The organism is Mesorhizobium sp. Cs1299R1N3, assembly GCF_037179625.1.
Classification (GTDB): Bacteria; Pseudomonadota; Alphaproteobacteria; order Rhizobiales; family Rhizobiaceae; genus Mesorhizobium; species Mesorhizobium salmacidum.
Window position 1 is genome coordinate 1 of record NZ_JAPYKQ010000029.1, and the last position, 47648, is coordinate 47648.

The following is a 47648-nucleotide window of genomic DNA, read 5'->3' on the forward strand; positions in this document are numbered from 1 at the left end:
ATGCGCGCGCGCTGAATGGCGAGATCAAGAATTTCACCGGTGTCGATTCTCCATATGAAGCACCGGAGAAACCGGAGATCCATCTCAAGACGCTCGGCAAGTCGCCTGAAGAGATGGTAGATGCCCTGGAACACTGGCTGAACGAGCGTGACATTGCGGAAGATCAATATGACAATGGCGGCGGCATCTGACGACACGTCGATGCTTGAGATCTTCGAGCGGCTGGCGCTCGCGGCCGGGCGTGAGGTCATGCGTGTGTTCCACGCCGGCTGCGCGGTCGACCGCAAATCGGATTCCACGCCGGTGACCGAGGCGGACCGCGAGAGCGAGAAGATCATCCTCGCCGGCCTGCGTGCGGAATTCCCCGACATTCCCTGCGTGGCCGAGGAGGAAGCGGCGGCCGGTGTCATGCCGGGCGACCTTGGCGAGGCCTTCTTCCTCATTGATCCGCTTGACGGCACCAAGGAATTCGTCAACCGGCGCACCGACTTCACCGTCAACATCGCGCTTGTCCGCCGTGGCGTGCCGGAAGTCGGCGTTGTCTTCGCGCCATGCAGCGGCCGCTTCTTTTCCGGTCTGCCGGGCAGGGCGGAAACCCTCGAAATCGATGGCGACTACCGGATCGTTTCTCGCCGGCCGATTTCGGTGAGAACTGCCGCGACGCCACTGGCGGTGGTTGCCAGCCGCTCGCACAACACGCCGGAAACCGAAGCCTATATTCGCGACCTTGGTGCCGCCGAGATCGTCTCGGTCGGTTCGTCGCTGAAATTCTGCCTTCTCGCCAATGGCGAGGCGGATGTCTATCCGCGCTTCGGCCGCACCATGGAATGGGACACGGCGGCGGGTGACGCGGTGCTGCGCGCCGCCGGTGGCACGACACGCACGCTGGACGGCAAGCCCTTGGCCTATGGCAAGCGCAACCAGGCCGATGACGAGGACTTCGCCAATCCGCATTTCATCGCCAGCGGCGGGGTTGCAACCGCAGGACGTATCGAACGTTGAGGTGCCTTCGCCGATAACCTATCCTGTATAGGCGTTCCCTGAGTCGGTAGTTGAATGTCCTTTTTTCAGAAATGCCATGCCGTCATTCTGGGCGGGTTTCCGGTATGGACCAGCAATCGCGACGAAATAGTCCTCAGGATGTTGCTGGGCCTCTACGCCCTCTCTCCCGCCCTTTTCGTCTTCGTCGAAATGTCTCCGACGGCCCTGGCATTTGTCGCGGCACTCATGGGCGCTCTTACCCTTTTGACAAAGGGTGCGCGCTTTGGCAGGGCAACGATAGGCCTCGCCGTAACTCTGGCCCTCTTGTCCGGCTTTGTCCTGTCGAGCGCCCTGTGGTCGGTTAACGCGAGCCGCTCTCTCATGGCGGCGAGGGACCTGTTTGGCTACTCGGTCGCCGCCATCCTGCTGTTTGAGTGCATTCTGGCGCTTCCGGGCGCTCAACGCGACCGGCTCGCGCTGGTCTCATTGGTCGGCATGTTGATCGGCCTGGTGTCGGTGATGGGTTGGGAACTGTATTTTGCGTTTTTGACCGAAAATCCGCGATTTGTGGAAAATGTTTTCACCCTCCACAAGATCACGGTCTATGGAGCTTTTTTTGCCGTCATATTTCTTGCCCAGCGGCGGTTCGTCTGGAAGGGGCTTGCGGCTCTCTTTGCCGTGCTGACATTGCTCTACGGTCAATCGACCGGCATCAACCTGGCGATTGTCTTCGTGGCGGTGATGTTTGTCATGCCCGCCAAATACCGCCAGCACGCCTTGGTCGCATTCTTCGCCGTCTATTTGTCTTTTGCCCTGATCGCCCCCTTCGTCGTCTCGCCGCTGTTCGCCTACCTCAAAACCACGGGATGGCTGGCCTTCTATCCAGGAACGTTCGCCGCGCGGCTTGATCTTTGGCAGATGATCTCGCCCCACATTGCGGACCAGCCCGTTCTCGGCCATGGCGCCAATACGATGAGAAACGCGGTCGGGGTTGTGGTGAGTCCCACATATTATGCGCAGGTGGATCTCCCAAGCGCACACAATATCGTATTCGATTTGTGGTACGAGCTCGGAGCGCTGGGCATCATTGTGTATGGGGTGCTCCTGGGCGCGATCATAAGAATGATCGGCGGTTTGAGGGGCCCCTGCCATTTCATAGCCAGCAACTACCTGATCATAGCTGTTGTCGAACTGTCGGTCGACCATCGGATCTGGTTGTCATGGGTGCTGGGCACTTTGGTCTTCACAGCAGGGATCTGCATATTGCAGTGCCGTCCCGTGACCCGGCCGGATGACCGGACCACAAGACGCGCGCCGACCGTCTCAGAATAACGGCGCGACGCGCCGGCCTGCGCCCCGACCGCTCTAAGCAAACGAGGTGTGTCGGCCTCTGCTATCAGGCGCCTATTCGGCCGCGGCCTGCGCCGAGTTCGAGCCGATATAGTTGCGGATCGTTTCGATGATCCGGTCCTGGTCGGCCTCGCTGAGATAGGGATGCATCGGCAGGCACAGGATGCGTTTCGGCAGGTCCTCCGAAACCGCAAGACCGGTCGGCGAGCGCGGGTAGTCGCGATAGGCGATCTGCTCATGCAGCGGCTTGACGTAATAGATGACAGACGGGATGCCTTTTTCGCTCAGATGCGCTTTAAGGCCGTCGCGTTTGGGCGTTTCGATCGCGTATTGCGCCCAGGCCGAACGGCTGCCATCCAGGTTACGGGCCGCGGTGACGATGTCGCCCAGGCCTTCTGCATAGCGCTTGGCTACCACCTGCCGCGCTACCATTTCTTCCTCGAGGATGGCGAGCTTCTCGATCAGGATTGCCGCCTGCAGCGTATCCAGCCGTGAATTGATGCCGACGCGGATGTTGTCGTATTGCGTCTCGCCCTTGCCGTGGAAGGCGAAGGAACGCAGCGTGTCGGCCAAAGCGTCATCATTGGTGAACATCGCGCCACCGTCGCCATAGCAGCCAAGCGGCTTGGCCGGATAGAAGCTGGTCGAGCCGACATGGCCGAACGAGCCGCACATCCTGCTTTCGAGCGAACCACCCATGGACTGCGCGGCATCCTCGATCACCAACAAGCCTTCGCGATTGGCGATAGCCATGATCGCCTCGTAGTCGGCGGCAAGACCGAACAGGTCGACGGGGATGATCGCCTTCGGCTTCAGTCGGCCTTCCTTCTTGATGGCCGAGATCGCCGCCTCGAGGCTGGCGATGTCGATGTTGTAGGTCTTCGGATCGACATCGACGAAAACCGGCTCGGCCTTGGCCAGCGCCACCACTTCCGCCGTGGCGGCGAAGGTGAAGCTCGGCACGAATACCGCGTCGCCCGGGCCGATGCCGGCGGCAAACAGCGGCAAAAGCAGTGCGTCGGTGCCGTTGGCGCAGGCAACCACATGCTTGACGCCGACATAGGCGGCGAGCTTCTTCTCGAATTCGGCGACCTGGGGGCCAAAGATGTAGCGGCCATCCTCGACAACGTGGTCGATCGCGGCTTTCAGCCGGTCGCGGATTCGTTCGCGCTGCGCGCCAAGATCGATGAACTGCATGTCGGCCTCAATACCTGCCAATAACCGGCCCGCTGGTACCAGACTTGGCGCGGCTGAAAAAGCCGGCTGCGGACCGGAGGTACGGTGCAAGTGTCGCAGCCCGTTACCGTGTTTTGCTGGCGCATTGCATCAAAAAGCCGGGAATCCGGGCTTGGCGGTGCAGTCCAGGCCGTTTTTGTCGCGGTTTTCCGGCGCATGGAAACATAAAGTGATCGCTTTCGGGAGCCGATCAGCCGATCTCGTGTCGCCAGGGGGGATTGGCGCCGGCTCGTGATACCGTCACTGCCGCCGCCTTGGCGCCGAGCGCCAATGCTTTGCGGATTGCGTCTTCGGACAGGCTGGAAATCGCCGCCTTCGCCAGCAGGCCTTGCTCATGCAGGGAGGCAAGGATGCCGGCGTTGAACGTGTCCCCGGCGCCGACGGTGTCCACCACCTTGACTGTCTCCGGTATGACGGTGACACGGTGCTGCTTGCTGTAGCCAACGGCACCTTCGCTGCCATGGGTGACGACGATCAGCTTGGGGCCGCGTTCGAGCCAATTGCGCACCACATCCTCGTGCGAACCGGCTTCGCCGAACCAGTGGAGGTCTTCGTCCGACAGTTTGACGATGTCGGCCATCGCCATCATCTCCCGGATGCGCCTGAGATGCTTGGCCTTGTCGGGGATGAAGTTCGGCCGGATGTTGGGATCGAGCATCATCACGCGGGCCTCATGCTCGCGCCGCATGAACTCCTCATAGGCCGAGCCAGCCGGCTCCGAGATCAGGCTGATGGCGCCGAACAGCATCGCCTCGATCTCGCCGCCGAGTTGCGGCAGGTCTTCGATGGTCAGCATGCGCCCGGCCGTGTTCTCGTCATAGAAGGTGTAGGTCGCCTGGCCGTTGTTCAGCCGCACGAAGGCCAGCGTCGTCGGCCGGGGCGAAGTGTGCGCGTAGGTTGAACTCACTTTGCTTGCCCCGAGCGCGTCCCGGAACTGGCCGCCGAACAGGTCCGACGACAGGCCCGAGAAGAAGCCGGCCGGCGCGCCGAGCCGGCCGAGCGCGATCGCCGTGTTGAAAACGGCGCCGCCGACATAGGGAGCAAAGGCCGGCTCACCCTCGGTGGTGGTGCGCGGCAGCATGTCGATCAGGGCTTCGCCGCAGCAGAGGATCATGGCTTCCTGGTCTCCGGCGGATAGATCACGCCCTTGCGGATGATGATGTTGGCGTAAAGCCGCGGCTCGCTTGTCGCGACGATGGCATGCGCCGATCTGACCCGTGCATAGAAGTCGGCGCCGGCCAGCGCAACCACCTTGCGGCCCGGAGCTCGTTTGGCGCAGATCGCCTCCATTTCATGATGGACGGGGTCGGCAAGCGACGGATCGCCTTTCACCGAGGCGCGAAACAGCGCCTCCGGCACGACATCGTCGACCGGAAGCAGCGTCAGTATCGCGTCGAGTACGGGAATGAGGGCATGGCCGTCGGTCCGGATGAGGCGTCTTGCCTGCTCTTGCGCCGGATAGTTCCCGTCGACCAGGGCAATCTCGTCGCCATGGCCCATGGCGCGCAACGTCGCCAGAAGCTCCGGACCAAGCAGCGCCGGAATCCCGATCAGCATTCAGGCGCTCCTGGAGATCGTCGTCGAACCGATCAGGAACCGTTCGGAAAGCGGCAGGCTGGCGCCGCCGAGCGCCCGGGCATGGATGCCCACGGTTCCCTCGCGGACGGTCGGAAGTTTCAGCCCTTCGCCGTCGATCGCACCGATTGCTGTCACGACCGCCTCGACCAGCCTCTGGCGGACGGCCTTCGGCATCCAGCCGTCGATCACCGCGGCCTCGAAATCGATGACCGAGGACGCTGCCACGATGGCGTAAGCGAGCGCCTGCGAGGCGCTGGCGATCCACTCGTCGAGCTCAGCGCCGATCTCCCCCCAATCCTCGGGTGAGGTCCACAGATACGAGGCCTCGACGCCACGCGCGTTGAGTGTTTTTTCGAGCATGGCGATCGAGGCCACGTCGATCAGCTGGGTCGGTTTTCCGTCCGGCCCGGGCACGGGCATGGAGCCGAGCGCACCGGCATTGCCGGTCGGTCCGCCGAAGAGCCGGCCGTTGAGCACGATGCCGCCGCCGGCAAAGGCGCCGATGTAGAAATAGACGAAGTCCCGCGCCGCGCCCGTCTGGCCGAAGACCAGTTCGGCGCCGCAGGCGGAGGTGGCATCGTTTTGCAGGTAGACCGGAAAATCGCACTGTGCCTGGATGTCGGCCCTGATATCGCGATGGCGCCATTCGTCCATGACGTCGCGCGGCGCGCCGGCGGTGTCGGCCCAGTTCCAAAGTTCGAACGGCATGGCGATGCCGAGTCCGGCAATGCGCTTGTCCTGCGCAGGTGTCAGCTCGCCGCGCATCGTCTTCATGCCCGACGTGACAAACTCGACCGTCTCGCGTGGGGCAGGGTAGCGGTAGGAATGCTGCAGCATGGCGCGCACCTGCCCGAGGAAATCGATCAGCACGAGTTCGGCGCTACGGCGGCCGATCTTGAGGCCGATGAAGAAGGCGCCTTCGGGATTGAGCGCCATGGGGATCGAGGGCTGACCGATCTTGCCACGCAACGGCGCCTGGCGCACGAGCAGGCTTTCTTCCTCCAGTTCGCGCATGATGACCGAGACCGTCTGCGCCGAAAGTCCGGTCATGCGGGCAATGTCGGACTTCGCAAGACTGCCGTGCTGGCGCACCAGCGAAAGCACCAGGCGCTCGTTGTGGTCGCGCATGCCGCTCTGGTTGGTGCCGCGGTGAATAAGGCTCTCGTTCGCTTCGGGCGAACCATGCCTCGCAGTGGCGGTCTCCACCCTGTTCCTCCCGTCGTTTCCCCGGCAATGCTTTTGGGCCAGAATGAGTGAACGACGCAAGGCTGTCAATAATAAATAAGAGTGATTTAATTATTGACAGATGCCTTTGTGTGGTGTTCTTTGAGGGGGCATCCGCGCTGGGAGAAGTCGCTTGGATGCCGTGCGGGTGCCGGTTGGCCGGCATTCGAAAATGGTCCACTGGGAGGAAAATCGTGACCAATACAAAACTGTTGAAGTCCACTGTTTTTGCGGCGGCCGCGCTGGGTCTGATGGCGTTCGCTTCGTCCGCGTCAGCCGCCGGCGTCGGCGCCTGCCTGATCACCAAGACCGACACCAATCCGTTCTTCGTCAAGATGAAGGAGGGCGCGACCGCCAAGGCCAAGGAACTTGGCGTCGATCTCAAGACCTATGCGGGCAAGATCGACGGTGACAGCGAGAGCCAGGTGGCGGCGATCGAAAGCTGCATCGCCGATGGCGCCAAGGGCATTCTGATCACCGCGTCCGACACCAAGGGCATCGTGCCGACGGTGAAGAAGGCGCGCGATGCGGGCCTGCTGGTGATTGCGCTCGACACGCCGCTCGACCCGATCGACGCCGCCGACGCGACCTTCGCCACCGACAATCTGGAGGCCGGCAAGCTGATCGGCGCCTGGGCCGCCGCCACGCTGGGCGACAAGGCCAAGGATGCCAAGATCGGCTTCCTCGACCTCACCCCCTCGCAGCCGACCGTGGACGTTCTGCGCGACCAGGGCTTCATGATGGGCTACGGCATCGACGTGAAGGACCCCAACAAGATCGGCGATGAGGTGGATCCGCGCATCGTCGGCCATGATGTGACGAACGGCAACGAGGAAGGTGGCCGCAAGGCGATGGAAAACCTTCTCCAGAAGGACAACACCATCACCGTCATCCACACCATCAACGAGCCGGCGGCGGTCGGCGCCTACCAGGCGCTCAAGGCCGTCGGCCTCGAAAGCCAGGTGCTGATCGTCTCGGTCGACGGCGGTTGCCCCGGCGTGAAGTCGGTCGCCGAAGGCGTCATCGGCGCCACCTCGCAGCAATATCCGCTGCAGATGGCCGCACTCGGCATCGAAGCGATCGCCGCTTTCGCCAAGGACGGCACCAAGCCGAAGCCGACCGAGGGCAAGAACTTCTTCGACACCGGCGTCAATCTCGTCACCGACAAGCCCGCCAACGGCGTCAAGTCCATTGACACCAAGGAAGGCCTCGCCAAGTGCTGGGGCTAATGCCGGCCTGACCGGAACAAAACCGATCGGCCGGGGGCTTGATCCCCGGCCGCATCGGGTGGACGATGCATCACTGTAAACGCGAATAATCCCGGCGACAGACCGGAAGGCGTGGACGGCGTCAGCGCGTGGCTGAAGCCCTACGGGGAGAAAACATGGCTCAAGTTCAGGAATTCGAGAAGGTTCTCTCGGCCAGCGACACAAGCGTGGCCGCTTTCGACGAGCACAAATCAGCCGTCAAGCGCGTCCAGCATTTTCTGCATTCGACGCCGGCCGCGGTGCCGCTGATCGTGCTGCTTCTGTCGATCATCATCTTCGGCATCACGATCGGAGGGCGATTCTTCTCGTCCTACACGCTGACGCTGATCCTGCAGCAGATCGCCATCGTCGGCATTCTCGGGGCCGCGCAGACGCTGGTTATCCTGACCGCCGGCATCGACCTGTCGATCGGGGTGATCATGGTGATTTCGGCCGTGATCATGGGCAATTGCGCGGTCAGCTACGGCATGCCGAGCGTGCTCGCCGTGGCGATCGGGCTTGCCGCCGGAGCGGCTTGCGGGCTGCTGAACGGGCTGCTGGTCGCCTATATGAAGCTGCCGCCCTTCATCGTGACGCTTGGCACCTGGAATATCGTCATGGCCACGAACTTCATCTATTCGGCCAATGAGACGATCCGCGACACCGACGTCGACAATCAGGCACCGCTGCTGCACCTGTTTGCCATGAGCTTCAAGGTCGGCACGGCGGTGCTGACGCTCGGCGTCATCGCCACGGTCGTGCTCGTGCTGGTTCTTTGGTACGTGCTCAACCACACCGCATGGGGCCGTCATGTCTACGCCGTCGGCGATGACCAGGAGGCGGCGAAGCTGTCGGGCATCCAGACCAAGAAGGTGCTGATGACGGTCTACACCCTTGCCGGGCTGATCGCCGCTTTCGCGGCCTGGGTCTCGATCGGCCGCAACGGCTCGATCTCGCCGTCCGCCGCCGTCACCGACTACAATCTGCAGGCCATCACCGCGACGGTGATCGGCGGTATTTCTCTCTTCGGCGGCCGCGGCTCCATCCTCGGCACCTTGTTCGGCGCCATGATCGTCGGCGTCGTCTCGATGGGCCTCAACATGCTGGGCGCCGATCCGCAATGGAAAGTGCTGCTCACCGGCGTGCTGATCATCGGCGCCGTCGCCATCGACCAATGGATCAGAAAGGTTTCGGCATGACCCAGGAACCCATCCTCACCGCGCGCGGTCTGGTCAAGCGCTATGGCCGCGTCACGGCCCTCGACAATGCCGATTTCGACCTTTACCCCGGCGAAATCCTTGCCGTCATCGGCGACAACGGCGCCGGCAAGTCGTCGCTCATCAAGGCGATTTCCGGCGCGGCCGTGCCGGACGAAGGCGAAATCCGGCTCGAAGGCAAACCCGTCTCCTTCAAGTCGCCGATGGAAGCTCGCGAAGCCGGCATCGAAACCGTCTACCAGAATCTGGCGCTCTCGCCGGCGCTGTCGATCGCCGACAACATGTTCCTCGGCCGCGAGATCCGCAAACCCGGCTTTGTCGGCCAGTGGCTTCGCATGCTCGACCGTCCGGCAATGGAAAAGCGCGCCCGCGACAAGCTCACCGAACTCGGGTTGATGACCATCCAGAACATCAGCCAGGCGGTGGAGACGCTGTCGGGCGGCCAGCGCCAGGGCGTGGCGGTGGCCCGCGCCGCCGCCTTCGGCTCGAAGATGGTGATCATGGACGAGCCGACGGCGGCACTGGGCGTCAAGGAGAGCCGCCGCGTGCTCGAACTGATCCTCGACGTGAAGAAGCGCGGTCTGCCGATCGTGCTGATCTCGCACAACATGCCACACGTCTTCGAGGTGGCCGACCGTATCCACATCCACCGTCTGGGCCGTCGCCTGTGCGTCATCGACCCCAAGCAATATACGATGTCCGATGCCGTTGCCTTCATGACCGGGGCAAAAACACCCCCGGAGGTGGCATTGGCGGCCTGAACTGCCAAGTTGCCGCAGGGTAAGCAGGCGGGAGTATCCTCTAATCGATTGAAAACATGCTGCAATGCACTAGGATGGGCTGGGAGAAACGGTGAAAGCCGGTATGATCAGGCCAAACCGAACGAGAGGCGATATGACATCCGCCATGACGATCGAAGCCCCCGCTCTCGACAATCCCGATCCCAAGACGCTCGCCGAAGAAGTCTTGATGTCGCTCAAATACCGGGTCGGCAAGGACACCACCGTCGCGACCCAGTACGACTGGCTGACCGCCTCGATCAAGGTCGTGCGCGATCGCGTCGTCGACCATTGGATGCAGGCGACCAAGGAAGCCTACGACCAGCAGGAAAAGCGCGTCTATTACCTCTCGCTCGAATTCCTGATCGGGCGTCTGATGCGCGACGCCTTTTCCAATCTCGGCCTGATGGAGAATATGCGTGAGGCGCTGTCGTCGCTCGGCGTCGACCTCGACCTGATCGCGGCGCTCGAGCCGGACGCTGCCCTTGGCAATGGCGGCCTCGGACGGCTCGCCGCCTGCTTCATGGAAAGCATGGCGACCGTCGACATTCCCGCGCATGGCTACGGCATCCGCTATGCCAACGGCATGTTCCGCCAGGAAATCCATGACGGCTGGCAGGTCGAACTGCCCGAGACCTGGCTCGACCATGGCAACCCCTGGGAGTTCGAGCGCCGCGAGCGCTCCTTCGAAGTCGGCTTCGGCGGTTCGGTCGAATCGATCACCTCCAGGGAAGGGCGCCTCGAACGCCATGTCTGGAAGCCGAGGGAACATGTTCTGGCGGTCGCCTACGATACGCCCGTGGCCGGCTGGCGCGCCAAGCGCGTCAACACGCTGCGACTATGGTCGGGCATGCCGATCGATCCGATCCTGCTCGACAAGTTCAATGCCGGCGACCACATCGGGGCGCTGGCTGAAAGCAACAAGGCCGATGCGCTGTCGCGCGTGCTCTATCCGGCCGATTCCCACATGGCCGGGCAGGAGCTCAGGCTGCGCCAGGAATACTTCTTCTCGACCGCTTCGCTGCAGGACATCGTCCAGCGCCATCTCAGCCAATATGGCGACCTGAAGTCGCTGCCCGACAAGGCCGCGATCCACCTCAACGACACCCATCCGGCGATCGCCGTGCCTGAACTGATGCGGCTCTTGATGGATGTCCATGGCATGGATTTCGATCTCGCCTGGGACATCACCAAGCGCACCTTCGGCTACACCAACCATACGCTGCTGCCCGAGGCGCTGGAAAGCTGGTCGGTGCCGCTGTTCGAGCGGCTCCTGCCGCGCCACATGCAGATCGTCTACGCCATCAACGCGCAGGTGCTGCTCGAAGCTCGCGCCACCGACCAATTCTCGGACGAGCAGATCAGCCGCATCTCGCTGATCCAGGAGAATGGCGACCGCCGGGTGCGCATGGGCAATTTGGCCTTTGTCGGTTCGCATTCGATCAACGGCGTGTCGGCGCTGCACACCGAATTGATGAAGAAGACGGTCTTCGCCGACCTGCACAAACTTTATCCCGATCGCATCAACAACAAGACCAACGGCATCACGCCGCGGCGCTGGCTCATCCAGTGCAATCCGGGCCTCACCGCGCTTGCCCGCGAGGCGATCGGCGACCGCTTCATGGATGACATCGAGGCGATCAAGGGGCTCGATCCTCTCGCCGATGACACAGCCTTCCGCGAAAAATTCGCCGCCGTTAAGCGCCAGAACAAGGTGAGGCTTGCCAATCTGGTAGCCGATCGCCTCGGCATCAAGCTCGACCCTTCGGCGCTCTTCGACATCCAGGTCAAGCGCATCCACGAATACAAGCGCCAACTCCTCAACATCCTCGAAGCAATCGCGCTCTATGACCAGATCCGTTCGCATCCCGAGCGCGACTGGATGCCGCGCGTGAAATTCTTCGGCGGCAAGGCCGCGCCCAGCTACCACAACGCCAAGCTGATCATCAAACTGGCCAACGATGTCGCCAGGGTGATCAACAGTGACCCTTCGGTGCGCGGCCTGCTGAAGGTCGTGTTCGTACCGAACTACAACGTCAGCCTGGCCGAGGTGCTGATGCCGGCCGCCGATCTTTCCGAGCAGATCTCGACCGCAGGCATGGAAGCGTCGGGGACCGGCAACATGAAGTTCGCGCTGAACGGCGCGCTGACCATCGGCACGCTTGACGGCGCCAATGTCGAGATCAAGGAGCATGTCGGCGACGACAACATCTTCATCTTCGGCCTCACCACCGAAGAAGTCGCCGAGCGGCGCAACAATGGCTATAATCCGCGCGGCGTCATCGAAGCATCCTCGGAACTGGCGCAGGCGGTCGCGGCCGTTTCGTCGGGCGTCTTCTCGCCCGATGATCCCAATCGCTACCGCGATCTCATCAACGGTCTCTACGACACCGACTGGTTCATGGTCGCGGCGGATTTCGACGCCTATGCCGCCTGCCAGCGCGACGTCGATGCTGTCTGGCGCAACAGCCCGGACTGGTACGCGCGCGCCATCCGCAACGTCGCCCGCGTCGGCTGGTTCTCCTCCGATCGCACGATCCGGCAATACGCGAAAGAAATCTGGAACGTGCCGGTCTGATGTGATTGCATGAGCCACGAACAATGTGTTCCCGGTGATGCGAGTTGAATGCCAATTCACATCGCTGGAAATGAATAGCTGGTGCCCTGGGAGGGACGCTGCCTGATGAGGAAGCCGCGCGCGACCGCTGCGACAAGCGGGCCGGACGGACTGGCGCCAGCCAGCGATGTTGCGGCGATTGTCGCCGGTACGCACGGCAATCCCTTTGCGGTTCTCGGTGTCCAGGAGGCCGGCAAGAGCCTGTTCGCGCGCTGCTTCGTTCCGCACGCGCAGTCCGTCACCGCCTACACGCTGACCGGCATCGAGGCGGGCGAATTGACCAGGCGCGACGACGCCGGTTTCTTCGAGGGCAAGTTGTCGATCAGGAAGCGCCAACCGCTTCGCTACCACGCGCGCAATGCCGGCGGCGACTGGTGGCTGACCGATCCCTATTCGTTCGGCCCGGTGCTCGGGCCGATGGACGATTACTACATCGCCGAGGGTTCGCATCTCAGACTGTTCGACAAGCTCGGCGCGCATGTCATCGAGCACGAAGGCGCTACCGGCGTGCATTTCGCGGTATGGGCGCCCAATGCCCGGCGCGTCTCGGTGGTCGGCGATTTCAACGACTGGGACGGCCGCCGGCATACGATGCGCGACCGTCGCGACACCGGCATCTGGGAGCTGTTCATTCCCGATATTGGTGCCGGCCGGCCCTATAAATACGAAATCATAGGCCCCGATGGCGTCAGGTTGCCGCTGAAGGCCGATCCGTTCGCCTTCAAGTCGGAGCTGCGCCCGGCAACCGCCTCGGTGACCGCGGTGCCGCCGGCCCATCCATGGGGTGACGAGGCGCATCGCAATTTCTGGCGCAACGCCGACCCTCGGCGCGAAGCCATCTCGATTTACGAAGTCCACGCCGGTTCCTGGCAGCTTCGCGACGACGGCACCTTCCTGTCATGGGATGAACTGGCCGGCCGGCTGATCCCCTATGTGGTCGAGGCCGGTTTCACCCATGTCGAATTCCTGCCGATCTCCGAGCATCCCTATGACCCGTCCTGGGGCTACCAGACAACCGGCCTCTACGCGCCATCGGCCCGCTTCGGCGATCCGGACGGCTTTGCCCGCTTTGTCGATGGCGCCCACCGTGCCGGCATCGGCGTCATTCTCGACTGGGTGCCGGCGCATTTCCCTGTCGACGAGCACGGTCTGGTCCATTTCGACGGCACCGCGCTCTACGAGCATGCCGACCCGCGCAAGGGCTTCCACCCGGATTGGAACACCGCGATCTACAATTTCGGCCGCCGCGAGGTGGTGTCGTTCCTCGTCAACAACGCACTATTCTGGGCCGAAAAATACCATGTCGACGGTCTTCGCGTCGACGCGGTCGCCTCGATGCTCTACCTCGACTATTCGCGCAAGCAGGGCGAATGGATTCCCAACGAGAAGGGTGGGCGCGAAAACCTCGAGGCGGTCAGCTTCCTGCAGAAGATGAACAAGGAGCTCTACGGGCACCATCCCGGCGTCATGACCATCGCCGAGGAATCGACTTCATGGCCAAAGGTCTCGGCGCCTGTCCATGAAGGCGGGCTGGGCTTCGGCTTCAAGTGGAACATGGGCTTCATGCACGACACGCTGGAGTATTTTTCCAAGGAGCCGATTTTCCGCAAGCACCACCACAACGAGCTCACCTTCGGCCTGACCTACGCCTTCTCGGAGAATTTCGTGCTGCCGCTCTCGCATGACGAGGTCGTGCACGGCAAGGGCACGCTGCTCGGCAAGATGGCCGGCGACGACTGGCAGAAATTCGCGACCTTGCGGGCCTATTACGGCTTCATGTGGGGGTATCCCGGCAAGAAGCTGCTGTTCATGGGCCAGGAATTCGCGCAGCGCCGCGAATGGAGCGAGGCGCGCGCGCTCGATTGGAACCTGCTCGATTTCCGCCCGCATCGCGGTGTCTGGCAGACGGTGCGCGATCTCAACTATCTCTATCGTTCACGCCCGGCGCTGCATGGCCGCGACTGCGAGCCGGAAGGGTTTTCCTGGCTGATCGTCGACGACAGCCAGAATTCGGTTTTCGCCTGGGTGCGCAACGCTCCCGGCGGCAATCCGGTCGCCGTCATCTCCAATTTCACGCCGGTGCCGCGCGACAATTATCGTGTGCCTCTGCCGAAGGCCGGCAAGTGGCGCGAGATCATCAACACCGACGCTTCCGAATATGGCGGCTCCGGCATGGGCAATGGCGGCGTGGTCGAGGCACGGGCGGAGGGCAAGAGCATTTCGGCAACGATGCTTCTGCCACCGCTGTCGACGATCATGCTTGAACTCGCCGCCGACTGAACTCGTTAAGGCTGGTCAACGCATATAGACGAGTAACTTGGGAGGGTAGGAATGGCAGACTTGAAACGAACCCAGCCGCTGGCCCGCGACGCCATGGCCTATGTGCTGGCCGGCGGGCGCGGCAGCCGCCTCAAGGAACTGACCGACCGGCGCGCCAAGCCGGCGGTCTATTTCGGCGGCAAGACGCGCATCATCGATTTCGCGCTCTCCAATGCGCTCAATTCCGGCATCCGCCGCCTCGGCGTCGCCACCCAGTACAAGGCGCATTCGCTGATCCGCCACCTGCAGCGCGGCTGGAACTTCCTGCGGCCCGAGCGAAATGAGAGCTTCGACATCCTGCCGGCCAGCCAGCGCGTGTCGGAAACGCAATGGTATGAAGGCACGGCGGACGCCGTCTACCAGAACATCGACATCATCGAGGCCTATGGTCCGGAATACATGGTCATCCTGGCCGGCGATCACATCTACAAGATGGATTACGAGATGATGCTGCGCCAGCATGTCGATGCCGGCGCCGATGTCACGGTCGGCTGCCTCGAAGTGCCGCGCATGGAAGCGACCGGCTTCGGCGTCATGCATGTCGATGCCAAGGACAACATCATCGCCTTCGTCGAAAAGCCCGCCGATCCGCCGGGAATTCCGGGTAATCCGGAATTCGCCTTGGCCTCGATGGGCATCTACGTCTTCAAGACCAAGTTCCTGATGGAGCAACTGCGCCGCGACGCCGCCGAGCCGGGCTCCAGCCGCGACTTCGGCAAGGACATCATCCCCTATATCGTCACGCACGGTAAGGCGATCGCGCACCGCTTCACCAAGTCCTGCGTGCGTTCGACCGCCGAGAACGAGGCCTACTGGCGCGATGTCGGCACGGTCGACGCCTATTGGGAAGCCAATATCGACTTGACCGACGTGACGCCGGAACTCGACCTCTACGACCGCGACTGGCCGATCTGGACCTATGCCGAGTTGAAGCCGCCGGCAAAGTTCGTCCATGACGAGGACGGCAGGCGCGGTTCCGCCGTCTCGTCACTGGTGTCGGGCGATTGCATCGTCTCGGGCGCTTCGCTGAAGAAAAGCCTGATTTTCACCGGTGCGCGCATCAATTCCTATTCGACGCTGGAAGAGGTTGTCATGCTGCCCGACGTTCATGTCGGCCGGAACGCAAAGTTGAAGCGCGTCGTCATCGACCACGGTGTAAGGATACCGGAAGGGCTGGTGGTCGGCGAGGATCCCGCGATCGACGCCAAGCGCTTCCGCGTCTCGGAAAAGGGTATCTGCCTGATCACACAGGACATGATCAACAAGCTGTCACTTTAGGGTGTTTTGTGCATGTCGTGGTCCCAAAACCGCTACACGGTTCTGGGCGACATGGACCAGGAGCGGATCGTTAAGCGCATGCATGTTCTGTCGGTCACGCCCGAAATCTTCCCGCTGATCAAGACCGGCGGACTGGCTGACGTAACCGGCGCGCTGCCTATTGCGCTCTCGGCCAAGGGCGTGACCATGCGCACGCTCATCCCGGGCTTTCCGGTGGTGATGAACGCCTTCAAGAAAAAGAAGGCGGTCTATCAGTACCCTTTGCTGCAGGGCGGCAAGGCCTCGGTCCATGCCGTCGAGGTCGCCGGGCTCGACCTGTTCGTGCTCGACGCGCCGCATCTGTTCGACCGCCCTGGCGGTCCCTATGGCAACGCCTCGGGCGCCGATTGGCCGGACAATTGGCGGCGCTTCGCGGCGCTGAGCCAGGCCGGCGCTGATATCGCCGGCGGCGCCATTTCGGGCTACCTGCCTGACATCGTCCATGCTCATGACTGGCAGTCGGCGATGACCCTGGCTTATATGCGCTACGGCAAGGCCGTTGGCATACCGTCGATGATGACTGTCCACAATCTCGCCTTCCAGGGCCAGTTCGGCGCCGGCATTTTCGGTGAGCTCGGCCTGCCGGCCGCGGCGATGGCGCTTGACGGCGTCGAATATTATGGCGGTGTCGGCTTCCTCAAGGCTGGCTTGCAAGCCGCCTGGGCGATCACAACGGTGAGCCCGACCTATGCGCAGGAGATACGTTCGCCGGAATTCGGCATGGGCCTCGACGGTCTCATCAACATGCGTTCAAGCGATCTCCATGGCATCGTCAACGGCATCGATACCGCCATCTGGGATCCGGAGACCGACAAGCATCTGGTATCGACCTATACGGCCGAAACGTTGGAGACCCGGGCGCCCAACAAGGCCGCCGTCGAGGACCGTTTCGGCCTCGACCGCGACGACAGCCCGATTGTCTGTGTCGTCAGCCGGCTGACATGGCAGAAGGGCATGGACATATTGGCGACGGTGGTCGACGGCATCGTCGCGACAGGCGCAAGGCTGGCCATCCTAGGCTCGGGCGACGCGGGCCTCGAAGGCGCGCTGCTGGCCGCGACCGCACGCCACCGTGGCCGCATCGGCGTCGTCGTCGGCTATGATGAGCAGCTGTCGCACATCATGCAGGGCGGCTGCGACGCCATCGTTATTCCTTCGCGCTTCGAGCCTTGCGGGCTGACGCAGCTTTACGGCCTGCGCTATGGCTGCGTGCCGGTCGTCGCGCGCACTGGCGGCCTTGCCGACACCATCATCGATGCCAATGAAGCAGCAATGGCCGCGGGCGTGGCGACCGGGTTCCAGTTTGCTCCTAACAATGGCGGCGCGTTGCTGCACGCCATCCGCCGCCTGGTCGATGCCCATGCCAGCCCGACGAGCTTCGAAACCATCCAGCGTCAGGGCATGAAGAGCGATCTGTCGTGGGACCGAAGCGCCGAAAAATACGTCGAACTTTATCGCCTGCTGCTTTCGAAAAGGGTTGCTTGAAGCATGATACGCACCGTCCCCACCAAGCCCTATTCCGACCAGAAGCCCGGCACGTCGGGACTGCGCAAGAAGGTACCAGTGTTCCAGCAGGAGCACTATGCCGAGAACTTCATCCAGTCGATCTTCGACGCGCTCGACGGATTTGCCGGCAAGACCCTGGTGATCGGCGGCGACGGCCGCTACTACAACCGCGAGGTCATCCAGAAGGCCATTGCCATGGCCGCCGCCAACGGTTTCGGCAAGGTGATGGTCGGGCAGGGCGGCATATTGTCGACGCCGGCGGCCTCGCATGTCATCCGAAAATACAAGACCTTCGGCGGCATCATCCTGTCGGCCAGCCACAATCCCGGCGGCCCGCACGAGGATTTCGGCATCAAGTACAATGCGGGCAATGGCGGCCCAGCGCCGGAAAAGCTGACCGACGCCATCTTTGCCAAGACCAAGGCGATTTCGAGCTTCAAGACCGCCGACATCGATCCGATCGACATCGATACGGTCGGGACGGTCAAGGCTGGCGGCATGACCATCGAGGTCATCGATCCAGTCACCGACTATGCCGAGCTGATGGAGAGCCTGTTCGATTTCGATGCGCTGCGCAAACTGTTCAAGTCGGGCTTTCGCATGCGCTTCGACGCCATGCATGCGGTGACCGGACCCTACGCCAAGGAAATCCTCGAACACCGCCTCGGCGCACCGAACGGCACCTGCCGCAATTTCAAGCCGCTGCCGGATTTCGGCGGTCATCACCCCGATCCCAACCTCGTCCATGCCAAGCACCTCTATGACGAGATGATGGGACCGGACGCGCCGGATTTCGGCGCCGCCTCCGATGGCGACGGCGACCGCAATCTGATCATCGGCAAGGGTATTTTCGTCACCCCGTCGGATTCGGTCGCCATGCTCGCCGCCAATGCCCGCCTGGCGCCGGGCTACAAGGAAGGTCTGAAGGGTATTGCCCGCTCGATGCCGACCAGCGGTGCGGCCGACCGCGTCGCCCACAAGCTCGGTATCGGCATCTACGAGACGCCTACTGGCTGGAAGTTCTTCGGCAATCTGCTCGATGCCGGCATGGCGACCATCTGCGGCGAGGAAAGTGCCGGCACCGGCTCAAACCATGTCCGCGAAAAGGACGGTCTGTGGGCGGTCCTGCTGTGGCTCAACATCCTGTCCGCGCGTGGCGAAAGCTGCAAACAGATCGTCACCGAACATTGGGCGACCTATGGGCGCAATTACTATTCGCGGCACGACTATGAGGAGGTCGAGACCAACCGCGCCAATGCACTGGTCGACGAACTCAGGGCCAAGCTCGGCTCGCTGCCGGGCACCAGCGTGCGTGGCCTGAAGATCGCCAAGGCCGACGATTTTGCCTATCACGACCCGGTCGACGGCTCGACCAGCGAGCATCAGGGTATAAGGGTGCTGTTCGAAGGCGGCTCGCGCGTCGTCTTCCGGCTTTCGGGCACCGGCACTTCGGGCGCAACCCTGCGCGTCTATATCGAGCGCTACGAGCCGGATCAGGCGAGGCACGATCTCGACACGCAGGAGGCGCTCGCCGATCTCATCGCCGCCGCCGACGACATTGCCGGGATAAAGAGCCACACCGGCCGCAACAAGCCCAGCGTGATTACTTGAGGGTGATGGATGAGGCCTTCCCTTCTCCCCTTGTGGGAGAAGGTGGCCGAGCGAAGCTCGGACGGATGAGGGGTGCTCCAGCTTGGCGCGCACCTTCGTTCAAATCACCGATGCCTCATTTCTTCCAGCACCTCTCATCCGTCTCGGCGCTACGCGCCGAGCCACCCCCGGGGCGAGCCAACGGTCTCGCCCGCCCTTCGGGCCCCACCACGGGAGAAGGGAAGGCGCGCGCATGACCCAACTCGGCGCCACCATCACCCCCGAAGGCATCCGCTTCGCCGCATGGTCCTCGTCGGCCCGTCGCCTCTGGGTTTCGATCTTCGACGAGCAGGGAAACCGCGAACTCGATCGGCTGGAGCTGACGCCGGAAGGCGACGGTATGCATGTGCTTTTCGTCTCCGGCCTGGCCTTGGGCGCGCGCTATGGCCTGCGAGCCGACGGCGACTATGCACCCGAGCGTGGGCTGTGGTTCGACCCCGACAAGCTGCTGACCGATCCTTACGCCGTCGAGATCGACCGGCCCTACGCCTATCACTGGCGGCTCGCCGCGCGGCGCAATGAGGGCGCCGACACCGCGTCGGTGATGCCCAAGGCCGTGGCCAAGGCCTTGCCCTCGGCCCCACCGATCCTGCCGCCGCTGTTTCGTCCGGGCGGCCTGATCTACGAATTGAATGTCCGCGCCTTCACCAAGCTCCACCCGGATGTGCCCCAAGAACAGCGCGGTACGATCGCCGCACTTGCCCATCCAGCCATCATCGAGCATCTGCAAAGGCTCGGTGTCTCCGCTGTCGAACTGATGCCGGTGACGGCGTCGATCGACGAGCGGCATCTGCCGCCGCTGGGCTTGAGCAACGCCTGGGGCTACAATCCCGTGACCTTCATGGCGCTCGACCCACGCCTCGCGCCCGGCGGCCTGACGGAATTGCAGGATACAGTCGCTGCGCTGCGCCGGGCCGGCATCGGCACAATTCTCGACCTCGTCTTCAACCATACCGGCGAAAGCGACAGGCTGGGGCCGACGCTCTCGCTACGCGGCCTCGACAACCAGGCCTATTATCGGCACCGGCCGGATGGCATGCTGGTCAATGATACGGGCACCGGCAACACGATCGCCTGCGACCATCCGGTGGTGCGGGAAATGGTGCTCGACACACTCCGTCATTTCGTGCGCCAGGCCGACGTCGACGGCTTCCGTTTCGATCTGGCTCCTGTGCTGGGCCGGGTCGATGGTACCTTCGATCCGGAAGCGCCGCTGCTCCGGGCCATCACCCATGATCCGGTACTCCGCGACCGCGTGCTGATCGCCGAGCCTTGGGATATCGGGGCAAACGGCTATCAACTGGGCAATTTCCGGCCGCCGTTCCTTGAGTGGAACGATCGCTACCGCGACGATGTCAGACGCTTCTGGCGCGGCGATGCCGGCATGGTCGGTGCTCTCGCCACGCGCCTTGCCGGTTCGTCTGACGCGTTCAACGGGGCAGGGGAGCCGGCAAGCCGCAGCGTGAACTTCATCGCCGCCCATGACGGCATGACGCTGGCTGATATCGTCTCCTATGAGCGCAAGCACAACGGCGCCAATGGCGAGCAGAACCGCGACGGCCATAACGAAAACCTGTCCTGGAACAATGGTACCGAAGGCGAGACGGACGATGCGGCGATCACCAAGGCGCGCTTCGACGACCAGTGCGCACTGCTCGCCACGCTGTTCGTCTCGCGCGGCACCATCATGGTGACCGCAGGCGACGAGTTCGGCCGCACCCAGAAAGGCAACAACAACGCCTATGCGCAGGACAACGCCATCACCTGGCTTGACTGGGCAGCCCGCGATCAGGCGCTGGAGCGTTACGCATCGGCGCTCGCGGCACTTCGCCAGGCGGTGCCGGCACTGTCGGCTACGCGTTTCCTGACCGGGCAAGCGGTTGACGGTTCCGACATCCCCGATGTCTCGTGGCTGACCGAGACGGGCATTCCGCTCAACGAGAGCGACTGGAACGACTCCAGCCGGCATCGCCTCGTCATGCTGCTGCGCGATGCCGTGGGCGGTCGTCTTGCCGTCATGATCAACGGCGACCGCCGCCAATGCGTCTTCACCTTGCCAGTGCGAGATGGCTTCCATTGGCGCGCGGCAATCGAGACGCAGGCGATCGACCTTCTACGCCCGCTGCCGGGTCGCGGCGTCAACTTCATGATCGAGGGCCGGACCGGAAACGGTGGCGCCGGGAAGGGTTCATAAATGTCCGACGACAATGCCATGCAGAGGCCCGAATGGTGGCGAGGCTGCGTCATCTATCAGGTCTATCCGCGCTCTTTCCAGGACACCACCGGTGACGGCAGCGGCGATCTCAAGGGCATTACGTCAAGGCTCGCTCATATCGCCTCGCTCGGCGTCGACGCTGTCTGGCTGTCGCCCTTCTTCAAGTCGCCGATGGCCGACATGGGCTATGATGTATCCGACTATCGCGACGTCGACCCGATGTTCGGCACGTTGGCGGATTTCGATGCGCTGGTTGCCGAAGCGCACAGGCTCGGCCTGAAAATCATCATCGACCAGGTGCTGTCGCATTCATCCGACAAGCACGAATGGTTCATCGAAAGCCGGGCCAGCCGCGACAACGCCAAGGCCGACTGGTACGTCTGGGCCGACGCCAAGCCGGACGGCGGCGCGCCCAACAATTGGCTGTCGGTCTTCGGGGGACCATCTTGGGAGTGGGACGCGACCCGCCGCCAATATTACATGCACAATTTCCTCGCCTCGCAGCCGGATCTCAATTTCCACAATCCGGAGGTCCAGGACGCGTTGCTGGACACGGTGCGGTTCTGGCTCGAACGCGGTGTCGACGGCTTCCGGCTCGACACGGTCAATTACTATGTCCACGACCGCTGGCTGCGCGGCAATCCGCCCTTGGCTTCGAGTGTTGCAGGCACCAATACGGAGACCAGCACCTACCTCTATCAGGAGCATCTGTTCGACAAGACGCAGCCGGAAAACCTGGCTTTCCTCAGGCGCTTTCGGGCATTGCTGGACGAGTATGTGGGCCGCGCCGCCGTCGGCGAGATCGGCGACGAGGGCCGCTCCTTGCAGACGCTGGCCGCCTACACCTCCGGCGGCGACAAGCTTCAGATGAGCTACACTTTCGACCTGCTCGGCTCGCAATTCTCCGCAGCGCATGTGCGTGGCTGCGTCGAGGCCTTCGAAAATGCGGTTGCCGACGGCTGGGTCTGCTGGGCGTTTTCCAACCATGACGTGGTGCGCCATGTCAGCCGCTGGACGCGGCCGGGTGGCGATCCCGACCGGGTGGCCAAATTCTCGATCACGCTGTTGAGCAGCTTGCGCGGTTCGATTTGCCTCTATCAGGGCGAGGAGCTCGGCCTTGAGGAGGCGGAGCTTGCCTACGAGGATCTGCGCGATCCCGTCGGCATCCGCTTCTGGCCCGGCGTGAAGGGCAGGGACGGCTGCCGCACGCCGATGGTCTGGGAGGCGGGCGCCGACAATGCGGGCTTTTCCACCGCGAAACCCTGGCTGCCTGTGCCGGCAAGCCATCGCGCCCGCGCGGTCGATGTGCAGAACGGCGAGGAGCAATCGGTGCTGTCGGCCTACCGCTCGGCGCTCGCCTTGCGCAAACAGCATCCTGCGCTGGTCGGCGGTTCGATCCGCTTTCTCGATACCGAGGGCGACGTGCTCGCCTTCATCCGCGAGGGTGGTGGGGAGGGGCTGCTCTGTGTCTTCAATTTCGCCGGAGAGCCGGCGACTTGGCCGTTGCCTGAGGATATCGGAACTGTCGCGGCTGTCCTGGGCGGCACCGCTTCCGTCGAGGAAAACGCGCTCTCGCTGCCGGCTCTCGGTTGCTTCCTCGGTCGGCTCGACTGATTGGCGCTTCGGTTGTGGCCAAGCGGTCCTACTGAACGAGCACTGCCCGTCCGCAGGTCGCGCCGGTGACGCGCACGTCGGCCTGGCCGACACCGACGCCCAGGGCTGACAGCACATTGTAGAGCAAGTCGTCCACGGGCGCCGTTACAGTGTTGAGCAGGGCCACCACTGCTGGTTTGACCGTTCCAAGCAGGGTGGTCACATCGATCCCAAGACCAAGCAGATTGACCGAAAGCGAGAGGTTGTTGACCAGGGATGTGGTGAGCGACTGCGTGATGTTTCGCGTCGAAACGGTCTTCACCGTCTTGCTGGCGATGTCGGTCGCGTTGAAGGTCAGAGTCTGCGGGCTGTTGTTGGTGATCGCGGTCGCGGCCGAACCCATTACCTGGATCAACGGGATGTTGATCAGCAGCAGCTTCAGGCTCACATCCGCGATGTCTGCATCCGTGAAGGTCTGCGGCTGGCTGAAATCGGCGAAGCCGGAAGGATTGTTGCTGTTGGCCAGGTTCAACTGGGCAATACCGGGGTGAGCAGCGATGGAAACGCTGATGCTGGACGGCCCTGTCGGGCAGGTGATGTCGGTCAACTTGGCCTCGGCATAGGCGACTTCCACATTGAGCGGCAGATTGACGGCGAGCAGGCTGATGCCGCCGGCCAGGCCGGGCGTGCCGATACCGACGGAGGCCGTCAGCTTGATGCGCGTCTGGGCGGTTCGCACCACAGTGCCGATACCATCGACCGCCAGCCAGGGCGAGGATTGCATCGGCTCCCCGATGGCGATGTTGAGCTTGGTGGAAAGCAGCCCCGGGATGGTGGCGCCGAGATCGACCGCGGCCTGGTTGGTGCCGTTGGCGAGTACGGCGGCCGCCGTCAGCATCCCCATGGCGCTTGCGTCCACGCCAAGGCCGGACGGCTGTTGCCCGAGACCCAGGCTGCCGACGGAGCCAAGGTCGACAAGTCCGCTGAGTGGGATCTTGACGGTGCTGGTCGACTTGGAGGCGATGGTCTGCAAGGCGACCTTGGCGGTATTGCCGAGGCCAGGAACATTGGCCATGGCAGTGGCGATCTGGCCGACGGTCGCCTTCGATGCCAGAACGTCGGAATAGGTGCCGGCCGTGATGTTCAGTTGTGTGCCGAGCGCACTGATGAAGGAAAGCACGCTGACATCGGCCGAGATCAGCCCGTTGTAATCCATGACGCTGAGCGAGATGTTGCCGCCGAGAAGTCCGCTCAAAAGTGCGTTGAGGATGCCGCCATTGACGCTAAGCAATCTCGACCCGACCGAGAATGTCGCCTGCGGCGTCATGCTGGCAGTGGCTTGGGTGTCGATGACGGGAGTGGGGATCAGCGAGCTTGCGAAGTAGCGCTGGGGAATTTTCGCCAAAGTCACCCGCGCCGCATTGTAAGGCGTCACGCCCGCCTGGAAGCGCTGGCTGACATTGGCGGTCGACGAGGCATATCGGCCCCGCGTGACCGTCACCACCGTCTTTCCGGCGGCCGCTGGGATTGTCTGGCCCGAAGCTTGAACAACGACACCTGGCATGCCGTTGTCGGTGAGCGTGGTGACGACCGCTGTGTTGACGTTGTTGATGTTCGAGGCGGCGGTGATCGCTGCCAGGTCGACCATCGCCTGGGCTTCCCGGCGCTCGGTGTAGATGGAGGCCTCGTCTATCGCCACCGCGGCCAGCGCCAGCGCAACCGGCGCGCTCAATGCGGTCATGACGGCGAAGTTCGCCTTCCTGTCTCCCATCATCGACCGTGCAAGCCGGTCGATGCCCTTGCCCGCCCGCCGCAGCATTCAGATACCCCCGACCCTGATCGTTGACTGACGCTTGATGGTCGTCCCTGGCATGGCTATGCCCGGGAAGAGATTCCAGATCGGCAGGTTGCGGGCATCGTACGAGATGGACACCACGAACTGGCTTCCGTCGGCTACGCTGTCATTGGCCTGGTAGGTCAGCTTGCTGGCGTCCACGAAAGGGTAACCGCCGGCGTTGTTGGTGAGATAGCTGGCCACGAGCGTTTGCCGCTCGGTCTGGTTCACCCCGGCGATAGCCGTCCGGGCGGCGTCGGCTGCGATTTGCTGAATCGAGTTGGCGGCACCAAAATAGATGCCGTAGGCAACCATTCCGAGCAAAAGAAGGATGAAAAGCGGTGACAACAGTGCGAACTCGACCGCTGAAGTTCCTGAATTGTCTGTTCGGAACTGGCGCCTTCGGACCTTGGAAATGAGGTTGTGGACCATGGCACCAGCATGCTCAAGTTCGCATGCAGAAAGCGGAAACTCCGGGTGCAACCAAGGGCTGTGCTCGATTGAAACGCCTTTCTAATTTAGCCGTTGCTTCTGCGATAATGAGGATTGACTTAGGGTCAATCAGTACTCAGTTGAAAAGAGCTTACCTCCTGTCTAGTCTCCTGCCACCAGCCGCCGGAGGGAACCGGCGGCGCGCTCAAAGGAACCAGACATCGGTTCCGGGGCGTCAACACGTAAAGGCGCGCCGATGGCAGCGCCGACAGGGAGAACTTCATGCTGAAAAACATGCTGAAGGCGACGGTACTCGCCACGACCATGACCTTGGCTGCCGGCACGTTCTTGACGCCAGCCTTTGCCGAGACCGTCTATAACAGGGGCACCGCCGCTGAATCGGAGTCGGTCGATCCACACAAGACCTCGACGGTCTATGAAGCCAACGTGCTGCGTGACCTGTTCCAGGGACTGGTCATGCAAGATGAGAAGGCGAACCTCATTCCGGGCGCCGCCGAAAGCTGGACGGTGTCGGATGACGGCACCGTCTACACCTTCAAGCTGCGCAAGGACGGCAAGTGGTCGGATGGCAGCCCGGTGACGGCGGACGACTTCGTCTACGCCTTCCACCGGCTCGAGGATCCGGCGACCGGCGCGGAATACGCCTCGATGCTCTATCCGGTGAAGGGTGCGGAGGACGTCAACACCAAGAAGGGCAAACCGGAGGACATGGGCGTCAAGGCGATCGACGCCAACACCCTGGAAGTGACTCTGAAGGCACCGACGCCGTACTTCCTGGAGATGCTGACCCATCAGGCGACCTATCCGGTCAGCAAGGCCTCGATTGAAAAACTCGGCGCCGACTGGATCAAGCCCGGCAATCTGGTTTCGAACGGCGCCTATACGCTGGCCGAATGGGTTCCCAACGACCACATGAAACTGGTCAAGAATCCCAAATTCTGGGACGCCGCGACCGTCAAGTTCGACGTCGTCAACTACATCCCGACCGAGGATCGTTCATCGGCTATGAAGCGCTTCGAGGCCGGCGAACTCGACAGCTATGACGATCTGCCGACCGAACAGCTCGCCGACCTCAAGACCAAGTTCGGCGACCAGATCCATGTCGGGCCGTATCTCGGCACCTACTATTATGCGATCAAGACCGACAAGGCGCCGTGGAACAACCCCGAGCTGCGCAACGCGATCTCGATGGCGATCGACCGTGACTTCATCGCTGAAAAGGTCTGGCAGAACTCTATGCTGCCCGGCTATTCGATGGTGCCTCCCGGCATCGAGGGCTACACGCCCGCAATGGCCAAATACGCCGACATGCCGCAGATCGACCGCGAGGACGCGGCCAAGAAAATCCTTGAGAAGCTTGGCTACACGCCCGAGCATCCGCTGAAGATGGAGATCCGCTACAACACCTCGGAAAACCACAAGAACACCGCTGTGGCGATCCAGGAACAGTTGAAGCCGCTTGGCGTCGACGTCACGCTGCTCAATACCGACACCAAGACCCACTACTCCTTCCTCGAGCAGAAGGGCGACTATGACGTGGCGCGTGCCGCCTGGATTGCCGACTACAAGGATCCGGAAACCTTCCTCGGCATCACGCGCAAGGCCAGCGGCAACAACTATTCGAACTACAACAGCGCCGCGTACGAAGCCGCAATGGACAAGGCCGCGGCCGCCGGCGGCAAGCCCGAGGAGCGCATGAAGGACCTCTCCGCGGCCGAGCGCATCCTGATCGACGATGTCGGCCAGATCCCGCTTCTCTACTACAGCTACCACGACATCGTTTCCTCGAAGCTGCATGGCTTCGTCGACAATGTGATGGACGTGCATCCGTCACGCTTCGTCAGCAAGGACTGATCCCTGGCCAAGCCGCCGCGCAACTGAATGCGCGGCGGCGCTGGTTTGCCATCGCATCGGCCCGGGAAGCGGAATCGATTCTCGGAACGTTCGGTGCGAAGATTTGAAGGCTGGAGCGCAATCGTCCGGGTGTACGGGCGTGCTCCGGATCAAGCGGGGCACCGATGCTGCGATACGTATTCCGGCGGCTTTTGACCGCCATCCCGACGCTGTTCGTCATCGTGACGATGGCGTTCTTCCTGATGCGCGTCGCGCCGGGCGGTCCATTCAACCAGGAGCGGGGACTTAGCCCCGAGATCAAGGCCAATCTTGAAGCCCAGTTCGGTCTCAACGATCCGCTCTGGCTGCAATATGTCCACTATCTCGGCAATCTGCTGCGCGGCAATTTCGGCCCGAGCTACAACATGCCGGATTTCACCGTCACCGAACTGTTTGCCAAGGGTCTGCCCATTTCCGTCCAACTCGGAGCCTCGGCGCTGATCCTGGCGCTGCTGCTAGGCAGCGTGCTCGGCACCATTGCCGCGCTCAACCAGAACAAGCTTGGTGACTATACGGTGATTGCGCTGGCGACCGCCGGCAGCACCATCCCCACCTTCGTCATCGCGCCGGTGATCCAGCTCCTGTTCGGGCTGACCTGGAGGCTGTTGCCGATCGGAGGATGGGGCGACGGCGCTTTCATCAACAAGGTAGGTCCGGTGCTGACGCTCGCCTTGCCGCAGATCGCCATCGTCGCCCGCCTGATGCGTGGCTCGATGATCGAATCGCTGCGATCCCATCATATCCGAACGGCGCGAGCGCTCGGCCTCTCCGACTGGTCGGTGGTGGTCAAGCACGCCTTGCGCGGCGCCATCCTGCCGATCGTCTCCTTCACCGGCCCGGCGGCGGCGGCACTGCTGACCGGCTCGGTCATCGTCGAGACGATCTTCTCCATTCCGGGCGTCGGCCGCTATTTCGTCGATGCCGCGCTCAATCGCGATTACACGCTGGTGATGGGAACGGTGGTGGTGATCGCCATTTTCACCATCATCTTCAACCTGATCGTCGACGTCATGTACGCGGTCGTCGACCCGAGGGTGCGCTATGACTGACATCTCAGCCACCGCTCCCGCCATCGTCGGTCGCTCGCTTTGGGGTGATGCCTGGGCGCGCCTCAAGGCCAACCGCGCCGCCATGTTCAGCCTCTACTACCTCGTTCTGATCGGGGTCATCAGCGTCTTTGGCCCTTGGTTCGTGCCGCATCAATACACGACCATCTACGCCGACTATGTGCGCATGCCGCCAAGCCTGTCTGCCTACCCGAAACCCGATATGATCGAGACGGCGCTCACCGAAGCGATCAAACGCATGCGCGTCGACATCAAGGAGTGGCACCAGGAGGGCAATCAGGTCTTCGTCACGGTCAAGTCGGCCAAGCCGATCGACGACCGCAACATCCGCTACCTCGACCGTTCCGATGCCTTCGACGACACCAAGATCGAGAGCAAGTCGACCGACGGCCTCGAAGTGACGATGAGCGCATCGGTCAAGCAGCAGTATTTCCTGTTCGGAACCGACAACACTGGCCGCGATCTCTTGTCGCGCACGCTGATGGCCGGGCGCATCTCGCTTGCCATCGGCCTGCTCGCGGGCATCGTGGCGGTGGTGATTGGTGTGATTTATGGTGCCGCCGCCGGCTTTTCCGGCGGCAAGGTCGACGAGGTGATGATGCGCATCGTCGACGTGCTCTATTCCTTGCCGTTCATTTTCTTCGTCATCATGCTGGTGGTGTTCTTCGGCCGCAACTTCGTGCTGATGTTTCTGGCGGTCGGTGCCGTGCTGTGGCTCGACATGGCGCGCATCGTGCGGGGCCAGGCGCTGTCGATCCGCCGGCAGGAATATGTCCAGGCGGCGGAAGCCATGGGCATCGGCCAGCGCGGCATCCTGCTGCGCCATGTCATCCCCAACCTGCTTGGCCCCGTGGTGATCTACATGACGCTGCTGGTGCCGCAGGTCATCATCCTGGAGAGCTTCCTGTCGTTCCTCGGCCTTGGCATCCAGGAGCCGATGACCAGCTGGGGCGTGCTGATCTCGGTTGGCGCCAAGAACATCGGCACCGCCAACTGGCTGCTCCTGTTTCCCGCCTTCTTCCTCGTCTCGACGCTGTTCGCCCTGAACTTCGTCGGCGACGGCCTGCGCGACGCGCTCGACCCAAGGGATCGATAAAGATGGGGAACGCTGACATGGCCACTCCCGAAACGATCCTCAGCGTCAAGGACCTCCGCGTCCGCTTCCGCACGCTCGACGGTGCGGTCGAAGCGGTCAAGGGTATCAACATCCACGTGAATGCGGGCGAAACCGTCGCAGTCGTCGGCGAGTCCGGCTCCGGCAAGAGCCAGACGATGATGGCGGCGATGAGCCTCCTGGCCTCCAATGGCGAGGCGTCGGGCAGTGTCGACTATCGCGGCCGCAACCTGTTGACGTTGAGCAAATCCGAGCTGAACAAGGTCCGCGGCCGCAAGATCAGCATGATCTTCCAGGAGCCGATGACCTCGCTCGATCCGCTCTATTCGATCGGCAACCAGCTGATCGAGCCGATCCGCCGGCATCGGGGCCTGAGCGCCACGGAGGCGCATGATGAGGCGCTCAAGCTGCTGCGGCTCGTCCATATTCCCGATCCGGAACGGCGGATGAAATCTTATCCGCACGAAATGTCCGGCGGCCAGCGCCAGCGTGTGATGATCGCCATGGCGCTCGCCAACGACCCCGACATCCTGATCGCCGACGAGCCGACGACGGCGCTCGACGTGACCATCCAGGCGCAGATCCTGATGCTGCTGGCCGAGTTGCAGCGCAAGCTTGGCATGGCGATCGTCTTCATCACCCACGACCTCGGCATCGTCCGCCGCTTCGCCGACCGGGTTTATGTCATGCGCCAGGGGGAGGTCGTCGAGGAAGGCCAGGCAGAAGCGATCTTCGCCAACCCGCAGCATGCCTACACCAAGATGCTGCTGGCGGCCGAGCCGACGGGAACCAAGGCACCTCCGCCCGCCAATGCGCCCGTGGTGCTCGAGGGCAGGAATGTCGAAGTCACATTCAGGATCGGTGGCGGGTTTTTCGCCGGCGAACCGCTGATGCTGCGGGCCGTCGATCACATCTCGATCCGGTTGCAACGCAACCAGACCATCGGCATCGTCGGCGAATCCGGCTCGGGCAAATCGACGCTCGGCCGCGCCTTGCTGCGGCTTTTGCCGAGCGACGGGCTCATTCGGTTCGGCGATCGCGACATTTCCACTGCCAACCGGCGGCAGATGCGGCCGCTGCGGCGCCAGATGCAGCTCGTCTTCCAGGATCCCTTCGGCTCGCTGTCGCCCCGCATGACCGTCGGCCAGGTCATCACCGAAGGGCTGCTGGTGCATGAGCCGAACCTTTCGGGAAAGCAGCGCGACCAGCGTGCGGTCGAGGCCCTGCGCGAAGTCGGTCTCGACCCCAACGCCCGCAACCGCTACCCGCACGAATTTTCCGGCGGACAACGGCAACGCATCGCCATTGCCCGCGCCATGATCCTGAAGCCGAAGATGGTCGTGCTGGACGAGCCCACCTCGGCGCTCGATCGCTCGGTGCAGAAACAGATCGTGGAACTGCTGCGCAAGCTCCAGGCCGACCACGAATTGTCTTACCTGTTCATCAGCCACGATCTCGCGGTGGTGCGCGCCATGGCCGACTACATCATCGTCATGAAGCAGGGCAAGATTGTCGAGGAGGGGCCGACCGAGGCCATCTTCAGCAATCCGCAAGCGCCTTATACACAGACGCTGATGAACGCCGCGATCGACGTCACGCGGTTCCGGTTGAGCGCGTGATAAGTCACGGCAGGTGAGGCCTGTTCGCTCAGCCGGCTGAGTTGGCGCACTTGCGTGCGCGCACGGCGACAACGGCATCCTGCTGTTGCTTCAACCGGTCGATCCTGGCCGTTTCACGGTTGGCGACCGCCATCTTCACGCGCGATCCGCCAAGCAGCCAGCGCGGCACGCTGGTGTTGGCGACCTTGCCGCGGGTGATCGCGGTTTGCGAGATGTCGCTCGCGCTGCCTCCCACGGCGCTGTTGAGCTCGGTGCAGCTCATGCTCTCGTATTTGGCCGGATCGGCCGTCCCGCCGATCGAGGAGCATCCGGCAACGAGGAACACCGTAGCCAGAAGAACCGGTGCCGATCCTGTCGTTGAGATCAAATTCATGCCCGCGTCCGGTTCGCCGTTTTACCGGCTCCCTCATATTCATCGATCAAACTAGGGGCCGATGCCCATCTCGTCAAAGGTTGAGGGGCCGATACCCAGTGCTCGGGCTCTGCACTGGGGTATCGGCCCGTTTATTCAATGTCATCGAAATCTTACGCTGCTTCGGCGTCCAATCCGGTCATGGGGACACAACCACCGCCGAGCACCATTTGGGCGACGTCCGTGGCATTCTCATCGACATGGGCCGTCACCAGGACAACCCCTTCGCCGACGCCTCGACGCTCAAACCTTCTGGCGCCCGCGGCCATGGCTCCGAACAATCCGCCGAGGATGCAGCCGCAGCCTATCAGGGCCGTCGCCGACAGGCCGGTCGCAAAAGGATTGATGCCGTGGACAGCAAAAGCGCTCAGGCACGCCAACAGCCCGGCGGCGGCGCCAAGCATGACAGCGGGAGATTTCAGGACACCGATTTCGTCGTGGTAGGGCCCGATAATCGCGATCTGTACGCGAGGAATCCCGGCCGCCAAAAGGTTGCCGGCGATCCGGGCTGCTTCGGAATGGGATTCAAAAAGCCTGCTGATTGTTGGCATGGTCATTCAGGGCGCGTCGTGTCCGTCAGCACGTCGGTAACGAAGGATGCGGCGATCAGATCGTCGCCATCGATCCGGCCTTGACCGTCCTCCATTACGGCCGCGACCTTTTGGAAGGTCTTGATTTCGCCCTCGGTGATCCGCGCGTCGCGCATCCTGCTCCTGAGGTCTGCCACGCGCAGCTGCAAGGCATCGGATCTTGCGTTGTCACGATTCGAGATTGTCGTGGTCATCTATGTCCGCTTCTTTTTTGATGGTCCTCGCGCCCAGCCAACCGAACTCTGGAGGGCGGGCAAACGTTCCAGGGCTGGGCTTCGGTCTGGCGAGGTGCGGGACTTAGGTCTTGCCCCAGGACGTAATGGTCTTGCTGGCCGCGGCGCCCGGAACAGCCGCTGTTTGCCACCGTTTGTCCGCTACGAGATTATGGGAGGAAGCCGATGGAGAAGAGTGTTGGCCAGGCGCGCTGGTTGCTCGCACCGATCTTCGCTGTGGCTATTACCTTCATGGTGGCAGGAGTAGTCCTTAGCTGATTGATCACCAAGTTCCCTTTGGTACAGCAAGGCCCCTACAGGCCCGTCCGGCGTAGGATACGACGAATTGCCTGGGCTCACGGACCCAAGTTTGCACAATTTATTTCCGGCGATGACGAGATCTCAGAATTGGCCCCGTTCTCTTTCGCACCTGATGGCCAGGCTTGATCGGGAGCCGGGCCACCAGTCGGCGATCAGTAGCCGCTGTTTTCCATCACCACCGGGTGATGATGACGGTGATGCTTGGAGACGGAGCCGGTGACAACAACGGTATTCCGATGGTGATGCCGGCGGCCATTGTCGTAGAACGCGATCTGTCCATGGTGACGGTGATGAAGGCGCTGGCCCTCCTCATTGATGATCCTGACGTGGTTATGATGTCGATGATGGGTCTTGATGACAACGTCAGTCTGGGCGGCCGATGCCAAAGCAGGGAACCCCAGCGAAAGCGCCAAAGCGCAGATGGCCACTGTTTTCATTGCAATTTCTCCATTGCCTTCGTTAGCCCTTCGTTGGATACAACTGCCGCTGATCCCTTTGGTTCCGGGCTTCCCGGGACAGCCGGGACGTACGGTAAATCGAAGGCTGGCTATCGGATCGCGCGACCAGACCTGGAGAAAAATCGCAATATTTGGCGACGGACTCCCATGAGTCCTCACCCAGGATGGTCGCGACATCGCCTTTTCTACAATTACGGTTGGTTCTCCCGGGCAGCTACACTGCCGCATCGTCCGTCGTCCGCGCGGGCAGGCCAGCGCAACTGCCGCTGTGAGGACCAATCTGTCTCTGTCCCACAAAAGCAGTTCGCTTAGCTATTTCGAGATCCTGTCAGGCGGCGGAACATTAGATAAGCCTAATGGTTTTATCTCCACAGCAGGCATCACAGTTTGAGGTCCGCTGAAGATCAGCAGGCAAAGGCTGATCGGCCCGCGTCCTCCGCCAGAGGCGCGGGCTCACCAGGCAACAGGAGAGAGATCATGAACAATATCATTTGGCTCATAGGAGCGGTGGTCATCGTGATAGCGATATTGAGCTTTTTCGGCCTCCGCTAGGCGGCGTGCACCGTGCCCTGGCGGGTGACTGTTGGAGGAGCCAGGCGCGTTATTGCCCGTGTTCGGCAGCACGTCCTGCTTTTAGAATTTCGATGCTGCGCAAGCCGAGCAGGCGGATGACGCTTTTGTCCCTTGAGGCGGATGAAGACCCGCGACACAGTTTCGATGGTGAGGCCGAGATAGTCGCCAATATCCAGTCGCGACATCGGCCACTCAATCTTGCGCAGGCCCCCTTGGCGTTCCGTCATGTCGACCAGGAAGGCTGCGAACCGTTCGATGGCATTCTGGCGGCCAAGGACCAGGAGGTGTTCCTGTGCTCTGGTCAAATCCTTGAGTGCCAGCGGCAGCAGGCGAGACACGTCGGCGGCTGAGGTAATCCGAAAAAGGCGGATACAGTCCGCCGCGCGGCGCCATTCCTTTCAAGGATGTGATCGACTTGTGAAGCGACATCCCAACATTCGCCGTTTTTTAGATGTTGCTTATATAGTGTTAGAAACCGCACCTGATCGCAAACGACGGTCGGGGCACAAAAATAGGGAAGGATAATTTCATGAGCTTCAAAACTGCCTGTTTAGGCGCACTTGCTTTCACGATTGTTGGCGGCGCGGCGCTTGCCGGCGCGCTCGATGAACCCAAGATGATGGCCCCGTTCTTCACCGACGCGAGCATGAAGACGATGAAGCCGGACGCCGATATGAAAAAGGCCTGGGCTGCGATGGCCAAGGCTGATCAGGACAAGATGATGAAGGAATGCAACGACGCGGCGATGAGCAAGCCTCATGCTCAGTTCTGCGAGAAATTGAAGGCACTTGGCGGCTCCAAATAGGCCATCGCCTTTGCCAACAACCTTGTGGCGGGTTATGCCCCGCCACCAGGCGCACCGCATCAGGCGAATCCAAAACGGCTTTTTTGGACGAAATTGTGCCGCAAAACCCAGCGAGTTTCTGGTTCCCGTCAAACCAATTGTGGGCGTCAGTTCGCTGTTGGAACGGGGCAGCTCGCATCGCCTTCCTGGCAATTCAGGTAACCCTCGAAATTCTTGACACGGGATAGCGTCAAGCTGTCCATGCACATCGAGATAAGCATCGGAGCCATGCTTCCTCCAGCCGCCCCCGCAGTCTGGAATTGGCACTCCGCATCGCGAAATTTAACCCAGCCCTGCTGCGCTTGAACAAGAAGCTTCTTGGCATCCGCGTCGTCCTTGAGGCGGGTTTCGATCTGCTTGTAGAGCTCGTTTAGCTTCTTGTCCGATTTCTTGAACGAAGCATCGGCGCACTGGTTCATGGTGACCTGATCCTTGGCGTCGGCGCATTTGTCCTTGGCAGAGGCAAAAGCCGGCATGGCCAGAACCACGGCGGCAGTCAGAATTGCGGTTTTCATCGATTGTCCTCCTGTTTGCCTGTGGGCGTCATTTCATTCCGTAACGGTTCCGGCGAAGCAGCTGGCCAGCTTTTTTCGATCTTTGCAACGCTACCGCGTGTTCCGCTGGTCGATCGCGTGAGCGATTTTCGCGGCGTTGAGGAGATGCTCCCGCAGGGGCCGCCGCCCACGCACCAGCACTTGAGAGCCCGATCAAATGCTCTCGTCGTTCGCATCTGTGCCGGTGGCACCGAAGCAGTGATCTTGCGATGCCGGTACAAGCAGCAGGCGTCAATGTGCTGACCTTTTCCTTCGAGCCCGCCTTGGGAACGCGGAGTTACGTCGCGAGTTGAAGCAAAGGGTGGATCGTGAGTGAAGCGCGTGGAAGTGCGGACGGAGTCATGGTGACGAAGGTCATAATCCGTCCGCAGGATTGTCCGCCGGCGCTGCGGCGAACTCTCCAGCCGAGCTGCGAAAAGTCTTGAGGCTAACAATGTCACGGTCGCTGATTGCGTTTTGGCACCTGCTGAGCGAGAGCATCCGCGGCTTCGTCGAAGACAATTGCTTGAGCCACGGGGCGGCGATGGCTTTCTATGCGACCACTTCGCTCGCTCCAATCCTGCTGATCGTCGTTGCCATCGCCGGTCTGGGCTTCGGAAACGATGCCGCTCAGGTCGCGTTGTCGGCACAGATTTCAGGCGTCATGGGTCCTCGAAGTGCCGACCTGCTGCAAGCAACGATCGAAAGCGCCTCCCAGAGAACCGCAGGGACCTTGGCGACGATCTTGGGCTTGATCACTCTGTTTGTCACCGCATCCGGGGTGTTCGGAGAGATGCAGCTTTCACTGAACCAGATGTGGAAAGTGCCACCCACCGGATTTTCCATTTCGCGCTTGGTGCGGGCTCGCGCGGCAAGTCTGGGCTTGGTGGGAGCGCTGGGCTTTCTACTTCTGGTCTCGCTGGTTGCGAGCGCGGCGATATCGGCGCTTGCCCAAGTGATCAACGCTCACCTGCCTTTTGGCGAGTTTATCCTAGCCTCCATAAATACCATCGTCTCCTTTGTTCTGATCGCACTGATGTTTGCTGCCATCTACAAAGTTCTGCCGGACCGTTCACTCGAATGGCGTGATGTGGGCGCCGGCGCCGTGATCACGGCGCTTCTGTTCACCATCGGAAAGTCGTTGATCGGCTGGTATATTGGCACAAGCGCGGTCGCTTCCTCATATGGCGCTGCCGGGGCGCTGCTTGTGGTGCTGCTGTGGGTCTACTACTCATCGGAGGTCTTTTTACTCGGCGCGGAAATTACCCGCGCCTATTCGGTCCGGCATGGCAGCCGGGCCGATCTGGCGGAAATCGTCCATTCGCGGGCGCCACCGGCGGCAGTCGTCAAACATGATCGAAAGGTATCGGAAAAAGAGGTAGTTGGCTGGATCGTTTTCAGCAGCTTGGTCACAGCCCTGATTTCTATCGCGCCCTATCTCAGGAAGTTGCCTCCTCGCCACGGCAACGATCAAGGCACTGATAAATGACGGCTCGATTCGCAAAGCCATGCTCGGCTCTCGAAAGGGCAAAGCCATGCTCGGCTCTCGAAAGGGTCGGGTGCGCCCGGGGCCTCGCCGACCCCCCTCGTCAGATGTGGAAGACCCGGCACCACTCGACGAACCGGCCTAACTCCTTGATGACAGAGGTGCGGTGGCGGTAGCCGATGCCGCTTGCAGCGTGAAATGTCGGCGAAGATGTCGGCATGGCGCCGGCCTGCAGCGGATTTCGACCGCGGCGGGGCGTGTGGCCGCTGGCGGGTACGCGCCACGTAGGCACATAGCTATTTCTGTCGGGATATCTGTGGGATAGCGCCATCGTCGCAGCGCGTACCCATTGTTGTTTCTGGTCGGAGTGGCAGGATTTGAACCTGCGACCCCCTCGTCCCGAACGGGCGGGTTGGCCAGCAAAAGCCCGGATTTCCGCCATTTCTGATGGCGTCTGAAGGCCAATGTTCACGTTTATTTCCGGTATATCTGTGGGGTAACTGTGGGGTAGGCGGAAATGTTCTCTTTCTGTGCCGCGTGCATACTGACTGTGTTTTTTGGCATGTGTGGCAAGCGTGACTTGGAGACGATTGCCTCGGCGGCTTGGGCCTGAAAATCGGGGTGGTGATGGCCATAAGTCTGAATGAGCACTTGGACACTCATGCCCAGGTATCCCGCCGCCGCCCAGGGGTCGGAACCCCGCTGCATTAGCCAGGTCGCGGCCGTGTGGCGGAAGACGTGCGGGGTGATGTCGGTCCGGAAGACGCGCCGGACGCTACCTTGCGGTGTCGCAACCTCTTCATACCAGCCCAGTCCGGCCGTCTCGACCACCGAGCGGAAGGCCTTCTTGATCGACTGCACCGGTTTGCCGTTCCACTCAACTACGAAGTCATGGGCGATCATGCGGCCAATGCTGGCGCTTTTTCCTCGGCCCTTGGTCTTGATTTCCAGCGGTGTGCTCGCCCAGCGGCGCACATGTGCCACGAGGCGATCAGGCAACCTGACGGGTGGCTGCCGCTTTTTGGTCTCGCGGCGACCGTTGGCGCGGCGGTAGAAAACGCCGCGTTCGATGTCGACATATCCCGCACCTTCTGTCCGCCGGACGGCCGCGCCGCAGACCGCGGCGGAGCGCGTGCCGGTATAGAGAGCGACAAGGATGAAGCGCGCGACGTGGCGTGCGGTGCGACGATCGCTTGGCCGGCCCTTCCACGACTGGCGCATGCCCCACGCGGCGCGAAGCAGGGCGGCTGCCTCGTCGCGGGTCAGCCAGCGGTCGCGCGGTGCTGCTTTCGCGGGCAGCACAATTGCTGGCGCAGAAGTTACGTAGCCTTCGCGGTGATAGTTGTTCAGCGCCGCTCGTAGATCCTCCAACTGACGCCTGGCGGCAGCGCCGTTGCCGTGGGCCTTGGCGTAATCGCGGCACATTTTGCCATCGATGTCGCCGATCTTTGTGTCGCCAAACCACGTTAGCACAACGATCAGCCGGTCGGCGGTTTCTTTCGGCTTGGCGTGCGACGGCGCGACGTCGGTAAGGTATACGTTTACGGCGTCAGCTACCGGGACCGTGGTGGGAGCACGACCGCGCTCGCGGGCCGGCCGGTACTTTTCCGTGATGTGACTGGCGAGACGCTTTTCAGCGCGTTCGCGGTCGCCAGTGCCGCCACAAGCGCTGATGAAGGTTGCGCCATCGCGGATGAACCAGCCGGCTGCGCTGCGCAGCTTTCCGTCCGCCCTTCTGCTTTCGGCGCGCCAGACGAGGCGCGCCCCTTTCGACGTCCGCGGCATAGCTCTCTCATTTTTGCGATCGCTGCCAAAGTGACGTATTCCTTGCCTGCGATCAACTCTGTCTGAAGACGGTCAGCATCTCGCTCTTTTCGCAGACCTGCCGCACCCATGGAGCCGTCGGGAAAGGCGATTTCGGCAGCTACGTTGAGCCGTAGCGGCGTATGGTCGTCCACCTGCTCTTGGATCGTCATGGCTTGCCTTTCCGCAGGCGCAGAAGAATTAAGCTGCGCTCGACTGTTTGAGGACCTGCGATGGTCCGACACCGGTCAGTAAGCCGCTTGATCGCGTGGTCTGGCCGGCCCCGTATCAGGCAGTTGACTGCGGCTGCCGGACAATCTCTTTTCGACCCTTGGTGGGTAGGAACCGGGCCGAGAAGACTTCTCACCGCAAGGCGATTATCTGGCCGGAAATGTAAGGATATGAGAGCGATCTGTGAACGGCATCAAATCGCTCGTGCGGTGATTGGGACCCTCTGGCGTTAAAAACGGCGGGCCTGCCATGATGTGCGGGCAATCTCGCGAAGCGTCGTGTGCAAGCTAGTCAGGCCTTCGGCTCATGAGGTGCCTCGGAGGTGGGGCTGCCCTCCTGCTGCGGATACCCGTTCTTCGAAAATTGAGAGTGAGAGTGCCAGCGGGGTTTTTCCGTGACGGGTTGAAAGCCGGAGGAGAGGCCTCCGGCGCCCGTCGCGGAGAACCGCGATGTCTTATCAAAGCAATCTAGCCCGCGCAGTTGCCGACCGGACCAACCTCTATGAAGACATTACCAACAAGATCATCGCCGCGTTGGAGGCAGGTCGATTCCCTTGGGTCCAGCCGTGGGGGACTGCTGCCGCAAAAGCGCCCTTGTGCTTGCCGAAGAACGCCAGCACCGGCAGACACTATACCGGGATCAACGTGCTCATCCTCTGGGGCGCCGTCATCGAGCGCGCCTATCGGACGCAAAGCTGGCTAACCTTCCGACAGGCACAAGTGCTCGGCGGGAATGTTAGGAAAGGCGAGCGTGGCACCACCGTCATCTATGCTGATTGCTTTATCTCGGACGATGAGAAGAAGCGCGCCAGCGAGACGGGCAAAGATGCCAGGGCGGTTCCGTTCCTCAAGCGCTTCACTGTCTTCAACATCGAACAATGTGAAGGTTTGTCCGAGGAGACGGAAGTTTTGCCTCCAATCCCGGACGCCCGATTGATCGAGCCTCGGCTCAAGGCTCTGATCAAAAGCACCGGCATCGACTTCCGTATCGGTGGGAACAATGCCTTTTATGTGCCGGCCCGCGACTATGTTCAGGTGCCGCCTCCGCAAGCCTATTTCGAGCCGATCGACTGGCATCGCACGGCGCTCCATGAGCTTGGTCATGCCACGGGTCATGCCTCACGCCTCGCTCGCGATTTCTCCGGCTCCTTCGGGACGAAGAAATATGCGTTTGAGGAACTCGTGGCCGAGATCAACGCAGCCTTCTGCTGTGCTGCGCTCGGCATCGTGCCCACAGTACGCCATGCCGACTATATCGGCTCCTGGCTCGAGGTGCTGCGTGAAGACAATCGGGCCATCGTGCGCGCCGCCAGCCAGGCTCGCAAGGCGGCCGACTGGCTTCTGGGCCATTTGACCGAGGATACCGTGCTGCCGAATGAAACGGATGCGGATGCCGACAGGAGAGCGGCATGATCCTCTCAGACCTGCGCGAGCAGCTTCTTGCCAGGGGCGCAACCGTGGTGCTGAGCACGTCCCGCTCGTCCGCTTCTTCAATCGCCTCGGCGCCGGAACCTGGCTCGTTACTGAACTCGACGATGCTGGCGGTACCTGTTCGGGCTGGCCGATCTGTCCCGAGCTCTGCTCGTAGTCGGTCCGACTGCCATTTGGTATGGCGATCGGACGCGATCTCTCTTTCGTCGGCGGTAGCTCGATCGCGCTCTGTTCCGAGGCTGCCCGCGTCAGTGGAAGCATCCCGGAGGCCGAAGCATCTTCCGCGGTGCTGCCAACGGGCAGCGCTGGGATGAATCGACCCGAAGCGAGGAGAGGAAGAGGATTGAGGGGATCTCGTGACGGGTTCAGGACCGAGAGAGAGGCTCTCGGCGCCCGTCGAGGAGAAACCCGATGGCCACTGCCATTCAAAAGATTACCCTGTCGCCCTCGCGTGACATTCCCTTCAACAAGCTGGTTCTCGCCCAGACCAATGTCCGGCGCATCAAGGCCGGCGTCTCGATCGAGGACCTGGCAGCCTCCATCGCTCGGCGCGGCCTGATCCAAGGCATCCACGTCCGTCCCGTTCTCGATGCCGATGGCCGGGAGACCGGCATGTTCGAGGTGCCGGCCGGTGGCCGCCGCTACCGCGCCCTGGAAATGCTCGTGAAGCAGAAGCTGTTAGCCAAGACTGCGCCCGTTCCTTGTGTTGTCGGAAACTCTTCCAGCGCGGTTCTCTCGGAGGAAGTGTCGCTGGCAGAGAACCTGGATCGCGCTCCGCGGCAAGGTGACGTCGTCTTCACCAATTTCGAGTCGACGATCCTCGGCAAACACGGTGGTTGGCCGACCAAAGGCAAGTTCTTCGGCTACTCCACGGCCGAGGTGCTGGACGCATTGCAAGCCATCGGATTTAACGCGCTTGCTCTGGCCAACAATCACGCATTCGATCTCGGCCCTTGCGGAGTCCTCGCCACGCTGGAGGAGGTCGAAGCCCGCGGCTTCCTGCATGCCGGGATCGGGATCGACGAAACCGATGCCACGAAACTGGGCCATCGCCATTTGGGAGCCCGCCAGGTCTCTCTTCTTGCAATGGATGCAGGCCCTGGACCCGCCAACATGTATGCCGAGAACCGGACGGCTTCGCGTCCGGCTCGGCCTGGTGTCAACCGACTCAAGACCGTTCGCAAGATCGGGGTGCCGAACGGCCATTTCCGAAGGCTGACCAGGCTTGGCGATCAATTGCAAAGCTCGCACCTTGAAATCACCAACTACGCGCAACCGGAGGACCCGCCCCCGCTGACGAGCGGGAAGGAGCTGAATTTCTACGGGACCGTGTTCATCCAGGCAGCTAACTTCAGCCGCTTGATCGAAATCGATCCGCAGAGTGCGAATATTCATCTGTCAGCCATCCGGCAAGCGGCTGCGCAAGGCGATTTTGTGATCGCCTATCTGCATCACCACCATTGGGAACCGGGTTGGCAGGACGTGCCGCGCTGGGTACAGGCCTTCGCCCGCATGTGCATCGACGCCGGCGCAGACCTCTTCGTCAGCCACGGTGCCCCCGTTCTTCAGGCGGTGGAAATCTACAATGGTTCGCCAATCTTCTACGGTCTCGGAAATTTTCTCTTTCACGTCCATCCGGACGAGGGCGAATGGGATCCTCCCGAAGTCTGGCAGAGCATTGTCGCCGCTTGCCGCTACGATGCGAACGGAACCCTCGAAGCCATAGACTTTCTGCCCGTCGTGATCGGCGAGGCAAATGAGCCCCACGGATCCGAAAAAGGCGGATTGGTTCCTGTCCCTGCTGGAGGAAACGCGGCGCGAGAGATTCTCGAGGGTTTCGCAAGCCGCTCGCGTTCCTTCGGTGCAGGGATCGAAATATCCGGATCTTCCGGCAGAATAGTTGTGCCGCCTGCGCGCAAATTTGGCTGACGATCAACGCAAAAACCTAGGTCACTGAACCGAGAATGACCCTGTTGGAGCATCGAAAGCATTGTTGAAGCCGAAACGTTCGCGTCCTTTCAGGGCAGCGCCAAAGCCAAAGATCGGGCGCGACCCTCACCCCGCTGATCTTCACGTCGGCAGACAGATCGCGACGGTTCGCGTGCTGTCGGACGTATCCCAGGCTCAGCTTGCCCGATCGATAGGCGTCAGCTTTCAACAGCTCCAAAAATACGAGAACGCAAGGAACCGCGTCAGTGCGTCCATGATCTACGAGATTGGCAAGTCGCTGGGCGTCCCCGTCAGTCGTTTTTTCGAAGGTCTCCCGGAGAATGGCGAGACTGGCTGTGAGGCTTCCCTGCTACCGCCCGACGAGCGCATTGGCTTCGTTGCCAGCTCAGAAGGTCGCCGCTTGATATTGCATTTCCTTCAACTGCCTCCTCGGGTGCGCGCCAGGTTGTCTGCCCTGATCGCTGCTATCGAGGAGCAATTGACCGTCTCTCAATGACGAAGGACACCGAGGCCGGCAGGAGAGGCGGCCTCGAACAGGCCGGTCTTCGTCGGCTTTGAGCTTAATGTCGTTCGAATCCTCGATTCGGAACTCGCATTAAAAATGTCGACAGAGGTACAGGAACGCTAACGAATATGGCGGGTTGGTTAGCATACTGCGGCCTGACCTGCGGCCGGTGAATGAGTACCATGCTCAAGCTGTCAGCCACTCATCAGCAGCACGTGCCGCCGCCACCTCGAGCGCGTCGGGCGCGAGGATGCCGCGGGCAAGCGCAAAAGCTTCGAAGGCAATGCGCGCTGTTTCGACGTCTTTGTCACCGACCAAAGCAGATTGGCAGACACAGAGCGCGGCTGTGAATGCCGGGCTGCGGCTGCCCGGCCACTCATTCAGCATTTCGTAGGCCTCCACGACCGACACGATATCGCGCGGGAAGCCCATCCCGACAAATACCGGAACGGGCTTTGAAAACAGTTGGGGTCTCATCGGTGACTCCGTTAATTTGCGTGCCGAAACAACACGCAAATTATAGAGTGGTTGCGATGACCTCGACAGTAGACCAAACGGGTGTATTGACCACTTCTCACCCGCGCCCAATGGAGGTCTCCCCATCGCGCCAGCAACACCTTTTTGGAGACCGCGTCTGCCGCTTCGCGCACACTATTTAGATTGAAATGTTGAGGCCAAAAGCGCAGGAGGCGAGGCTAGGCTTTGAGCGAGTGCGGGCCATTGGATCATGGCGGCTGTCGGTCGCAGCTCATCGATTTATCGATCGACGCAGGCGCGCGTCTTCACACGCCGCAGTCACGTCAGGAACGATGGCAGGTCGGACTCAACAGGCTGGCCAAATCAGCGGCCCGGTTGCATCGGGGGGACTAGCTTCTTCGGGGAAGTGCAACCGGGCCACGCCGGTTTCCTCCCGGCATCCAACCATGATGGCGAAGCGGGATGAATACAAGCCATCCATACAAGAGTTGCGGTGCCGACCAGGCATGCCACCATTCGGCGGCGGAGCTATCCGGAAGACTTACTTGCATACCCGTCGAGCCTGGGACCTCCTGTAGATTGTGCAGTCTCCTGACCCGGAGCACCGCCTCGCCTGAGCCCGTGTTCCAAGAAGGACGAAGCCCGCTGCGTGTAGCGTACTGGAGCGGGTCTTTGCGTCCTCGGTCATTGCTTTGTCGATCTTAAGGAATGGTCGGTTCCTGAACGCCCCAGGGCCGTAGTGCCACTAACCCTGGATGCCGTGAGGACGTCGAACGACGTTGTCTCGGAACCTTGACCACAAGATCGGCGGGGCCATAATGGCCGTATGGCTCGCATTTCCATGAGCCATACTGGGAGGAATTATGAAAAACAAAATAGACGACGACCGACGCAATCTTCTGACCTTAGCGGCTGTTGGCGGTGCCGCTGCACTTCTGGGCGGCTTCGGGATCAGCCAGGCTCGCGCCGCCGCGGCCTCCGGGCGTTCCGAAAAGCCGCTCAAGGCAGCGTTCTCCAACGCCGGACTTCAGGCGACATGGTGCGCCCAAGGTAAGGCAGCGGCGGAATACTGGGGCAAATTATTCAACGTCGAGGTGACTTGGTTCGACGGGGAACTCGATGCCGTAAAGCAGCGCGCGGCGATCGACAACATGGCTTCCCAGAAATGGGATTTCGTGGCGATCCAGGCCTTTGGTATCGGCACGCTGGTGCAGCCGGTGCAAAAGATGATCGACGCCGGGATCCCTGTCATCGACATGGACACCCTGATTGCGCCACTCGACAAGATCAATGTGCACAGCTTCCTCGCGCCTGATAATGAATTCATGGGATCATCGGTGACCCAGGCGCTCATCACCGCCATCGGCGGCAAGGGCAAGGTCATCACCACGCAGGGCGCGCTCGGCCACACGGGCGCCCAAGGGCGAAACCGGGGCTTCGAATCCATCGTCAAACAGCATCCCGATGTCGAGGTTCTGGAAAACCAGCCGGCCGACTGGGACGTCACCAAGGTGGCGCGGCTATGGGAGACCTATCTTACGAAATATCCGCAGATTGACGCGGCCTATTTCCACAATGACGACATGGCGCTTGCAGCGTACAACGTCATGAAGGCCCATAACCGTACCAACATTAAGATCGGCGGTTGCGACGCCATGCCCCCTGCAATAGCCGCCGTTGCCGAAGGACGCATGCACGCCACCGTGCGCAATCCATCCTGCCGTATTCATGGCGGCGCCATTGTCGCCGGCGTCGCCGCAGTGACAGGTGGCGAGAAGTCAGGCGAAGGAATCCCGAAAAGCGTCGTAACCGACGGTCCCGTGGTTACCAAGGAGAATGCCGCCGGCATGCAATGGATGGAAGATCATTTCCTGATCTGATCTTCGTCCCAACTGGCTGGCGGATCATCCGCCAGCCATTCGCGCAGCCACTGGACAATTGCGACGCGGACAGAATGAACGCTCAAGCTGAAGCCTCCTTGCGAGCGGTCGCGCCGCGCCTTCGCATGGATGGGATATCGAAATCCTTCGGCGGCGTGGTGGCGCTGCAGGATGTGGATTTCGTGTTGCGCGCCGGCGAGATCCATGGACTCGTTGGGGAAAACGGCGCCGGCAAATCGACCCTGATGAAGATCATCGCCGGTGTGCACGCCGAATACAACGGCCGCATGTTCATCGACGGAGAGCAGGTCCATTTCCGCTCGGCCCGTGATGCGCTTGTGGCGGGCATCGGCATGGTGCATCAGGAACTGAGCGTCATTCCCGATCTCACAGTCGCCGAAAATGTCTTTCTCGGAAAACAGCCGACGAAGGCAGGACTGATCGATTGGTCCGGTATGATGGCCGCAGCCCGGGAACAACTCGCCAATCTTGGCATCGAGGTCGATCCTCGCGCGTCGATGGGATCATTGTCGATCGGCCTCCAGCAACTGGTCGAACTCGCCCGCGTGCTCTTCTCGGGAGCGCGGATCATCATACTAGACGAGCCTACCTCGGCGCTGTCGCCGCCAGAGGTGCATCGCCTGTTCGAGGTGCTTCGCGGTGTTCGTGCGAGCGGCCGCAGCATCGTCTTCATTTCCCATTTCCTCGACGACATCCTATCAGTTTCCGATAGGGTGACCATCTTCCGCAACGGGCGCCGTGTTGTCACCGAAGCCGCGGCCTTGATCGACAAAGGCTGGGTTATCGAACGTATGATCGGCAGCGGTCACGAGGAGCTGGAGGAAAGTTATACCGGCGCGATTGCTCTCAATAGCAAGTCCGCGGCGCCCGTGATCCTCTCGGCGCGACATCTTGCGGTGGGGCGCGCCTTCGCCGATGTGTCGCTTGACGCGCGGGCCGGCGAGATTCTCGGCATCTACGGTTTTATGGGCTGCGGCCAGGTCGAACTGGCGCGGACATTGTTCGGCAAGCTCAAGCCGAGCACCGGGACGTTGGCCATTGAGGGCGCGGCGAAACGTTTTCGCAACACGGCGCACGCTCGCCGCGCGGGAATCGCCTTCGTGCCGGAGAGCCGCCGTTCCATGCTGTTCTACCAAGAACCAGTCTATAAAAATGTCTCGATCAGCGTGCTTGGCCGCATCTCGCGCCTCTGGGTGAAGCCGGCAGCGGAGCGCGAGATCGCCAGCCGCCATGTTGGACTGCTGAATATCCGTCCGTCGAATGTGAAGGCGCTGCTCGCCAGTCTTTCCGGCGGTAACCAGCAGAAGGTCGCGCTGGCGAAATGGCTGACATACATCCCTAAGGTGCTGATCTTGAGCGAGCCGACCCGAGGCATGGATGTTGGCGCCAAAGACGATGTTGTGAAGATCGTACGTGCGCTGCGCAACCAGGGCCTTGCTGTCATCGTTGTCTCGGCCGAGCCCGAAACCGTCCTGTCGCTCGCCGACCGTATTATCGTCATGAAGAAAGGCCGGATCGTGCACGAGTTCGCCGGCGAAACGATCAGCAAGGACCGGCTGCTCGACGCCGCTTGAGGGAGAACGCCATTGACAATGCCGGTTCAGGAAGCCGTGAAAGGGTCCCCGTCGCGGGCTGGCGCCTTCCTGCGCAACCGGATGCGCAACATTGCGCCCTTCGCGACGCTGATCATCCTGCTCGCGTTCTTCAGCATCGCCAGCCCATCTTTCCTCAGCGTCGACAACGGGGTCAACGTGCTGACGCAGATTTCCGTCACGGGCGTCATCGCGGTGGGGCTCACTTTTGTCATCCTCTGCGCCGAGATCGACCTTTCGGTAGCGGCCATCGCCAATGCCACCGGCATTGCCGTTGCCTACTTCACAATGCAGGAATCCTACGTCAACATTCCCAACATCCCCCTGCCAGGCTATGCGGCGATCGGGTTGGCGCTGCTCATCTGCGCCTTCCTGGGCCTGGTCAACGCCTTCGGCACGACGCTAATTGGAATTCCCTCGTTCATCATGACACTTGCCATGATGCAGATCGGTGCTGGCATTTGCGCGCTTCTGGTGCGCGGCCAGATCGCCTATGCCGTTCCCGATCTGGTTACGATGATGGGTTCTGGCACGATAGCCGGCTTTCCGTGGATCATCATCGTGCTGGGCGTATTCCTGCTGGTCGGCCATATCGTTTTGACCTACACGCGCTTCGGCCGATACGTCTACATGGTCGGTGGCAACCGCGAAGCGGCGGAATATTCCGGTGTCAACGTCAAACTGGTCTTAGGCGCGGTGATGGTCATTTCGGCGGTCTGTTCCGGTGTCGCAGGGATGATTGGCGTAGCCCATTTCGGCAGCGCTCAGCAGAACGAGTTCGACGGCTATCTGCTTGACGCCATCGCAGCGGTGGTGGTCGGTGGCACCAGCCTCTTTGGCGGCCGTGGCGGGATCGGCAACACGATCATCGGCCTGTGCATACTTGGCGTCCTCAACAATGGCCTCGATCACGTCCAGATCGACAGTTTTTTGAAAATCCTCATCCGCGGCATCATTCTGCTCGTCGCACTGATCATCAATGTCTATGTGCAGAATCTGCGTGATCGGCAACGCATCTGATTACCGGCGGTTGCCAAGGCACCTATTTGTGCAACTTCCTCCAGATACTCGGCGGCGCGAGAGCTGCCGGGATTTGCGCCCAGGCATGGAGCTTCGGCCGGCCTGCACCTCTGCCAGACGTAGCAGGGCGATCATAGGAGCGATTTCAGTTCCGGAGCTGCGTGAGTGACTTAGTATTGGTCAATCGAGTTCGATCCAAGCTGGCGCATGGTCGCTTGGCTTCTCCCAGCCGCGCAACTCGACGTCCACGCCGGCATTGCGCAGTTTGTCCGAAAGGGAAGGACTCACGAGCAGATGGTCCATTCGGAGACCGGAGCTTCGATCGTAGCCGCCCCGGTATGAGAAGTTCCAGTAGGTGTAGATGCCCTTCTCGGGGTGGATGCGGCGGACGGCATCGATCCAACCATTCCCGAGCATTTCGGCGTAGGCTTGCCGGCTCTCCGGAAAGTACACCGCGTCCCCTAGCCATCGTTGGGGCACGACGGCGTCGATTGCGGTTGG

Annotated in this window: 39 protein-coding genes and 3 pseudogenes; 27 read left to right on the top strand and 15 right to left on the bottom strand. The window is 61.7% G+C overall.

The genetic code is table 11. The features are described 5' to 3' along the window. The 3 genes from O7B34_RS30335 to O7B34_RS30345 form a co-directional block, all read left to right on the top strand. On the top strand, positions 1 to 191 hold a 191-nt coding region (locus O7B34_RS30335; RefSeq protein WP_337132205.1), incomplete at its 5' end, for an adenylyl-sulfate kinase. Positions 192 to 201: 10 nt separating this feature from the next. Continuing rightward, positions 202 to 1002 (top strand): 3'(2'),5'-bisphosphate nucleotidase CysQ, encoded by an 801-nt coding sequence (cysQ, locus tag O7B34_RS30340; RefSeq protein WP_337149446.1) that lies wholly within the window; start codon positions 202 to 204, stop codon positions 1000 to 1002. 54 nt (positions 1003 to 1056) lie between these two features. After that, the gene (locus tag O7B34_RS30345; protein WP_337149447.1) at positions 1057 to 2313 is read left to right on the top strand and encodes an O-antigen ligase family protein; all 1257 of its coding nucleotides are present in this window, start codon (positions 1057 to 1059) and stop codon (positions 2311 to 2313) included. 72 nt (positions 2314 to 2385) lie between these two features. Here the strand turns inward: O7B34_RS30345 and O7B34_RS30350 are convergent, their stop codons facing one another. The 4 genes from O7B34_RS30350 to O7B34_RS30365 form a co-directional block, all read right to left on the bottom strand. Continuing rightward, on the bottom strand, positions 2386 to 3528 hold the full coding sequence (locus tag O7B34_RS30350) for a DegT/DnrJ/EryC1/StrS family aminotransferase (RefSeq protein ID WP_337149449.1): 1143 nt from the start codon (positions 3526 to 3528) through the stop codon (positions 2386 to 2388). 229 nt (positions 3529 to 3757) lie between these two features. Continuing rightward, complete coding sequence (locus O7B34_RS30355; RefSeq protein WP_337143443.1) at positions 3758 to 4681, bottom strand: carbohydrate kinase family protein; 924 nt, start codon at positions 4679 to 4681, stop codon at positions 3758 to 3760. Beyond that, positions 4678 to 5124: an RbsD/FucU family protein gene (locus tag O7B34_RS30360; protein WP_140507997.1), complete on the bottom strand. Its 447-nt coding sequence runs from the start codon at positions 5122 to 5124 to the stop codon at positions 4678 to 4680. Before O7B34_RS30360 ends, O7B34_RS30355 begins: the two co-directional genes overlap by 4 nt. Continuing rightward, entirely contained in the window at positions 5125 to 6351 is a 1227-nt protein-coding gene (locus O7B34_RS30365) for an ROK family transcriptional regulator (RefSeq protein WP_140884122.1), read from the bottom strand. It lies immediately after the preceding gene. A 269-nt stretch (positions 6352 to 6620) separates the two neighbouring features. Here O7B34_RS30365 and O7B34_RS30370 point away from each other — a divergent pair, with 269 nt between their 5' ends. From O7B34_RS30370 to bglA, 10 genes are all read left to right on the top strand, one after another. Then, positions 6621 to 7598, top strand: a complete 978-nt coding sequence (locus O7B34_RS30370; protein WP_442921021.1) for a sugar ABC transporter substrate-binding protein — start codon at positions 6621 to 6623, stop codon at positions 7596 to 7598. 155 nt (positions 7599 to 7753) lie between these two features. Beyond that, positions 7754 to 8815, top strand: coding sequence for an ABC transporter permease (locus O7B34_RS30375; RefSeq protein WP_337149450.1), 1062 nt, complete (start codon positions 7754 to 7756; stop codon positions 8813 to 8815). Further along, the gene (locus tag O7B34_RS30380) at positions 8812 to 9594 is read left to right on the top strand and encodes an ATP-binding cassette domain-containing protein (RefSeq protein WP_027146641.1); all 783 of its coding nucleotides are present in this window, start codon (positions 8812 to 8814) and stop codon (positions 9592 to 9594) included. The genes O7B34_RS30375 and O7B34_RS30380 overlap by 4 nt, the downstream gene beginning before the upstream one ends. 133 nt (positions 9595 to 9727) lie before the next feature. Then, positions 9728 to 12190, top strand: a complete 2463-nt coding sequence (locus O7B34_RS30385; protein ID WP_337132212.1) for a glycogen/starch/alpha-glucan phosphorylase — start codon at positions 9728 to 9730, stop codon at positions 12188 to 12190. Between the two features lie 105 nt (positions 12191 to 12295). Further along, a complete protein-coding gene (gene glgB / locus O7B34_RS30390) occupies positions 12296 to 14509 on the top strand; it encodes a 1,4-alpha-glucan branching protein GlgB (RefSeq protein WP_337149451.1) in 2214 nt (737 codons plus the stop codon). A 51-nt stretch (positions 14510 to 14560) separates the two neighbouring features. Beyond that, positions 14561 to 15826 carry a glucose-1-phosphate adenylyltransferase gene (gene glgC / locus O7B34_RS30395; protein WP_027146638.1) on the top strand — a complete coding sequence of 422 codons (1266 nt, stop codon included), beginning with the start codon at positions 14561 to 14563 and terminating at the stop codon, positions 15824 to 15826. 78 nt (positions 15827 to 15904) lie between these two features. Beyond that, positions 15905 to 17350: a glycogen synthase GlgA gene (glgA, locus tag O7B34_RS30400; RefSeq protein WP_337149468.1), complete on the top strand. Its 1446-nt coding sequence runs from the start codon at positions 15905 to 15907 to the stop codon at positions 17348 to 17350. A 3-nt stretch (positions 17351 to 17353) separates the two neighbouring features. Beyond that, on the top strand, positions 17354 to 18982 hold the full coding sequence (locus tag O7B34_RS30405) for an alpha-D-glucose phosphate-specific phosphoglucomutase (RefSeq protein ID WP_337149452.1): 1629 nt from the start codon (positions 17354 to 17356) through the stop codon (positions 18980 to 18982). Positions 18983 to 19214: 232 nt separating this feature from the next. Then, on the top strand, positions 19215 to 21215 hold the full coding sequence (gene glgX / locus O7B34_RS30410) for a glycogen debranching protein GlgX (RefSeq protein WP_337149453.1): 2001 nt from the start codon (positions 19215 to 19217) through the stop codon (positions 21213 to 21215). Further along, entirely contained in the window at positions 21216 to 22850 is a 1635-nt protein-coding gene (gene bglA, locus O7B34_RS30415; protein ID WP_337149454.1) for a beta-galactosidase BglA, read from the top strand. Between the two features lie 28 nt (positions 22851 to 22878). Here bglA and O7B34_RS30420 read toward each other — a convergent pair whose 3' ends face one another. Further along, on the bottom strand, positions 22879 to 24648 hold the full coding sequence (locus tag O7B34_RS30420; RefSeq protein ID WP_337149455.1) for a hypothetical protein: 1770 nt from the start codon (positions 24646 to 24648) through the stop codon (positions 22879 to 22881). Next, complete coding sequence (locus tag O7B34_RS30425; protein ID WP_027144005.1) at positions 24649 to 25095, bottom strand: TadE/TadG family type IV pilus assembly protein; 447 nt, start codon at positions 25093 to 25095, stop codon at positions 24649 to 24651. A 282-nt stretch (positions 25096 to 25377) separates the two neighbouring features. On the opposite strand from O7B34_RS30425, the gene O7B34_RS30430 reads away from it, so the two are divergent. The 4 genes from O7B34_RS30430 (at position 25378) to O7B34_RS30445 (ending at position 30809) form a co-directional block, all read left to right on the top strand. Beyond that, entirely contained in the window at positions 25378 to 26970 is a 1593-nt protein-coding gene (locus O7B34_RS30430) for a peptide ABC transporter substrate-binding protein (RefSeq protein WP_337149456.1), read from the top strand. Positions 26971 to 27134: 164 nt separating this feature from the next. Next, the gene (locus tag O7B34_RS30435; RefSeq protein WP_337143454.1) at positions 27135 to 28058 is read left to right on the top strand and encodes an ABC transporter permease subunit; all 924 of its coding nucleotides are present in this window, start codon (positions 27135 to 27137) and stop codon (positions 28056 to 28058) included. Then, positions 28051 to 29172 carry an ABC transporter permease gene (locus O7B34_RS30440; protein WP_337149457.1) on the top strand — a complete coding sequence of 374 codons (1122 nt, stop codon included), beginning with the start codon at positions 28051 to 28053 and terminating at the stop codon, positions 29170 to 29172. Before O7B34_RS30435 ends, O7B34_RS30440 begins: the two co-directional genes overlap by 8 nt. Positions 29173 to 29189: 17 nt before the next feature. Beyond that, positions 29190 to 30809 carry an ABC transporter ATP-binding protein gene (locus O7B34_RS30445; RefSeq protein WP_337149458.1) on the top strand — a complete coding sequence of 540 codons (1620 nt, stop codon included), beginning with the start codon at positions 29190 to 29192 and terminating at the stop codon, positions 30807 to 30809. Between the two features lie 28 nt (positions 30810 to 30837). On the opposite strand, the gene O7B34_RS30450 is transcribed toward O7B34_RS30445, so the two are convergent. The 5 genes and pseudogenes from O7B34_RS30450 to O7B34_RS30470 form a co-directional block, all read right to left on the bottom strand. Beyond that, on the bottom strand, positions 30838 to 31182 hold the full coding sequence (locus O7B34_RS30450) for a hypothetical protein (RefSeq protein ID WP_337149459.1): 345 nt from the start codon (positions 31180 to 31182) through the stop codon (positions 30838 to 30840). 152 nt (positions 31183 to 31334) lie between these two features. Then, on the bottom strand, positions 31335 to 31778 hold the full coding sequence (locus tag O7B34_RS30455; RefSeq protein ID WP_337149460.1) for a hypothetical protein: 444 nt from the start codon (positions 31776 to 31778) through the stop codon (positions 31335 to 31337). Then, a complete protein-coding gene (locus O7B34_RS30460) occupies positions 31775 to 32005 on the bottom strand; it encodes a hypothetical protein (RefSeq protein WP_027143998.1) in 231 nt (76 codons plus the stop codon). The genes O7B34_RS30455 and O7B34_RS30460 overlap by 4 nt, the downstream gene beginning before the upstream one ends. A 491-nt stretch (positions 32006 to 32496) precedes the next feature. Then, positions 32497 to 32781 (bottom strand): hypothetical protein, encoded by a 285-nt coding sequence (locus tag O7B34_RS30465; RefSeq protein ID WP_337149461.1) that lies wholly within the window; start codon positions 32779 to 32781, stop codon positions 32497 to 32499. Between the two features lie 622 nt (positions 32782 to 33403). Further along, positions 33404 to 33746 (bottom strand): annotated as a pseudogene (locus O7B34_RS30470) (helix-turn-helix domain-containing protein); the annotation flags it as partial. A 158-nt stretch (positions 33747 to 33904) separates the two neighbouring features. Here O7B34_RS30470 and O7B34_RS30475 point away from each other — a divergent pair. Then, complete coding sequence (locus tag O7B34_RS30475) at positions 33905 to 34180, top strand: hypothetical protein (protein ID WP_027143995.1); 276 nt, start codon at positions 33905 to 33907, stop codon at positions 34178 to 34180. Between the two features lie 146 nt (positions 34181 to 34326). Here O7B34_RS30475 and O7B34_RS30480 read toward each other — a convergent pair whose 3' ends face one another. Then, positions 34327 to 34734: a lysozyme inhibitor LprI family protein gene (locus O7B34_RS30480; RefSeq protein ID WP_337149463.1), complete on the bottom strand. Its 408-nt coding sequence runs from the start codon at positions 34732 to 34734 to the stop codon at positions 34327 to 34329. Positions 34735 to 35206: 472 nt separating this feature from the next. Between O7B34_RS30480 and O7B34_RS30485 the strand changes: the two genes are divergently transcribed. After that, positions 35207 to 36241, top strand: a complete 1035-nt coding sequence (locus O7B34_RS30485; RefSeq protein WP_337149464.1) for a YihY/virulence factor BrkB family protein — start codon at positions 35207 to 35209, stop codon at positions 36239 to 36241. Positions 36242 to 36712: 471 nt separating this feature from the next. On the opposite strand, the gene O7B34_RS30490 is transcribed toward O7B34_RS30485, so the two are convergent. Further along, positions 36713 to 38023 carry a site-specific integrase gene (locus tag O7B34_RS30490; protein WP_337149465.1) on the bottom strand — a complete coding sequence of 437 codons (1311 nt, stop codon included), beginning with the start codon at positions 38021 to 38023 and terminating at the stop codon, positions 36713 to 36715. A 698-nt stretch (positions 38024 to 38721) separates the two neighbouring features. On the opposite strand from O7B34_RS30490, the gene O7B34_RS30495 reads away from it, so the two are divergent. The 5 genes and pseudogenes from O7B34_RS30495 (at position 38722) to O7B34_RS30515 (ending at position 42148) form a co-directional block, all read left to right on the top strand. Further along, entirely contained in the window at positions 38722 to 39684 is a 963-nt protein-coding gene (locus tag O7B34_RS30495) for an ArdC family protein (RefSeq protein WP_337149466.1), read from the top strand. Then, the gene (locus tag O7B34_RS30500) at positions 39662 to 39859 is read left to right on the top strand and encodes a DUF2958 domain-containing protein (protein WP_337143520.1); all 198 of its coding nucleotides are present in this window, start codon (positions 39662 to 39664) and stop codon (positions 39857 to 39859) included. The genes O7B34_RS30495 and O7B34_RS30500 overlap by 23 nt, the downstream gene beginning before the upstream one ends. A gap of 254 nt (positions 39860 to 40113) precedes the next feature. Next, a pseudogene (locus tag O7B34_RS30505) lies at positions 40114 to 40479 on the top strand (ParB/Srx family N-terminal domain-containing protein); the annotation flags it as partial. 39 nt (positions 40480 to 40518) lie between these two features. After that, positions 40519 to 41631, top strand: a complete 1113-nt coding sequence (locus O7B34_RS30510; RefSeq protein ID WP_337149469.1) for a CapA family protein — start codon at positions 40519 to 40521, stop codon at positions 41629 to 41631. A gap of 64 nt (positions 41632 to 41695) precedes the next feature. After that, positions 41696 to 42148, top strand: coding sequence for a helix-turn-helix domain-containing protein (locus O7B34_RS30515; protein WP_337143470.1), 453 nt, complete (start codon positions 41696 to 41698; stop codon positions 42146 to 42148). Between the two features lie 195 nt (positions 42149 to 42343). Here O7B34_RS30515 and O7B34_RS30520 read toward each other — a convergent pair whose 3' ends face one another. Beyond that, positions 42344 to 42634 (bottom strand): DUF982 domain-containing protein, encoded by a 291-nt coding sequence (locus O7B34_RS30520; protein ID WP_337149467.1) that lies wholly within the window; start codon positions 42632 to 42634, stop codon positions 42344 to 42346. Between the two features lie 863 nt (positions 42635 to 43497). Here O7B34_RS30520 and O7B34_RS30525 point away from each other — a divergent pair. From O7B34_RS30525 to O7B34_RS30535, 3 genes are all read left to right on the top strand, one after another. Beyond that, entirely contained in the window at positions 43498 to 44514 is a 1017-nt protein-coding gene (locus O7B34_RS30525; protein ID WP_337143472.1) for a sugar ABC transporter substrate-binding protein, read from the top strand. Between the two features lie 74 nt (positions 44515 to 44588). Further along, positions 44589 to 46109 carry a sugar ABC transporter ATP-binding protein gene (locus O7B34_RS30530; protein WP_337143473.1) on the top strand — a complete coding sequence of 507 codons (1521 nt, stop codon included), beginning with the start codon at positions 44589 to 44591 and terminating at the stop codon, positions 46107 to 46109. Between the two features lie 18 nt (positions 46110 to 46127). Continuing rightward, entirely contained in the window at positions 46128 to 47147 is a 1020-nt protein-coding gene (locus O7B34_RS30535) for an ABC transporter permease (protein WP_337143521.1), read from the top strand. Between the two features lie 180 nt (positions 47148 to 47327). Here the strand turns inward: O7B34_RS30535 and O7B34_RS30540 are convergent. Next, a pseudogene (locus O7B34_RS30540) lies at positions 47328 to 47648 on the bottom strand (exodeoxyribonuclease III); the annotation flags it as partial.

What these genes read in the sequence shown, in the direction of transcription:
- cysQ (WP_337149446.1), top strand. Translation starts at nt 202, where the DNA reads ATGCTTGAGATCTTCGAGCGGCTGGCGCTCGCGGCCGGGCGTGAGGTC.
- O7B34_RS30345 (WP_337149447.1), top strand. Translation starts at nt 1,057, where the DNA reads ATGTCCTTTTTTCAGAAATGCCATGCCGTCATTCTGGGCGGGTTTCCG.
- O7B34_RS30350 (WP_337149449.1), bottom strand. Translation starts at nt 3,528, where the DNA reads ATGCAGTTCATCGATCTTGGCGCGCAGCGCGAACGAATCCGCGACCGG.
- O7B34_RS30355 (WP_337143443.1), bottom strand. Translation starts at nt 4,681, where the DNA reads ATGATCCTCTGCTGCGGCGAAGCCCTGATCGACATGCTGCCGCGCACC.
- O7B34_RS30360 (WP_140507997.1), bottom strand. Translation starts at nt 5,124, where the DNA reads ATGCTGATCGGGATTCCGGCGCTGCTTGGTCCGGAGCTTCTGGCGACG.
- O7B34_RS30370 (WP_442921021.1), top strand. Translation starts at nt 6,621, where the DNA reads ATGGCGTTCGCTTCGTCCGCGTCAGCCGCCGGCGTCGGCGCCTGCCTG.
- O7B34_RS30375 (WP_337149450.1), top strand. Translation starts at nt 7,754, where the DNA reads ATGGCTCAAGTTCAGGAATTCGAGAAGGTTCTCTCGGCCAGCGACACA.
- O7B34_RS30380 (WP_027146641.1), top strand. Translation starts at nt 8,812, where the DNA reads ATGACCCAGGAACCCATCCTCACCGCGCGCGGTCTGGTCAAGCGCTAT.
- O7B34_RS30385 (WP_337132212.1), top strand. Translation starts at nt 9,728, where the DNA reads ATGACATCCGCCATGACGATCGAAGCCCCCGCTCTCGACAATCCCGAT.
- glgB (WP_337149451.1), top strand. Translation starts at nt 12,296, where the DNA reads ATGAGGAAGCCGCGCGCGACCGCTGCGACAAGCGGGCCGGACGGACTG.
- glgC (WP_027146638.1), top strand. Translation starts at nt 14,561, where the DNA reads ATGGCAGACTTGAAACGAACCCAGCCGCTGGCCCGCGACGCCATGGCC.
- glgA (WP_337149468.1), top strand. Translation starts at nt 15,905, where the DNA reads ATGCATGTTCTGTCGGTCACGCCCGAAATCTTCCCGCTGATCAAGACC.
- O7B34_RS30405 (WP_337149452.1), top strand. Translation starts at nt 17,354, where the DNA reads ATGATACGCACCGTCCCCACCAAGCCCTATTCCGACCAGAAGCCCGGC.
- glgX (WP_337149453.1), top strand. Translation starts at nt 19,215, where the DNA reads ATGACCCAACTCGGCGCCACCATCACCCCCGAAGGCATCCGCTTCGCC.
- bglA (WP_337149454.1), top strand. Translation starts at nt 21,216, where the DNA reads ATGTCCGACGACAATGCCATGCAGAGGCCCGAATGGTGGCGAGGCTGC.
- O7B34_RS30420 (WP_337149455.1), bottom strand. Translation starts at nt 24,648, where the DNA reads ATGCTGCGGCGGGCGGGCAAGGGCATCGACCGGCTTGCACGGTCGATG.
- O7B34_RS30425 (WP_027144005.1), bottom strand. Translation starts at nt 25,095, where the DNA reads ATGGTCCACAACCTCATTTCCAAGGTCCGAAGGCGCCAGTTCCGAACA.
- O7B34_RS30430 (WP_337149456.1), top strand. Translation starts at nt 25,378, where the DNA reads ATGCTGAAAAACATGCTGAAGGCGACGGTACTCGCCACGACCATGACC.
- O7B34_RS30435 (WP_337143454.1), top strand. Translation starts at nt 27,135, where the DNA reads ATGCTGCGATACGTATTCCGGCGGCTTTTGACCGCCATCCCGACGCTG.
- O7B34_RS30440 (WP_337149457.1), top strand. Translation starts at nt 28,051, where the DNA reads ATGACTGACATCTCAGCCACCGCTCCCGCCATCGTCGGTCGCTCGCTT.
- O7B34_RS30445 (WP_337149458.1), top strand. Translation starts at nt 29,190, where the DNA reads ATGGCCACTCCCGAAACGATCCTCAGCGTCAAGGACCTCCGCGTCCGC.
- O7B34_RS30450 (WP_337149459.1), bottom strand. Translation starts at nt 31,182, where the DNA reads ATGAATTTGATCTCAACGACAGGATCGGCACCGGTTCTTCTGGCTACG.
- O7B34_RS30455 (WP_337149460.1), bottom strand. Translation starts at nt 31,778, where the DNA reads ATGACCATGCCAACAATCAGCAGGCTTTTTGAATCCCATTCCGAAGCA.
- O7B34_RS30460 (WP_027143998.1), bottom strand. Translation starts at nt 32,005, where the DNA reads ATGACCACGACAATCTCGAATCGTGACAACGCAAGATCCGATGCCTTG.
- O7B34_RS30465 (WP_337149461.1), bottom strand. Translation starts at nt 32,781, where the DNA reads ATGAAAACAGTGGCCATCTGCGCTTTGGCGCTTTCGCTGGGGTTCCCT.
- O7B34_RS30475 (WP_027143995.1), top strand. Translation starts at nt 33,905, where the DNA reads ATGAGCTTCAAAACTGCCTGTTTAGGCGCACTTGCTTTCACGATTGTT.
- O7B34_RS30480 (WP_337149463.1), bottom strand. Translation starts at nt 34,734, where the DNA reads ATGAAAACCGCAATTCTGACTGCCGCCGTGGTTCTGGCCATGCCGGCT.
- O7B34_RS30485 (WP_337149464.1), top strand. Translation starts at nt 35,207, where the DNA reads ATGTCACGGTCGCTGATTGCGTTTTGGCACCTGCTGAGCGAGAGCATC.
- O7B34_RS30490 (WP_337149465.1), bottom strand. Translation starts at nt 38,023, where the DNA reads ATGCCGCGGACGTCGAAAGGGGCGCGCCTCGTCTGGCGCGCCGAAAGC.
- O7B34_RS30495 (WP_337149466.1), top strand. Translation starts at nt 38,722, where the DNA reads ATGTCTTATCAAAGCAATCTAGCCCGCGCAGTTGCCGACCGGACCAAC.
- O7B34_RS30500 (WP_337143520.1), top strand. Translation starts at nt 39,662, where the DNA reads ATGCCGACAGGAGAGCGGCATGATCCTCTCAGACCTGCGCGAGCAGCT.
- O7B34_RS30520 (WP_337149467.1), bottom strand. Translation starts at nt 42,634, where the DNA reads ATGAGACCCCAACTGTTTTCAAAGCCCGTTCCGGTATTTGTCGGGATG.
- O7B34_RS30525 (WP_337143472.1), top strand. Translation starts at nt 43,498, where the DNA reads ATGAAAAACAAAATAGACGACGACCGACGCAATCTTCTGACCTTAGCG.
- O7B34_RS30530 (WP_337143473.1), top strand. Translation starts at nt 44,589, where the DNA reads ATGAACGCTCAAGCTGAAGCCTCCTTGCGAGCGGTCGCGCCGCGCCTT.
- O7B34_RS30535 (WP_337143521.1), top strand. Translation starts at nt 46,128, where the DNA reads ATGCCGGTTCAGGAAGCCGTGAAAGGGTCCCCGTCGCGGGCTGGCGCC.